Annotated in this window: 53 protein-coding genes, 2 tRNA genes and 1 riboswitch (2 of these 56 running past the window's edge); of the genes, 32 read left to right on the top strand and 23 right to left on the bottom strand. The window is 44.4% G+C overall.

From position 1 onward, the window contains the following. Positions 1-492, bottom strand: the 5' portion of a protein-coding gene (locus GYK50_RS12480) for a cysteine hydrolase family protein (RefSeq protein WP_093069664.1). It extends 126 nt beyond the left edge of the window; only the first 492 of its 618 coding nucleotides appear in the window; its start codon is at positions 490-492; its stop codon lies beyond the left edge, outside the window. Between the two features lie 488 nt (positions 493-980). Here GYK50_RS12480 and GYK50_RS12475 point away from each other — a divergent pair, with 488 nt between their 5' ends. Together GYK50_RS12475 and lptG are read left to right on the top strand one after the other, a co-directional pair. Next, complete coding sequence (locus GYK50_RS12475; protein ID WP_093069847.1) at positions 981-2,270, top strand: LPS export ABC transporter permease LptF; 1,290 nt, start codon at positions 981-983, stop codon at positions 2,268-2,270. Further along, positions 2,270-3,478, top strand: coding sequence for an LPS export ABC transporter permease LptG (gene lptG, locus GYK50_RS12470; RefSeq protein WP_093069667.1), 1,209 nt, complete (start codon positions 2,270-2,272; stop codon positions 3,476-3,478). Before GYK50_RS12475 ends, lptG begins: the two co-directional genes overlap by 1 nt. Before the next feature lie 90 nt (positions 3,479-3,568). On the opposite strand, the gene GYK50_RS12465 is transcribed toward lptG, so the two are convergent. Beyond that, positions 3,569-4,189 (bottom strand): class I SAM-dependent methyltransferase, encoded by a 621-nt coding sequence (locus tag GYK50_RS12465; protein ID WP_093069669.1) that lies wholly within the window; start codon positions 4,187-4,189, stop codon positions 3,569-3,571. Positions 4,190-4,419: 230 nt separating this feature from the next. On the opposite strand from GYK50_RS12465, the gene GYK50_RS12460 reads away from it, so the two are divergent. Then, complete coding sequence (locus GYK50_RS12460; protein ID WP_093069671.1) at positions 4,420-4,866, top strand: PH domain-containing protein; 447 nt, start codon at positions 4,420-4,422, stop codon at positions 4,864-4,866. Position 4,867: 1 nt separating this feature from the next. On the opposite strand, the gene GYK50_RS12455 is transcribed toward GYK50_RS12460, so the two are convergent. From GYK50_RS12455 to recN, 7 genes are all read right to left on the bottom strand, one after another. Further along, positions 4,868-5,206, bottom strand: coding sequence for a DUF3817 domain-containing protein (locus GYK50_RS12455; RefSeq protein WP_093069674.1), 339 nt, complete (start codon positions 5,204-5,206; stop codon positions 4,868-4,870). A gap of 47 nt (positions 5,207-5,253) precedes the next feature. Beyond that, positions 5,254-6,192, bottom strand: a complete 939-nt coding sequence (gene xerD / locus GYK50_RS12450) for a site-specific tyrosine recombinase XerD (RefSeq protein ID WP_093069677.1) — start codon at positions 6,190-6,192, stop codon at positions 5,254-5,256. Between the two features lie 29 nt (positions 6,193-6,221). Continuing rightward, positions 6,222-6,548, bottom strand: a complete 327-nt coding sequence (gene tusA, locus GYK50_RS12445; RefSeq protein WP_093069679.1) for a sulfurtransferase TusA — start codon at positions 6,546-6,548, stop codon at positions 6,222-6,224. A gap of 57 nt (positions 6,549-6,605) precedes the next feature. After that, a complete protein-coding gene (locus GYK50_RS12440) occupies positions 6,606-7,109 on the bottom strand; it encodes a hypothetical protein (protein ID WP_093069682.1) in 504 nt (167 codons plus the stop codon). A gap of 86 nt (positions 7,110-7,195) precedes the next feature. Next, complete coding sequence (gene ruvX / locus GYK50_RS12435) at positions 7,196-7,777, bottom strand: Holliday junction resolvase RuvX (RefSeq protein WP_379542904.1); 582 nt, start codon at positions 7,775-7,777, stop codon at positions 7,196-7,198. A 45-nt stretch (positions 7,778-7,822) separates the two neighbouring features. Continuing rightward, positions 7,823-8,386, bottom strand: a complete 564-nt coding sequence (locus GYK50_RS12430) for a YqgE/AlgH family protein (protein ID WP_093069684.1) — start codon at positions 8,384-8,386, stop codon at positions 7,823-7,825. Positions 8,387-8,543: 157 nt separating this feature from the next. Beyond that, on the bottom strand, positions 8,544-10,223 hold the full coding sequence (recN, locus tag GYK50_RS12425) for a DNA repair protein RecN (RefSeq protein WP_212564040.1): 1,680 nt from the start codon (positions 10,221-10,223) through the stop codon (positions 8,544-8,546). Positions 10,224-10,942: 719 nt separating this feature from the next. Here recN and ppnP point away from each other — a divergent pair. Both ppnP and rlmB read left to right on the top strand, forming a co-directional pair. Next, positions 10,943-11,278: a pyrimidine/purine nucleoside phosphorylase gene (ppnP, locus tag GYK50_RS12420; protein WP_058023616.1), complete on the top strand. Its 336-nt coding sequence runs from the start codon at positions 10,943-10,945 to the stop codon at positions 11,276-11,278. Positions 11,279-11,524: 246 nt separating this feature from the next. Continuing rightward, complete coding sequence (gene rlmB / locus GYK50_RS12415) at positions 11,525-12,295, top strand: 23S rRNA (guanosine(2251)-2'-O)-methyltransferase RlmB (RefSeq protein ID WP_093069689.1); 771 nt, start codon at positions 11,525-11,527, stop codon at positions 12,293-12,295. Here rlmB and coaE read toward each other — a convergent pair. The 4 genes from coaE to pilB all read right to left on the bottom strand — a co-directional run bounded on the left by coaE (position 12,258) and on the right by pilB (position 17,397). Further along, a complete protein-coding gene (gene coaE / locus GYK50_RS12410) occupies positions 12,258-12,944 on the bottom strand; it encodes a dephospho-CoA kinase (protein ID WP_212564039.1) in 687 nt (228 codons plus the stop codon). The two genes, rlmB and coaE, sit on opposite strands and share 38 nt — an antisense overlap. Positions 12,945-13,047: 103 nt before the next feature. Continuing rightward, entirely contained in the window at positions 13,048-13,950 is a 903-nt protein-coding gene (locus GYK50_RS12405; RefSeq protein ID WP_093069694.1) for a prepilin peptidase, read from the bottom strand. A gap of 7 nt (positions 13,951-13,957) precedes the next feature. After that, positions 13,958-15,181, bottom strand: coding sequence for a type II secretion system F family protein (locus GYK50_RS12400; RefSeq protein WP_093069696.1), 1,224 nt, complete (start codon positions 15,179-15,181; stop codon positions 13,958-13,960). A gap of 500 nt (positions 15,182-15,681) precedes the next feature. Beyond that, positions 15,682-17,397 carry a type IV-A pilus assembly ATPase PilB gene (gene pilB / locus GYK50_RS12395; protein ID WP_093069698.1) on the bottom strand — a complete coding sequence of 572 codons (1,716 nt, stop codon included), beginning with the start codon at positions 17,395-17,397 and terminating at the stop codon, positions 15,682-15,684. Between the two features lie 667 nt (positions 17,398-18,064). On the opposite strand from pilB, the gene tpiA reads away from it, so the two are divergent. From tpiA to pnp, 14 genes are all read left to right on the top strand, one after another. Continuing rightward, positions 18,065-18,877, top strand: coding sequence for a triose-phosphate isomerase (gene tpiA / locus GYK50_RS12390; RefSeq protein WP_093069701.1), 813 nt, complete (start codon positions 18,065-18,067; stop codon positions 18,875-18,877). Between the two features lie 215 nt (positions 18,878-19,092). Continuing rightward, complete coding sequence (gene secG, locus GYK50_RS12385) at positions 19,093-19,401, top strand: preprotein translocase subunit SecG (protein ID WP_021814138.1); 309 nt, start codon at positions 19,093-19,095, stop codon at positions 19,399-19,401. Positions 19,402-19,543: 142 nt separating this feature from the next. Further along, a tRNA-Leu gene (locus tag GYK50_RS12380) sits at positions 19,544-19,628 on the top strand. Between the two features lie 123 nt (positions 19,629-19,751). Next, positions 19,752-19,828: transfer RNA gene (locus GYK50_RS12375), tRNA-Met, on the top strand. 443 nt (positions 19,829-20,271) lie between these two features. Beyond that, on the top strand, positions 20,272-20,772 hold the full coding sequence (gene rimP, locus GYK50_RS12370) for a ribosome maturation factor RimP (protein WP_212564038.1): 501 nt from the start codon (positions 20,272-20,274) through the stop codon (positions 20,770-20,772). A gap of 137 nt (positions 20,773-20,909) precedes the next feature. After that, positions 20,910-22,394, top strand: a complete 1,485-nt coding sequence (gene nusA, locus GYK50_RS12365) for a transcription termination factor NusA (protein WP_186475309.1) — start codon at positions 20,910-20,912, stop codon at positions 22,392-22,394. Between the two features lie 151 nt (positions 22,395-22,545). Continuing rightward, positions 22,546-25,281 (top strand): translation initiation factor IF-2, encoded by a 2,736-nt coding sequence (infB, locus tag GYK50_RS12360; protein WP_212564037.1) that lies wholly within the window; start codon positions 22,546-22,548, stop codon positions 25,279-25,281. Positions 25,282-25,483: 202 nt separating this feature from the next. Then, a complete protein-coding gene (locus GYK50_RS12355; protein ID WP_093069711.1) occupies positions 25,484-25,873 on the top strand; it encodes a ribosome-binding factor A in 390 nt (129 codons plus the stop codon). Between the two features lie 9 nt (positions 25,874-25,882). Continuing rightward, complete coding sequence (gene truB, locus GYK50_RS12350; RefSeq protein ID WP_071002601.1) at positions 25,883-26,971, top strand: tRNA pseudouridine(55) synthase TruB; 1,089 nt, start codon at positions 25,883-25,885, stop codon at positions 26,969-26,971. A 335-nt stretch (positions 26,972-27,306) separates the two neighbouring features. Beyond that, the gene (locus tag GYK50_RS12345; RefSeq protein WP_071002600.1) at positions 27,307-27,831 is read left to right on the top strand and encodes a type 1 glutamine amidotransferase domain-containing protein; all 525 of its coding nucleotides are present in this window, start codon (positions 27,307-27,309) and stop codon (positions 27,829-27,831) included. 92 nt (positions 27,832-27,923) lie between these two features. Then, positions 27,924-28,085: a hypothetical protein gene (locus GYK50_RS12340; RefSeq protein ID WP_156770984.1), complete on the top strand. Its 162-nt coding sequence runs from the start codon at positions 27,924-27,926 to the stop codon at positions 28,083-28,085. A gap of 126 nt (positions 28,086-28,211) precedes the next feature. After that, positions 28,212-28,388: a hypothetical protein gene (locus GYK50_RS12335; RefSeq protein WP_167669387.1), complete on the top strand. Its 177-nt coding sequence runs from the start codon at positions 28,212-28,214 to the stop codon at positions 28,386-28,388. A gap of 374 nt (positions 28,389-28,762) precedes the next feature. Next, entirely contained in the window at positions 28,763-29,029 is a 267-nt protein-coding gene (rpsO, locus tag GYK50_RS12330; protein ID WP_058023603.1) for a 30S ribosomal protein S15, read from the top strand. 723 nt (positions 29,030-29,752) lie between these two features. Beyond that, the gene (pnp, locus tag GYK50_RS12325) at positions 29,753-31,855 is read left to right on the top strand and encodes a polyribonucleotide nucleotidyltransferase (RefSeq protein WP_071002599.1); all 2,103 of its coding nucleotides are present in this window, start codon (positions 29,753-29,755) and stop codon (positions 31,853-31,855) included. Between the two features lie 113 nt (positions 31,856-31,968). On the opposite strand, the gene GYK50_RS12320 is transcribed toward pnp, so the two are convergent. The 4 genes from GYK50_RS12320 to GYK50_RS12305 form a co-directional block, all read right to left on the bottom strand. After that, positions 31,969-32,532, bottom strand: a complete 564-nt coding sequence (locus tag GYK50_RS12320) for a hypothetical protein (RefSeq protein WP_071002598.1) — start codon at positions 32,530-32,532, stop codon at positions 31,969-31,971. 28 nt (positions 32,533-32,560) lie between these two features. After that, entirely contained in the window at positions 32,561-33,109 is a 549-nt protein-coding gene (locus GYK50_RS12315) for a hypothetical protein (protein ID WP_071002597.1), read from the bottom strand. A 142-nt stretch (positions 33,110-33,251) separates the two neighbouring features. Further along, complete coding sequence (locus GYK50_RS12310; RefSeq protein WP_058023599.1) at positions 33,252-33,509, bottom strand: YheV family putative zinc ribbon protein; 258 nt, start codon at positions 33,507-33,509, stop codon at positions 33,252-33,254. Further along, on the bottom strand, positions 33,510-35,711 hold the full coding sequence (locus GYK50_RS12305) for a M3 family metallopeptidase (RefSeq protein WP_186475307.1): 2,202 nt from the start codon (positions 35,709-35,711) through the stop codon (positions 33,510-33,512). 553 nt (positions 35,712-36,264) lie between these two features. On the opposite strand from GYK50_RS12305, the gene GYK50_RS12300 reads away from it, so the two are divergent. From GYK50_RS12300 to GYK50_RS12930, 5 genes are all read left to right on the top strand, one after another. Further along, entirely contained in the window at positions 36,265-37,377 is a 1,113-nt protein-coding gene (locus GYK50_RS12300; RefSeq protein ID WP_058023597.1) for an AOC03_06830 family ribosome hibernation factor, read from the top strand. Between the two features lie 204 nt (positions 37,378-37,581). Beyond that, positions 37,582-38,337, top strand: coding sequence for an endonuclease/exonuclease/phosphatase family protein (locus tag GYK50_RS12295; RefSeq protein WP_186475306.1), 756 nt, complete (start codon positions 37,582-37,584; stop codon positions 38,335-38,337). A 178-nt stretch (positions 38,338-38,515) separates the two neighbouring features. Continuing rightward, positions 38,516-39,541, top strand: a complete 1,026-nt coding sequence (locus GYK50_RS12290) for an NADP-dependent oxidoreductase (protein ID WP_186475305.1) — start codon at positions 38,516-38,518, stop codon at positions 39,539-39,541. Between the two features lie 226 nt (positions 39,542-39,767). Then, positions 39,768-40,352: an EcsC family protein gene (locus tag GYK50_RS12285; RefSeq protein WP_186475304.1), complete on the top strand. Its 585-nt coding sequence runs from the start codon at positions 39,768-39,770 to the stop codon at positions 40,350-40,352. Continuing rightward, entirely contained in the window at positions 40,340-40,444 is a 105-nt protein-coding gene (locus GYK50_RS12930; protein ID WP_222436685.1) for an EcsC family protein, read from the top strand. Before GYK50_RS12285 ends, GYK50_RS12930 begins: the two co-directional genes overlap by 13 nt. Before the next feature lie 32 nt (positions 40,445-40,476). Here the strand turns inward: GYK50_RS12930 and GYK50_RS12280 are convergent, their stop codons facing one another. From GYK50_RS12280 to GYK50_RS12270, 3 genes are read right to left on the bottom strand one after another with little or no spacing between them, the layout of a single operon-like run. Continuing rightward, the gene (locus GYK50_RS12280; protein WP_186475303.1) at positions 40,477-41,094 is read right to left on the bottom strand and encodes an alpha-ketoglutarate-dependent dioxygenase AlkB family protein; all 618 of its coding nucleotides are present in this window, start codon (positions 41,092-41,094) and stop codon (positions 40,477-40,479) included. 20 nt (positions 41,095-41,114) lie between these two features. Then, on the bottom strand, positions 41,115-42,005 hold the full coding sequence (locus GYK50_RS12275; RefSeq protein ID WP_212564036.1) for an alpha/beta fold hydrolase: 891 nt from the start codon (positions 42,003-42,005) through the stop codon (positions 41,115-41,117). Between the two features lie 37 nt (positions 42,006-42,042). Beyond that, positions 42,043-43,956 carry an ABC transporter ATP-binding protein gene (locus GYK50_RS12270; protein WP_212564035.1) on the bottom strand — a complete coding sequence of 638 codons (1,914 nt, stop codon included), beginning with the start codon at positions 43,954-43,956 and terminating at the stop codon, positions 42,043-42,045. Positions 43,957-44,317: 361 nt separating this feature from the next. Here GYK50_RS12270 and GYK50_RS12265 point away from each other — a divergent pair, with 361 nt between their 5' ends. Together GYK50_RS12265 and GYK50_RS12260 are read left to right on the top strand one after the other, a co-directional pair. Beyond that, entirely contained in the window at positions 44,318-45,166 is an 849-nt protein-coding gene (locus GYK50_RS12265; protein ID WP_212564034.1) for an EamA/RhaT family transporter, read from the top strand. 177 nt (positions 45,167-45,343) lie between these two features. Next, complete coding sequence (locus tag GYK50_RS12260) at positions 45,344-46,234, top strand: fructose bisphosphate aldolase (protein ID WP_212564033.1); 891 nt, start codon at positions 45,344-45,346, stop codon at positions 46,232-46,234. 74 nt (positions 46,235-46,308) lie between these two features. On the opposite strand, the gene thiC is transcribed toward GYK50_RS12260, so the two are convergent. Continuing rightward, entirely contained in the window at positions 46,309-48,420 is a 2,112-nt protein-coding gene (gene thiC, locus GYK50_RS12255; RefSeq protein ID WP_284718907.1) for a phosphomethylpyrimidine synthase ThiC, read from the bottom strand. 246 nt (positions 48,421-48,666) lie between these two features. Further along, a riboswitch (TPP riboswitch) is annotated at positions 48,667-48,822 on the bottom strand. Between the two features lie 292 nt (positions 48,823-49,114). On the opposite strand from thiC, the gene pstS reads away from it, so the two are divergent. The 5 genes from pstS to phoU all read left to right on the top strand — a co-directional run bounded on the left by pstS (position 49,115) and on the right by phoU (position 54,305). Beyond that, positions 49,115-50,287 carry a phosphate ABC transporter substrate-binding protein PstS gene (pstS, locus tag GYK50_RS12250; protein WP_212564032.1) on the top strand — a complete coding sequence of 391 codons (1,173 nt, stop codon included), beginning with the start codon at positions 49,115-49,117 and terminating at the stop codon, positions 50,285-50,287. Between the two features lie 217 nt (positions 50,288-50,504). Further along, positions 50,505-51,458, top strand: coding sequence for a phosphate ABC transporter permease subunit PstC (gene pstC / locus GYK50_RS12245; RefSeq protein WP_093069746.1), 954 nt, complete (start codon positions 50,505-50,507; stop codon positions 51,456-51,458). A gap of 153 nt (positions 51,459-51,611) precedes the next feature. Then, entirely contained in the window at positions 51,612-52,424 is an 813-nt protein-coding gene (gene pstA / locus GYK50_RS12240; protein ID WP_379542906.1) for a phosphate ABC transporter permease PstA, read from the top strand. Between the two features lie 77 nt (positions 52,425-52,501). Beyond that, positions 52,502-53,422, top strand: a complete 921-nt coding sequence (gene pstB, locus GYK50_RS12235; RefSeq protein WP_201587587.1) for a phosphate ABC transporter ATP-binding protein PstB — start codon at positions 52,502-52,504, stop codon at positions 53,420-53,422. Between the two features lie 100 nt (positions 53,423-53,522). After that, on the top strand, positions 53,523-54,305 hold the full coding sequence (gene phoU, locus GYK50_RS12230; RefSeq protein ID WP_212564031.1) for a phosphate signaling complex protein PhoU: 783 nt from the start codon (positions 53,523-53,525) through the stop codon (positions 54,303-54,305). An 83-nt stretch (positions 54,306-54,388) separates the two neighbouring features. Here phoU and GYK50_RS12225 read toward each other — a convergent pair whose 3' ends face one another. Continuing rightward, complete coding sequence (locus tag GYK50_RS12225) at positions 54,389-54,679, bottom strand: oxidative damage protection protein (protein WP_058023955.1); 291 nt, start codon at positions 54,677-54,679, stop codon at positions 54,389-54,391. A 572-nt stretch (positions 54,680-55,251) separates the two neighbouring features. Beyond that, a complete protein-coding gene (gene argH / locus GYK50_RS12220) occupies positions 55,252-56,625 on the bottom strand; it encodes an argininosuccinate lyase (protein ID WP_212564568.1) in 1,374 nt (457 codons plus the stop codon). A 239-nt stretch (positions 56,626-56,864) separates the two neighbouring features. Here argH and GYK50_RS12215 point away from each other — a divergent pair, with 239 nt between their 5' ends. Next, positions 56,865-57,671, top strand: the 5' portion of a protein-coding gene (locus tag GYK50_RS12215) for a histidine kinase (RefSeq protein WP_420070463.1). Its footprint extends 219 nt past the window's final position; 807 of the gene's 1,026 nt are visible here — the first part of the coding sequence; the start codon lies at positions 56,865-56,867; its stop codon lies off the right edge, out of view.

Below are 57,671 nucleotides of genomic sequence, written 5' to 3'. Positions count from 1 at the left end.
GGCACAGGCGTCGTGACAGACAAAATTGTCAAAACCCAGATCAAAGGCAGCTCTCACACTGGAACTTACGCACATGTGGCTCATGAAACCTGCAAAAATAATTTGTTGTTTGTTTGCAGACGAGAGTAGTGATTGTAGCTGCGTATCATAAAACGCATTGGGATGGTTTTTGGCAATCACGGTTTCGCCATCTTGCGGCTGTAGCTCTTCGACGATCTCGACGTTAGATGATAAAGGATCAAAGACATTACCATTTTCTGCACCATGATGGGTGATGTGAAAGATAGGGACATCTTGCTTGCGGGCTTTATCCAGCAATAGTCGTGCGTTGTCGATGGCCTTAGCGCCTGCTTGACCTAATGGCATGGCACCATCGACGTATTCGTTTTGATAATCGATAAGTACGAGGGCGCAATTTGACCAATCAAGTGTATCGAACTGACCACCAGCGAGTTCAAGTAGGGTTGCGGGCGTAGATGTGGTATTAGTCATTGGTATTCTCCATTACATTAGATGACATAAAAATATTTTTATCCGTCAGTCAGTTTAGCAATTAATAACAGAGATAGAGATTCGATGATACGAATGACAAACAAACCTTTCCAAACTAAATAAATAAAAAACGTATTGGAGAAAACCCTGTTAAACCAATTCCATATAAGATTTCATTAACGATTTATCCAATATTTGATATGTTTATCGTCTACCGATAGTAATGTGCTATCAGTAAAGTGTACGTAATGTTTGCAAACACATTTCACAGCCATTTTTAGGCAAAACATGCTAGGATTAGCGGTTATATTTGTCGCTTGTGTTTGTTGAGTAGGACTAATCAGTCACTCAGTAATTGTCAGTATTATTTGAACGTATACGATGCCTATGATGCATTGTTATTGTGCTCAAATATGACGATAGATCCCCCAATCCATCATGCGCATACCAACTGTTTAAGAGTACCCATTGTGATATTACGCCGCTATATGACTCGACAAGTTGCCTCGACCACTGCTTTGGTGCTGGGGTTTTTGGTAGTAATGATGCTTGGCGGTCGTTTGATACGTTATTTTGGCATTGCTGCTGAAGGCCGTTTGGATATTGGCCTGCTGTTTACGATCATCGGGTACAACCTGCCGTATTTTCTAGAATTGATATTACCGCTGGCCTTTTTTATCGCGTTGATGCTGGTGTTTGGTCGTTTATATGTCGATCAAGAAATGGCTGTCATCAATGCCAGTGGGGTGTCTCGCGGTAGGCTGGCTCGCCTGATGACACCATTGATATTAGCGTTGTTTGTTGGTGAGGCGGCGCTATCTATCGTAGGCAAACCATGGGGCGTACGCTCATCTGAGGCGGTATGGCAGCAGCAAGCATTGACCAGTGCGTTCGATCTGATTAGCCCAAATGAGTTTATAAGCAGCGATAACTACCATCTATACGTGGGTAGTCTCAGCGATGATAAGAAAAAACTACAAGATGTGATATTGATCCAATCTGAACCGACGCCAAAGGGTAATGCTGGCAAAAGCGCTGATATGAATAATACGATTGATCAAGAAACCGCTGATCAAATGGGCATCTCTGATATGCCAAAAGATATTATAAATAGAGATGCAAAAAACATCAGTAAAGATACCATCACGCTCGCCAAGCGTGCTGAACAGGTCAATACTGGCAATAGTGGTGTGACCCAGTTGGATCTATTTCAAGGTCGTCGCTATGAGGTGGGTGCAGGCAGCTTGAAATACAATCAAGTCGCCTTTGACCGTTATCGCATCACGCTTACTGAATCCTCGCAAGAGGTCATTACTGAAGACAATATTGAAACCCAAGCAATTGGACCTCTATGGCAAGCGGCAACGGGTGATGCACAAACCAGTACAAATAACGCGCTGCGTGCTGCTCAAGGTGAGCTTGGCTACCGTCTGGCACTGCCGTGGCTGATGATTATCGCACCGATGCTGGCTGTACCGCTTGCGCAAGTGCGTCCACGTCAAGGGCGTTGGCTGCGTCTATTTCCTTCTATCTTATTATTTGTCAGCTGTGCGCTAGGCATCATCTCGCTTAAGAACGCAGTGAGCAAAGGCAGTATTAGCGTATGGGCATATGCATGGCTGGTATTAGGCTTTATGGCACTAGCGCTTTATTTGAATTGGGGCAGCCGTGTGCAACATCGATTGCGCTTTCGTAAACAAGAAAATAGATTAGCCGTCGCCGCGCCTATCAGCAGTCTGGACAATCAACACAATAGCTCACAAGGAGGGCAGTCTTAATGCGCTCTTTATTTGCTAAGTCTGCAGGGGCTGGTCAGCTGGCCAAAAAACCTGCCAATTTAAAAGTCCTCAGCCGTTATGTCAAACTCAACGCCTTACTTGCTATTATCGCGGCCGTCGTTGGTTTATGGGCGTTACAGCTGGTATTCTCTTATCTATCAGAGCTCGATTCGTTAGATGACCGTTATACGATGGGGCAGGCACTTAAATATATCTTTTATCGATCACCCTATTTCTTAGAGCAATTCATCCCAACGGGTGCGCTACTCGGTGCCGTCATAGGATTGGGCTTACTTGCTAATAAAAGTGAGCTGGTCGTCATGCGTGCGGCTGGGGTCAGCATCTATCGTATCGTCGGCTGGGTGTTACAACCTGCCTTCATTTTTGTGCTACTGGCATTGGCGATTAATCAGTTCGTGCTACCGCATTCCAATCAATTGGCAAAGCAAATAAACGATGAGGACAACACATCGCTAGTCACTTCGGTGCGCGGCTATTGGACGGTGCAGCCACGCTTTGAAAATGCACAAGATGGCAGCGCCACACCTGATGGCAGTGATATTTTATATATCGATTATGCCGATGTTCAGGGTAATATCGGCGAGGTAAAACGTTGGCATTTAGATAACAACGGTAATCTGCAAACCGCTGTACATGCTAATGGCGGAAAATATACGGGGCGTGAGCCTATCGATGTGACCAGTGACAAGCCAAGCGAGCAGTATCGCTACGAATGGCAGCTGAACGATATGGTCGAGCTTAGCATTAATCAGGGCTTTGAGAGTAGCCAAGCCGTTTCACCATCAGATACGCTCAGCTTACCATTCGCTCCAGAGTCTGTGTATCTACTGACGCGCAAGGCAGAGGATTTGTCTCTGACGCAACTATACGAGCATCGTCAGTTTATGCGAGGGCAGGGCAAGCGCTCCTTGGATCATGAAGTGGCGTTTTGGCAAAAGCTATTATCACCTTTATCAATATTGTCACTGGTCATTGTTGCTTGCTCATTCGTCTTTGGCTCGCTACGGACGCACAGTTTGGGCTTGCGCATCGTGGTGGCTTTGCTGTTTGGCTTGCTCTTTAGCTATATTCAGGATTTGGTCGGATTTATATCGCTTGCTACAGGATTTTCGCCCATGCTGATGGTGTTGTTACCGATAATAGGCAGTGCGCTATTGGGTGGTTATTTGATAAAACGCCAGATGTAGAAAGACAGTTGGTCATACAAGACAAAAAGCACGCTAGATCTATTTTAGCGTGCTTTTTTATGACGATCTTTTATGGTTGGATGCTGAAGACTAAACTTTGGTCGCCATAGTAATCGTATAGGTTTTGCCTTGTTTGATCTTTTCGCTATTGCCGAACACTTCGGTAAACGAGCGCTTCATAAACTGGCGCAAGCCATTGATGGTCACGACATAAAAACGGCCACCTTGACGCATGCGTGCATAGGCATCAAGGAAGTACAGATAGTGTTGCTCTTTGCCAACTTTGGCGGGCAAGTTCGACATCACAAGGCTAAAGTCTTTGTCCGCTGCCACATGATTAAAGCCATTTGATAAATGCACATCGACGTTTTTTAGACCATTTTTTTCGCAGTTACGGCGAGCATATTCTACTGCCATAAAGTCTTTATCAATCAAGGTATGCTGACCATTTGGACATTCACGCGCGGCTGTCATACCAAGTACGCCATAGCCACAGCCCAAATCGATTGAATCATCATCGTTTTGGAAATCCACATAATCAAGCAGCATCAGGCTACCGTCATCGAGCTTTTGCGGTGAAAAAATACCCCACGTGGTTGCAAAATCAAACGGCTTACCCAGCACGTCTTGGCGAAAGTTAATGTCTTCGCGCCAATGTTGGGCATTTTTTAGCAGGTCAGCAGGTGGCTTATGATTTAGTGGGTGGCTCATAGGATTCTCGGATAATAGATAGGTAAAAGGGGGTGCGTTGTCTAATTAGACAGTGCGCATCGTATGACGAGTATTGTAGCGAGAAAAGGGCAGGTTTGCAGCATCGTATTACGGGAATCATTATGGTTGCCAAATTTAGCATGTAGAAAATACATAGAAAAAAAGATATTGGCAAGATTAGGTGAGAGGCTTACACTCAACTTTAACCTGATAGCTCTGAAGTAGTATGTATGGCAGACATTATATTTGTATCTAAAGTCGACTTCTGGATCGCGTTGATTTTATGGGTCGGTAGTTTATCACTTATCCTCATTCCATTATGGGAATGGCGCTGGGGCAAAAGTAATTCACGTATGCGAAACATACTGCTAATGATTATCCTACTGCCTTTTGCAGCACTGATGCTTATGCCTTTTTTTGGTACTAAATACACCCTAACCGATAGCCAGCTATATGTGGATAGTGGTCTGTCTACTCAAACCATTGAACTGGCAGATATCACATATATTACGCCAACTCGAAGCATGACGTCTGCACCAGCACTATCATTGGATAGACTTAAAATAGAATATCGAAACAAAGAAATATTGATATCGCCAAAAGACAAGCCGCGCTTTTATCAAGAGATACAAGCACGTAATCCCAAAATAGTGATAGAGAAAAAATATAATTTCTAGACTACTTACTCAACCGTTTCTTTAACACATGATCAAACACAAATGGACCAAAGGGCAAAAATGAACCAAGCACACCAGCAGGGAGCGCCCACAGCGGCATTTTGATTTTATGTGCCGTGATAAAGAGCACCACAATATAGGCGATGAACAACACTCCATGCACAGGCCCGACGTAGCCCACCATTTCAGGCATATTCAGCATATATTTGAGTGGCATGGCGATACCTAGCAGCAGCAAAAAAGACGTGCCTTCCAAATAACCCATAATGGTCAATTTTTTTAACGCAAATGCTTGCGCTTTGGTGAGAGTGGGCTTGGATGATGGCTGAGCTTGCGGCACAGTATGGTCCTTTGCTGATGAGTCAATATATAAATTAAGCGCTCGCGCTAACCACGTGGATGGTGCGCGGTATGTAGCTGCTGCAATCTTGCTGTCGCCACATGGGTATAGATTTGCGTCGTGGACAAGTCACTGTGTCCAAGCAATAGCTGTACGCTGCGCAAGTCGGCGCCATGATTGAGCAAATGAGTGGCAAAGGCATGGCGCAGCGTATGCGGTGAGAGTTCTTTGTCGATACTGGCTACTTTGGCGTAACGCTTGATAAGATACCAAAAGTTTTGCCGCGTCATATAGCCGCCTTGCGCGGTCAGAAATACCGCTTGGCAGTTACCAGATTTTAGATGGGCAATCAGATCGCTGCGCCCATGAGACAGATAATCTTCCAGTGCGTCCGCTGCGTATTCACCGAGTGGCACCAGTCGGGTTTTATTGCCTTTACCTGTGATTTGTAGCCAGCCTGCGTTTAGGTTCACTTGCTCAAGTGACAGATTAATCAGCTCACTGACGCGCAAACCGCAGGCATAGAGCACTTCTAGCATCGCTTTGTCACGCAGTCCAAGCGCCGTACTGGTATCAGGTGCGGCAAGGAGATTATCGACATCAGCCTCGGCCAAATCCTTTGGCAACGGACGTCCAAGCTTTGGGCTTTTGATACGCTCGCAGGGATTGTCTTCGCGCAGATTGCTCGCTATCATCCATAAATAGAACTGACGCAGACTTGAGAGCATACGCGCTTGGGTGCGTGGGGTTTTACCATCTTGGGCAAGCAGTGAAAGGCAGTGCAGCACATCATCAGGCTGCCAGCGGGTCAGGGCGAGTGGGTTGGTCAACTCACAAGAACGCAAGTCGCGCACATAAGCATTACGGGTACGCGTCGCCAAACCACGTGCTAGCATGGCTTGACGAAACTCCGTCATATAAGACGGCTCATCATCGACTGCCAGCGCTTTGGGTTGCCTTTGCTGTACGGCGCGGTCACGACTCATAGGATGCTCGGATATAGGTCAGATATAAGTTAACCACTTTTTTTCTTCACCACATAGCGATAGAGCGTGGCGCTTGCTGGCGTGGTGTCATCGCCATCAACAGTGATTTCATCAGGGTCAGTATCTAGGCTGATATTTTCTGCCAATGTTTCTTGAGTCATCAGCTCATGACCCAGATGACGACAGAAATTTGGAATGTCGCGGGTGGTAGCAGGGTCAGTGGCCAGTATCTCAATCACCTCACCGCTATCTGCTTTTCGGATGACTCGGTGCAGCATCATCACAGGCTCAGGACAGATCAGCCCCTGCGTGTCTAGGTGATGGTCGATGGTCGTATCTGGTATAGAAGTAGTCATAGTCATTATCGTAAAACTAAGTAGGTAGGTTAAAGAATGGATCGTTTGTTTAATCGCTTACTGAGGTGTACTGTCTAGATCGTCTACGGCTGCTGCCTCTTTGTCAGTGTTTGCCACGTCTAAGAAGTTAAAAAAGCGCTTAAAACTGACTTTGAATAAAAATGCCACACCCACCCAGCAGGATAATCCCAGCCATGCTGTATCAGCAAATAATAAGCCGCCAAGCAAAATGATGGACGATACGCCAATACTCATGGCAATCATCGAGGGTTGGTTTAAGCGATAACGATAAACCACAAAAGCATCATAAAGCGTAATGGGGATGGTCAACGCAACCAATGCGTAGGGCAGATTGTAAAACAGTTGATAAAGCAGCTGACTGTCATGAAAGGCCTTGATACTAGCGATGGTACCAAAGACCACAAAAGCAAAAATGGCCGCATAAATCAGATAAATCGCCAGCTGGTTGGCTCGCTGTGCGCCCTTGATACGAGCGATAGCAAGCGGGGCAAAACCATGTTGCGACTTAGTATGCAAGTCTTGGTCTAGGGCAGTGGTCATAGTAATCAGTCATTTATCTGTGAATAGGTACGATGTAGCAAAATGGTGCGACAGAAATAACAGTGTCTTCTACCTATCTTGCCTAATTAGTCTGCTTTGACCGCGTCGATAGCCAAGCTGCTATTTGGATCGGCAAAATACGTCGACATCAAAATACACGCAGAGATATCATCAATCGGGTCGCGCTCGTTTTGGATCCAGCCGTTGTCCCATGCGATTTCTCTTGCTTCGATAGAGGTTAAACGCTCATCACATAATGATACGGTCACTGGCAGATGCTGCTCCATAATTCTATGAGCCAGACGCCGCGCAAATTTATGTGCGCGTTTTGAGAGCATGGAGCTGCTACCATCCATATTAAGTGGCAGGCCGACCACCACCTGTGCCACGCCCCAGACTTTGATAATACCGATGAGGTTGTCCCAGTCGGGCTGACCATTATTCATCGCCAAGATGTCAAAAGCGCGTGCGGTTTGGGTCAAGCTATTACCGAGTGCCATGCCCATTTTCTTGACACCATAATCTAGCGCCAAAATAAGATGCGGTTTGATCTTTGGTTCAATGGCATCAATCTCAATGTCACTCATATTGCCACTAACCTTGCCATTAGTGTCAATGTCATCATCAATGGTATCTTCATCATTTGCTATAAAAGGGCTATCTACCATATTAAAGGCTATCCTTTTTTATCTGTATTCATAGAGCATGTGCTATTAAGCATGTCCGATGTCACTGCTAAGATAGTCAAAGTTGACGCCGATTTTGTCAGCGGCGATTTGCCAGCGCTCTTCGAACGGCGTATCAAACAATAAAGTCAGATCGGCAGGGCAGACGAGCCAATCACCATTACCCAGTTCTTGGTCTAACTGTTTTTTGCCCCAGCTGGCATGACCCAAGCACAGTTGATAGTGACCGACGCCTTGACCTGCCGCGATACGCTTTAGAATATCTTGGCTGGTGGTGATGCAGACATTCTCTGAAATCGCAAAAGAGGACGCCCATTCAGGCTGACCTGTATGCAGCACAAAGCCGACCTCAGGATACATAGGGCCACCTTCTAAAGCCACATCTTCCATCACTTGCGGATTGGTCACTTCAATATCTAAATCTTCTAGAAGCTTGCCCACTCGTGCTTGCTCTAATGGGCGATTGACCATCAGACCTAGCGCACCATGCTTATCATGGCGGCAGATATAGATGAGCGCCTGCTCAAACCTTGGGTCTGACAGCTCTGGCGCCGCAATTAAGAAGTGGTGAGTCAAATTGGTTTTAGACATAGAAACAAACGCAACCGAATAATAAGGGTGAAAGACCACTATATGGTGATAACCAATAGAAAAGCAAGATTCGCGCCAATTGCTATTGATAGCCACAAAGATTTAACAAGTACTTTTTTGATGAATCGTGCTGGATGATTTAACGACAATTAATGTGTCATTTGACATCAGACAGCAAGCTACGAGCATGATCACGAGTCACATCGGTGATCGTAACGCCACCAGACATACGCGCCAGCTCATCTACCTGCGCGCTGCCTGTCAGTATTATCAGCTCACTTTCGGTCTGTTCTTGATGGTGCTTTTGTACCAAGATATGTTGGTGCGCTTGCGCCGCGACTTGTGCTTGGTGAGTGATCGCGAGCAATTGCTGCGTTTGCCCAAGCGCGCGTAGTAGCTCGCCGACCACCTGCGCCGTACCGCCGCTGATACCGACATCGACTTCATCGAATACGAGCATGGGTTTGGCAGCTTTGTTATCAGCGTTGGTTGCTTGCAAGACTTGCATGACCAGCGCCATTCGTGACAGCTCACCACCTGAGGCGATTTTATGCAGTGGCTGCATGGGCATACCGACATTGGCACTGAACAATAAATCAATATCGTAGCAGCCATGTGCATTGTACTGGCTAGGCTCTGTCTTTTTGGTAAAAACGAACTCGCAGCGCGCATTGGGTAAGGCAAGCGGTTGTAGTTGTTCTATAAGCTGTTTACTAATGGTTGGTGCCGCTTTTGTACGCTCTTGATTTAGCTGTGTGGCCAGTGCTAGATAATCCTGCCAAGCTTGCTCAATTTGCGCGGCCATCGCATCACTGCTCGGCTCGTTTTCTAACTGCTCTAATTGCTTTTGCCAAGCTTTTGCTTCATCAATCAAATCGCTCGCTGGCAAGTTGTACTTACGTGATAAGCGATGACTTAAACTGATGAGATTGTCTAATGCTTGTAAGCGTTCAGGGTCAGGTAGTTGCTGCTCGGCATAATCTGACAGTAGCGCCGTCACCTCGGTGATTTGTTGCTGCGCCAAATGCAGCTGCTCAGAGGCTTGCTCAAAGGTTTGGCTGACACCAACTTGATGATCGCAAAGTTTGATTACTTGCCCGAGCAAGGTCATTACATCTGGCTCATCGGTATCGTTGTCGAGCAGATGCAAGCCATGGCTGGCCTCTTGCATTAAGGCCTCAATATTAGAGAGCTCCTCGTGCTCAGATTCAACTTCTGCATAGTCCACAGCCAATAGAGGGGTGATGTCTGCCAGTTGGCTTTGTAAAAGTTGAATACGGTCTTGACGCTGAGCCTCGCGACTTGCAATATCATCAGCGCGACGCTTTAGCTGCTGATACTGCTGATAGCTACTGGCTGTCTGACGCGTGAGTGGCGTTATTTGTGCCATCTCATCGAGCCAATTCACCACAAACTGCGGCTTGAGTAAGGCTTGCTGAGCATGTTGGCTATGAATATTGACCAGTAATGCGCCCAAGCTTTTTAGCTCAGCCAAACTGGCAGGCGAACCATTCAACCATGCTTTTGAGCGACCAGTATTGCTCAGCTGCCGCCGAATAAGTACTTCAGGCTCGTCTAGCGCCCGATCATTCTTGGCAAACCATTCGGCAATGACGCTGTTGTTGTGTACATCAAACTGAGCATAAATGTCTGCGTTGTCTGCGCCATGTCTGACCATCGCGATGTCTGCGCGTGCACCTACACACAAGGATAGTGCATCCAGCAATAACGACTTGCCAGCCCCTGTTTCACCAGTGATGACATTGAAGCCTTCAGCGACACTCAGCTCATGCTGAGCGATCAACGCAAACTGATGTAAAGTTAATGATACTAGCATCAACGCCTCTCATGACAGACAATGAACTTCATATAAATCTTAAGAAGCCATCTATAAAATAAGATAAATAAAGCAATGAATTTATCTATTTAACGACACTAAATAGATAAATATTGTAGGCAAACAGTATGGTGCTAAATGTGCTCAAATACAAACATTAAGGGAGTGTATAATCGAATTTGTGATTGGAAGATTACCACAAAATTATCAAAAACTGGCAATGAGTAATCGCTGTAATATCAATCATTAAGAGGGTTGATTATAGCAAAATTATGTCTATATACTAAGCGCGATTTCGGACAAAATTCATAAAAATAGACTCAGTATAATGATGTGTTAATGGCATAAAAGCAGATAAATAAGCCCATTTGAGCCCAGCATCAAATAGTATTTTCCTAGTCGCTTTAACAAACTTTATAGAGATAATGTGGTAGCATAATCTCACATAATGATAAACTCTTCTTGTTATATTGATGACATACGGTGCATGATAACGAGTCATGATTTTGTAAAATTACAGGCGTATAGTGAGAAGAGTATGCCAATCAGTCATTATTCCAAAGCGTTTTCATAGAACCTGTGGCTACTCTTAGCACGCAGATATCTAGTAGAGAAGGATACCGCACTCAGTGCAGAGAGGTGTGTTGATGACGCGGCTCTAGCGGTAACCAGTTACTTATTTTTTAGTTTTACCATAATTATTTGATAAGGAAGCCACTATGACAGCGGCGCAATTTACTAACGTAACAGTTAATGCCCAAGCGACAGTATCTTATGATGGTCGCTGTTCCAGCCATACCATTATGTTTGAAGACGGTCGTCACAAAACCTTGGGTGTGATCTTACCTTGTGATAACTTGGTTGAGCATTATCACTTTAGCACCAATACATCCGAGCGTATCGAAATCACCGGCGGCGAGTGTGAAGTGAAAATTAATGGTGATGACGAGTTTAGCTACTACCGTGCTGGTCAATCGTTTGTTGTCGAAGGCAATAGCGGTTTCAATCTACGTACCGAAGAAATCGTCCAGTATGTCTGCCATTTAGAAGGTTGATATTATCAACAATGCGATTAAGTTAATATTGGCTGCAATTAAGCTAGTATCATCAGTGAACAGCTAACGCCATCAAATATTAATGACCAAACAATAAACAATATCAGATTGGTATTGTTTATTTCTGTTTTTAGTGCTGACTTAATCGCTCCCTCATTGCCAACGAGTTGCAGTGCTCAATGCCAATGACATTCTTCTTATTCCATCGCTTAGCGCGATATCCACCTAATACTTAATAGGCCTGTTATGGCAAAACCCATTTACTTTTACGGCATTCATGCCATTGATGCGTTACTTAAACACCGCCCTTTGGATGGTCTTAGCTTGTTTGTGCAACAGGGACGCGAGAGTGACAGCCATGTACAAGCCATTATGGCTGAGGCGGAAGCTAATGGTATCAGTATCCAGCCGACCCAAAAAGATAAGCTGACACAGCTATGTGGTAGCCCGCAGCATCAAGGCGTGGTACTCAATGCTCGTCCGCTAGGTTTTGCTGATGAAGGTCTGCTTGATACCATTATTGGTCGCGAACAGTGCTTATTGTTAGTGCTAGATCAAATCACAGACGCACATAACTTTGGCGCTTGCTTGCGCACAGCCGTAGCAATGGGTGTGGACGCCGTGGTTTGTCCGAAGCACCATGCAGCAAGCCTGACGCCCACAGTCGCTAAAGTATCGGTTGGGGCCGCAGAGATGATGCCGATTATTAGTGTCACCAATTTGGCACGTACACTTTCGCACATCAAAAACGCAGGAGTATTTGTGTTTGGTACGGCGCTCAATGCCGATGCGAAGCCTATCCATGCCGCTGATCTGACTGGCAAAACAGCCATCATTATGGGGTCAGAAGGAGAGGGGATGCGCCGCCTGACAATGGAGAGCTGCGATGAGCTGGTTTATATTCCGATGTCAGGAAACGAGCATGGCAACCTACAAAGCTTAAACGTAAGCGTCGCTACTGGTATGGCACTGTATGAGGTTAATCGCCAGCGAACTTTAGCTGCTGGGCAAGCGTAAGGTACTCTTGGTGTAGGGGTTCTAGCTGTAAGTATAGAGAGGCAAGGTCGCTCTCGTTAAGTATGATATCGTCTGCATGACGATTGCGCTCTTCACGACTGAGCTGGTTGGTCATAATGGCTTTGATTTTTTGAATACTTTGATCATCACGCTGACTGGCACGCGCAAGCTGCGTGTCTTCGGTGGCATCCATTACAAGGATACGTTGGCATAAATTGGCAAGACCTGCTTCTGCTCCCTCAATGAGTAGGGGTGCGGACAATACCACATAAGCTGAGGTACTAGACTCTAATTGTGCTTTGGCTGTCTCACGTATCGCTGGATGCGTGATCGCCTCAAGCTCAATAAGCGCTTCAGGGTTTGCAAATACGTGCGTGCGTACAGCGGCCCTATCCATTGATCCGTCATCATTTAATACCCAATCACCGAATCTTTTTTGGATTTTGCGCAGAGTATCGCTGCCTTTAGTAACGATCTCATGAGCGATCACATCGGCATCGATAATATCGATCCCTTGCTCAGAAAACCAAGCACTAGCAGCGGATTTGCCACTACCGATCCCGCCTGTTAAACCAACGACGAGCGTCTTGTTTTTTGTCTGTAGATTCTGTGGTTGACGCGAATAAGATTGTGCGGCTTTATTTGACATAATGATGGCTTATTTGACAGAGGTAGTAAAAGCAGTGACTAATGAAGAAATTGCTTATCAATAATCGTGACTGTAGATTAGGGGAAAATTTTACTATCAAGACTCAGTAAGTATACATACCAAGATACCAGCTGACGATATCTGAGCCGTATAATAAAGCAACAATGCCTGCGACAGCAATGTAAGGACCAAAGGCAAAAGGCCTGCTCTCACCTTGTTTTTTCATCAAGATTATTCCGACGATCGACCCAAGCAAGGATGATAATAAAATAATTAATGGCAACATCATGGGCCCGAGCCAAGCACCTAATACTGCTAGTAATTTAAAATCACCTTGTCCCATCCCATGTTTCTTAGTGATTAAGTAGAATACTTTAACGACGATCCAGAGTGATAAAAATCCGAAGAGTAAACCCCATATCGACTGCGTTGGTGAGACAAACCAGCCTTGTGAGTTGACGGCCAATCCTAGACCTGCTAGTGGAAAAGTCAGGCGATCGGGTAGTAGCTGCGTATCAAAATCAATACCGGTTAGAGCCACTAGTGTCCACACTAAAACGAGCGCTGACAATCCAGTTGCATTGACACCGAATTTGTAGATCACGAGCACCGATAGTAAAGCGGTTACTAACTCAACTACAGGATACCGCAAACCAATCGCAGCTTTGCAGTTTGAGCAGCGCCCTTTTAGTGCCAGCCAGCTGATTAAGGGTATGTTTTCATACCATCTGATCTTATGAGCGCAATGGGGGCAGCGTGAGGCAGGTCGACTCAAAGTAATGGGTTGGTCAGTAGCCACGACATTCGCTATAGGTAACGTATGCTCGCGTGGCATATCTGCCTGTTCGATCATAAATTGGCTACATTCTTGTCGCCAACCGTAAATCATCATAAGTGGGATACGATGAATCACAACATTTAAAAAACTACCAACACAAAGACCTAACAAACCAAATACGACCAAGGCTAGAGCTATATTTTCTTGTAGTAACTGTATGAATTGCATTAAACCATTATCCTACGACTGAGCCCATTTGGAAGATTGGTAAGTACATCGCAATGACCAGACCACCAACTAATACACCCAGTACAGCCATGATCATAGGTTCCATTAAGCTGGTCAAACCATCAACGGCATTGTCGACTTCGTTTTCGTAGTAGACAGCGACTTTATCGAGCATTTCTTCCAAGCTACCAGACTCTTCGCCGATACCCACCATTTGAATAACGAGACTTGGGAATAAATTGGTTGAACGTATGGAGAACTGTAGTTGCTGACCAGTAGAAACGTCATTTTTGACCTGTTGAGTGGCATTATAAAACACGACATTGTTGGTCGCACCAGCAGTAGAATCTAGCGCATCAATGAGAGGTACACCAGCGGCAAAAGTGGTAGATAGGGTACGAGCAAAGCGCGCAATAATTGCTTGATAAGCAATATTGCCAAAAATTGGTGCTTTTAATACCGCACGGTCTAAAAAGTCACGGAATTTTTTAGAGCGTTTTTTTGCTTCTGAAAATCCGATAATAGCCCCACCGATAAAAATAATTAAAATAAACCACCATGCTTTCATCCACTCAGACATACCCACTACCATTTGAGTAAAAGCAGGTAGCTCTGCGCCAAATGACTCAAATAGGTCTGAAAATACAGGCACGACTTTTATTAATAGAATCATAGTAACGATAATGGCAACTACGATGACAGCAATCGGATATTTTATTGCTTTCTTAATCTTTGCTTTTAGTAATTCGCTTTTTTCTTTGTAAGTCGCTACACGCTCAAGCATGGTCTCTAGCGCACCCGATTGTTCACCAGATTCGACGAGTGAGCAGAATAGATCATCAAAGTAACGAGGGTGTTTACGTAGGGCGGAAGCAAAGGTGCCACCTGCTTCGATATCAGCTTTGATTTGTAGCACCAAGTCTTTCATACTCGGATTATCAAGCGAATCTGCTACAATTTCAAAAGATTGAGTCAGCGGGACACCTGCTTTCATCATCGTTGCCAATTGTCGCGCAAAAATCGCAATATCAATGGCTTTAATTGGTTTTTTGAAGGTGTAGAGCGGTTTTGGTTTCTTCTTGATACCTTTAACCGTGATCCCTTGCTTGCGTAAAGTAGCTTTGGCTAACTCTAAGCTACGACTAGTGGTTTCGCCTTTCACCTTTTGCCCGCGCCGGTTTACGCCATCATAGACAAAGTCCAACAGCATGTCAGTCTTAGCTTTTGCCATATTACTACCCTCGAGATTGTCTAATATAGATATTGCAAACATAAAGCAGAATACCAGACAAAATTGTTGGCTGGTATACTTTATTTTAGCGCAAAAAACCAGTGCCTATCTGTTTTATTTTTAAGTATATCTATTAGATAGTATTTCTACGTTAGGAGCCTTTAGAAAGAAAAATACTAGAAGATTAGGGCGTTTTGAACATTCGACCATGGCACTGACAGCGACAATTTTTTAGGCGATTCGATGTTAAAAATAATAAGTTTAGTCATTCTAAGCGCTTATTTTTAACGATGAAGCGGCAAAAAAGAGTCCTGTCCCCTGCTTTTTATCGTTGGGGCTGATGCTAAAATTGCCCCATACTGCGTTACAAATCTCGCTAAGGCATCTGCATTATCGTCGCTTTGTGCCTTCTCTGGAACAATTTTAGCGATCAGCAGTGCCTATTTGCGAATGTTCAACACGCCCTAATAGTTGCATATACGACTTAATGCTTATGCTACTTATTCAGAAGTAACGCGCATCATTTCTTGAATACTAGTGACACCTTGCAGAACTTTTAAAACCCCAGAACGGCGTAGATCTCGAAAACCATTTTTGAGCGCCGCATCTTTGATATCTATGGCATTGCCGTCTTCCATAATGATACGTGAGATGTCGGGGCTGACCTTCATCACCTCATAAATACCTACACGGCCTTTATAACCTTCACGGCACTCATTGCAGCCCACTGGCTCATAAATCACGTTGTCTGGATTATCCAAATCTGCATCAGTAAAACCAATCTCTAGCAAACTTTGACGAGGGATATTGATCGGTTTTTTACAGTTCTTACACAGTCGCCGCGCCAAACGTTGCGCAATGACTAAGTTGACTGACGTTGCAATGTTAAAAGACGCCACTCCCATATTACGCAAACGCGTTAATGTCTCAGGTGCTGAATTGGTATGTAGGGTGGAGAGTACCATATGCCCTGTTTGTGCCGCTTTAATAGCGATCTCGGCAGTTTCCAAGTCACGAATCTCACCAACCATGACAATATCAGGATCTTGACGCAAAAAAGACTTGAGCGCATTAGCAAAGGTTAGGCCGACCTTAGCGTTGACATTGACCTGATTGATACCTTCAAGGTTAATCTCCACAGGGTCTTCGGCGGTTGAAATATTGGTGGCACCAGTGTTTAAGATATTGATACCTGTGTAAAGAGAGACTGTCTTACCAGAACCAGTAGGGCCAGTAATCAGTAGCATACCTTGTGGTTTGTGCAGCGCTTCTAAAAACATCTCCTGCTGATCAGGTTCATACCCTAGCGCATCAATACCAAGCATGGCTGATGAAGGATCTAGGATACGCAAAACGATTTTTTCACCGAATAAGGTTGGTAATGAGTTTACCCGGAAATCGATGGCTTTGGTCTTAGAGATTTTGAGCTTGATACGACCATCTTGTGGTATTCTGCGCTCTGAGATATCCATCTGTGACATGACTTTTAGACGAGCCGCAATTTTACCAGCGAGCTGGACTGGCGGACTGGCTATTTTTTGCATCACGCCATCAACACGAAAACGTACTCGGAAAGATTTTTCGTAAGGCTCAAAGTGCAAATCAGAGGCACCCATGCGAATAGCATCGACCAACATTTTATTGACGAATTTTACAACAGGTGCTTCATCGACCCCATCATTAAGTTTGGTTGTCCCTTCGTCCTGATCGTCATCACCATCTTCAAAACCAACATTTAAGTCACTGTCAGAGAAGCTGTCAAAGCTCTGCATCGTATCAGCGTAAACGCTTTCGATACGCTTTTTTAGCTTGTTTTCTTCAACAACAATCGTTTCGATAGACAAGCGAGAATTAAAGGCAATAGCATCAATAGCATCAACACGAGTTGGATCACTAAGCGCTACAAATAAGCGTTGGCCGCGCTTGAATAATGGCAATGCATTAAACTTACGGACGATTTTTTCATCGACTAAGTCCTTTGGAATGACATCAGTGCTGAGCGCATCGAGATCGAACAAGGGATCGCCAAAGGCTTGTGATAACATTTGAGCAAGGTGATAAGAATCAGCCAGTTTATTGTCTACAAGGTACGGCACCAATCCGATTTTCTGCTCCTGCGACTCAATCTGTGCCGTTTTCATATTTGCTTCGCTAACGACACCATCACTGATGAGCTGCTGCGCTAGACCACCATATTTACTGGTTGTAATAGACATTATGACCTCTCCTTGATAAAGGGTTTGCACACCGCTTTAGAATACAGACTACTATATATGCTTTAATATATTTGCGGTAATGGATGCGTATTTTGATTCAGCAAGTTATTTCTACTTCTTTCGTAATAACTTAGAGAGCATTTAGGGCGTGTTGAACATTCGACCATGGCACTGACAGCGACTATTTTTTAGGCGATTCGATGTTAAAAATAATAAGTTTAGTCATTCTAAGCGCTTATTTTTAACGATGAAGCGGCAAAAAAGAGTCCTGTCCCCTGCTTTTATCGTTGGGGCTGATGCTAAAATTGCCCCATACTGCGTTACAAATCTCGCTAAGGCATCTGCATTATCGTCGCTTTGTGCCTTGTCTGGAACAATTTTAGCGATCAGCAGTGCCTATTTGCGAATGTTCAACACGCCCTAATAATTTTTAATTTCTGTTAGACACAATATACGACTTTACTTTATTTTAGTTTAAAGGCTTTCTACAAATGATTAAACAATCAATACGTCAAAATCTCTGTTTTTAGTTGTCATTTTTGAACATAGGTATTGAAAAGCACCGCTGCTTCTGGCAGCACACTACTATAGCACTTACGAATTATTTGTTATACTGGCGCGCATATGAGCCGAATTGGCGCGAATACATGAGACAAGGTAAATAAGTATGCAAGCTTGGGTGATCGGTAATTGGAAGCAGAATCCGGCAACTAGCCATGATGTTGATGCGCTGTTAAGTGACCTGCTGACTAAGGTTGATGCTAAAAATCAAGCTAAAATGCCAACCTCTAATAGTCAATGCAAATTGATGGTAGCACCAAGCAGTATTCATTTGGCCGCAGTCAGTGCACGCTTAGCAAATACTCCAATAATCAGCGCCGCTCAAGACGTGAGCGCTCATAGTGCAAGCACAGGCGCTTACACCGGAGACTGCTCAGCACAGCAAGTCGCAGATACAGGAGCTACTTGGACGATACTTGGTCACTCTGAGCGTCGCCAGTATCATAAAGAATCTCATGACTGTCTAATAAATAAAATGTATCATGCGTTTTCTCAAAATCTTGGTGTGGTGTTCTGTATCGGCGAAACGCAAGAACAGTATGATAATGGTCAAACACTTGACGTTATCAATGAACAACTCTCAGTGATCAAAGATTTACTGGCGCAGCAGCCAGATATTACAGCTTCTTTGTCCGAGAGATTGATTATTGCGTACGAGCCTGTCTGGGCGATTGGTACAGGTAAAGTACCGACTGTGACAGAGGTCAGTAAGACTCATCAACATATCAAGCAAACCGTTGCAGGCTTTGCTGACATAGCAGGTGCGATTACCGTACTGTATGGCGGTAGCGTTAATGCTGATAATGCTGATAGCTTTGCTTCTAACTCTATGATTGATGGCGCATTGGTTGGCGGTGCCTCATTGAAAGCAGATAGCTTCTTAGCGATCGCTGATGCTTTTAGTCAAGCGAATGCTTAATCAAATAAATAACGCTCAGATATCAGTATCATAGCTGATAGACAGTATGGTTTTACCAGTTGGTAAAAGTAGGTTTAACAGTACCCTTGCATTCGTGTACAATGCGCCTTATTTATATAATCGATTTGGTATCATGAGATGCTAGTCATTATTTTTATTAACCTTACGTTTTATTTTCCGTTATCAGTCGTCATTACGCGGCAAAAGAGGCCACCATGTTTACGTTTATATTAGCCCTGCATATTATCGTGGCCATTGCCATGATCGGCTTGATTTTGATACAGCATGGTAAAGGGGCAGATGCTGGGGCTTCTTTTGGTGCCGGCTCATCAGGTACTGTATTTGGTGCAGCGGGAACTGCCAACTTTTTGACGCGTGCGACTGCAGTACTAACGGTCATATTCTTTATTACCAGTATGACGCTGGCGGTGCATGCGCGTAAGCAGGCCGAAGACCAGTTTCGTCTAGACGCGCCAGTGTCAGCACCGCAAACGCCGCGTCCATTGACACAAAATCCTGAATAAGTGGCTTTTGAGTAGTCAGTGCTTGCTATTTTGGTAGGTTACATTTACAATGCTTTTCTATTTTCGCAAGTCCTTATCTATTAATGCCTACCTTACGCATTATATATAGTAGATAGGAAGTTAGAAAACAGAGTAGTAAAATGCGATTGTGGTGGAATTGGTAGACACGCCATCTTGAGGGGGTGGTGGCGCAAGCCGTGGGGGTTCAAGTCCCCCCAATCGCACCAAGTTTTATAGACGTAGCATAGCGTCAGGTTGGATTTTTAGTAGTAATCACTTGATTTATAATTATTTTAAATAAAGTGTTGACACTTCTACATTATCTCACTATAATATGCGTTCTAGATTGATGCGGGGTGGAGCAGTCTGGTAGCTCGTCGGGCTCATAACCCGAAGGTCGTTGGTTCAAATCCAGCCCCCGCTACCACTTTTTATACTGATGTTTTGTACACTAAATTTGTCAGTACCGATTAACCCACCATAATGTTTGTGGGTTTTTTTGTATCTGAAGGTCAGTGTTATCGCGGTATCTATCCTACTTATGTTAAGCTCTAGGTCTATAGAGTACGATATTACTCGTCACTGGTCATCATCGGCCGCCACTGGCACGATGCTCCTTAAGCAACACTATCTTTTATTCCTCACGCTTTTATCGATAGTAGTGCTTTATAACTAATAAAAGCATTGTTTGGCTGAGCTTGATGTTTTTTAGGCTCGCCCCTATATAAACGCACAATACCTGTTATATGTTTGTGGTTTACCATTATATAATGACCGTAACTCTTACTATATATAAGTACGAAAAGAGCAAAGCTTTGATACGGTTTACTGAGTACGATAGATAAGCGAATAGGAAAATACAAAGAGATTATGAAGCTTTCGACTAAAGTTGCAGAACTGACTAATATTATTGCCCCTGCTGTGGCCGCTTGCGATGTGTCGCTATGGGGTATAGAATTTGCGCCACAAGGCCGTCGCTCTTTATTGCGTATTTATATTGAGGCATTGCCAGAAGACCAAGCCCAAGATAAGCACGTTACTATCGAAGACTGTGCCGCAGTGAACCATCAAGTAAGCGGTATCCTCGAAGTTCATGATCCTATCGCTGGTAAATATATTTTAGAAGTGTCTTCACCTGGTTTTGACCGTGCATTTTTCTCAGATGAGCAAATGCATGCCTATGTGGGTCAAACAGTAAGCTTACGTTTGATTCAAGCTATCGGCACAGGTGATCAAAAACGTCGTAAAGCAACAGGTACATTAGATAGTATCGATGATAAAGTTTTAAAACTGACGTCAAGCGATGGTGAGCAGTTTGAGATTGCATTAAGTAATATTGATAAAGCCAACTTAGTTTACGAAGATGCCTAACGACATATTATTAGGCAGCTGCTCATAGATCAGCAGTGTCATCTTCAAATAGCTTATGTGGCTTATAGTAACTATATAATAGCAACACCCAAATTATAAAATTTAAGTCAATTAAAAAATGATAGGACAGGTATAGCATGAGTCGTGAAATCTTAACGGTAGTAGAAACTGTCAGTAATGAAAAGGGCTTAAATCCTGAAGACATCTTTGAAGCCATAGAAGACGCTTTGGTGGTATCGACCAAGAAAAAAGTATATACCGAGCAGCCAGAAGTGGCTGTGCGAGTAGCTATTGACCGTGCAACTGGCGATTATGACACTTATCGTTATTGGACCGTGGTTGCAGATGAAGACCATGAAATGCCTGCTTGTCAGCTTGCTATCACAGATCTTGATCAAAAAGAATGGTCAATTGGTGATATCAAAGAAGAGCAAATCGAATCGATTGAATTTGGTCGTATTGCAGCCACTCAAGCAAAGCAGGTCATCATCCAAAAAATCCGTGAAGCTGAGCGTGCACTTGTGGCAGACGCTTTTGAGCCGCGTGTTGGTGAAATGATGTATGGCGAAGTCAAGAAACAGACACGTGATGGCTATATCATCGACTTAGGCGACAATGCTGAAGGCTACTTGTCACGCGATCAAATGTTGCCACGTGAGCAGCTACGTCCAAAATCACGTATCAACGCCATCTTATATCATGTAAACCGTGAAAACCGCGGTGCACAGCTATTGTTATCTCGCACGCATCCTGAAATGCTATCAGCATTGATGCAAAAAGAAGTACCTGAGATTGCAGAACAAATTATCGAAATCCGTAACGTCGCTCGCCTGCCTGGTACTCGTGCTAAAATAGCCGTGAAGACCAACGATCATCGTATCGATCCTGTTGGGGCTTGTATTGGTATGCGTGGCACACGTATCCAAGCAGTACAGCAAGAGCTAGATGGTGAGCGTATCGATGTCGTAGTATGGTCAGATGATCCAGCTCAGTTCATCATCAGCTCTTTAGAACCAGCTGATGTCAGCAGCATCATCTTAGATGAAGACACTCAAACAGCAGATATTATCTTTAGCACCAACGATCAACTGGCACGCGCGATTGGCTCACAAGGCCAAAACGTACGCTTGGCCTCTGAGTTGACTGGCTATAAGCTGAATATGATGCTCGAAGAAGAGTACAAACAGCGTCAAGAAAACGAATCAAAAGCATTTATTGAATTATTTTATGATCGCCTAGAAGTTGATCAAGATCTAGCGCAGGCGCTGGTTGATATTGGTTTTACCAGTATCGAAGAAGTGGCCTATGTGCCAGTCGATACCTTCTATGACATTGAAGGGTTAGACGATGAAGCAATCGACATGATTCAAGAACGTGCTAAAGACGTCGTCATTGCTGATGAGCTGGTCAAACAACAGAACATGAAAGAGCCAAGTCAAGAGCTTCAAGAGCTTGAAGGTATGACAGTCAGCTGGGCCTATAAAATGGCACAAAAAGATATTATTACCGTGGATGATTTAGCAGAACAAGCCGTCTTCGATCTAGAAGATATCGAAGGATTAGACTCCGAAACTGCAGGAAAACTCATCATGAAAGCTCGGGAATCTTGGTTCGATGAATAAGCGGTAACTGCATATCGCTGTCTTTTGGTGATATGCTATTGAGAATAAAGTGCTGGTGTCTACATACTGTAAATACTGGCCTTAACCCAATCATTTGTAGCCAACAACTGAATTGAACATATAGCAAATAATAGACAGTAGGTGATAATAAATGGCAGATAAGACCGTCAAAGAACTGGCAGAAATGGTAGGCAAAACTACAAGTGCTGTAAAGCAGCAATTAGTAGATGCTGGCCTGCCTGCTCGCGCAGAGGATGACCTAGTCACCGAGTTTGAGCAAGAGAAGTTGGTGACGTATTTAAAACAAAGTCATGGTCAAAACGAAAAGCGTCGTATTAGTCTCAAATCTAAGACAACGAGTACCGCTCGTGTGACTGGCTCTTCGGGTAAATCTAAGAGCGTTAATGTTGAAGTACGCAAAAAGAAAGTATTTGAGAAGCCGGATCCAAAGAAAATAGCTGAAGAATTAGCCGCGCGAGAGCAGGCTCTCATTGAATCTCAAGAGCGTGCTGCTAAAGAAGCAGAAGAACGTGCTGCGACCAAGAAAAAAGCAGAAGAGCGCCAAGCAGCAACTTTAGCTGCAATGCGTGCAAGCTTAGGCTCTAGCAAAAAATCAGACGACAAAAACGATGATATTTCCACCTCAGTTGTCGTTAAAAAAGGCGGTAAAGCGAGCAAAGCCACCGTTGAAGTCAAGCCTAAAGAGCAGCCGAAGAAAAAGGTTACTGCTACTAAACCTAAAGTTGAGACAGCTGCTGAGCGTAAAGCTCGCGAAACTCGTGAGAAAGAAGAAGCGCGTCTACGTGAAATCGAATTAGAAACTCGCCGTACTCAAGCAGAAGAAGCGCAAAAGCGTACGCTTGAGCAAATGCGTAAAATGGCTGGTAAATATACCGATCGTGAGCCTGTTGCCGAAGTGCGTAAAGATGAACCATTGGCTGAAGGCCTGGTCGGTGATGCATTAGAAGAGTCATTTGAAAAAGAACGTCGCGAAATCAAACGCGGTGCAAACAGCACGGGTGCTCGTGGTCGTCGTCGTAAGAATCAAGATGAGCGTGAAATCAAAAACCGTAAAAACGGTTTGCGTTCAACACAAGCATCACAACATAAGTTTGAAAAACCTGTCGAAAAAATCGTCTATGATGTTGAGATTAGTGAGCACATCACTGTTGCAGATCTTGCACAGCGTATGGCAGTCAAGGCTCGTGAAGTCATTAAATTATTGATGAAAATGGGTGAAATCGCTCGCGAATCAGATACCATCGATCAAGCGACAGCAAGTCTGATCGTTGAAGAGATGGGTCACAACCCTGTCCTTGTCAGTGATACCAAGGTCGAAGACGATCTACAAGATGCCGTTGATGAGCGCAGCAGTAACGTGCAAACCCGTCCACCTGTCGTCACTATCATGGGTCACGTTGACCATGGTAAGACCTCATTGCTTGATAAGATTCGCGAGACCAAAGTAGCGACTGGCGAAGCAGGTGGTATTACTCAGCATATCGGTGCTTATCACGTAGAAACCGATCGTGGTGTTATCACTTTCCTTGATACTCCAGGTCACGCGGCGTTTAGCGCAATGCGCTCACGCGGTGCTCAGGCAACTGATATTGTTGTACTTGTCGTCGCAGCTGATGATGGCATGATGCCACAAACGGCAGAAGCGATTGATCATGCACGTGCTGCTGGTACGCCAATCATTGTTGCTATTAATAAAATGGATAAGCCAAGTGCTGATCCTGACCGTGTTCTCAATGAATTGACTACCAAAGAAGTCGTCACAGAAGAATGGGGTGGCGACACACCAATGGCACGTATTTCAGCCAAGACAGGCGAAGGTATCGACGACTTACTAGAGTTTATTAGCTTGCAAGCTGAGTTAATGGAGTTAGAGGCGCCACTAGACGGTGCTGCACAAGGTGTGGTTATTGAATCAAGACTCGAAAAAGGTCGTGGCCCTGTGGTTAGTGTTCTAGTTAAGAAAGGCACGTTGAAACAAGGCGACTTGGTTCTAGCTGGTGAGCACTATGGTAAAGTACGTGCACTAACTGACGAGAATGGTCAACGTGTTAAATCAGCTGGCCCTTCTATTCCTGTAGAGATTTTAGGTCTGCCTGAAACACCTGCGGCTGGTAGTGAATTCTTAGTAGTAACGGACGAGAAAAAAGCGCGCGAAGTTGCGGCCTTTAGAACTAACCGTGAGCGTGAGCGCCAACTTGAGCGTCAAAATGCCATGCGTTTAGAAAGCATGTTCGATCAGATGGGTCAAGGCGATGTGTCATTCTTGAACATTGTATTGAAGACAGACGTACGTGGTTCACTTGAAGCACTACTAGCTGCCCTAAATGAATTGTCTACTGATGAAGTAAAAGTCAGAGTTATCAGTTCAGGTGTTGGTCCTATCTCTGAGTCTGACGTAACACTTGCAGAATCTAGCGAAGCGGTATTGTTAGGCTTTAACGTCCGTGCAGATGCCACCGCACGCCGTAAAGCAGATACAGCTAACATGGATATTCGTTACTATAGTGTCATCTATGGTTTGATTGATGATGTGAAATCTGCAATGAGTGGTATGCTTGCTCCTGAACATCGTGAGAAAATCTTGGGTGTTGCAGAAGTTCGTGAAGTATTCCGCTCTAGTAAGTTTGGTGCGGCTGCTGGTTGTATGGTGGTTGAAGGTACAATCTATCGCAACAAACCTATCCGCGTATTGCGTGATGACCAAGTCATCTTTACTAGTCAATTGCAATCATTACGTCGTTATAAAGAAGACGTCAATGAAGTACGTACTGGTATGGAATGTGGTCTGGCCGTTCGTGGCTATGATGTCGAAGCTGGCGATAAGATCGAAGTCTTTGAAATTCAAGAGTTCGCCCGTACTATCTAAAGCCGCTGTTCGATAACAGAGTATGTAGCAATGCAATATGCCAAATGTGCTGAGCATGCTAGATACTCTGTCGATATTCAGCTGTACTTAGGCCTATCAGGTACACCCTGCTAGGCCTTTTTTAGCAAATATCATTACTACATTTTTTAGCAAACAGTTCTATATATTAATAACAATAGACCCATTAAAGTAAGGTAACAACATGAACCAACGTTTACAACGCTTATCCGATCAGATCCAGCGTGAGCTTGCTGTTCTTATTCGTGATGAAGTCAATGATCCTCGTCTGACAGGTTTTGTCACAATCTCCAGTGTCAAAGTGAGCCCAGATTTAGGCTATGCAGATATCTATGTCACTATCATGGAGCCTGAGCTCAATGATGCCATGACTAAGACCAATCACGTAGAAAGCGTCAAAGTACTGAATAAAGCAGCAGGGTTTTTGCGTACTGAGCTGAGCCATAGCCTAAAAACACGTACTACGCCGCGCCTACGCTTTCACTATGATGAAGTGACTGCTCGTGGTAACTACATGATGGACTTGATTAATAAAGCCGTCAACAAAACTGAGCAAAACGAGAATGACGAGTAAGTTATTATTATGTCTATAACGTCTAAGCAACCTGATAAAAAAGCCAGCAAAGCACCTGAAAAAATAAAAGTTTCAGGGGTTATCTTGGTGGACAAACCCAAAGGTATGACTTCACAGCAAGTTGTGTCGAAAGTGAAGTATTTGTTTAAGTCACCGATACACGATAGCAAAAAGGCTGGTCATACTGGTACGCTTGATCCGATGGCAACTGGTTTATTGCCGATTTGCCTAGGCGAAGCGACCAAGTTTAGTCATTATCAACTGGATGCTGACAAGTCTTATCAAGCAACGATTTTGCTTGGTAGTCAAACCGATACGGGTGATGCAGACGGTCAAGTGGTGGCACAATCATCTATTCCAACATTTGATGATGTTTCATTGGCTACTATCGCACAGCAATTTCTGGGCCCTCAGCAGCAGATACCACCGATGTATTCAGCATTAAAAAAAGATGGCAAAAAACTGTATGAGTATGCCCGCGCTGGTATTGAAATTGATAGGCCACCGAGAGATATCATTATTAAGGCGATTGAGCTGCATGCGATTGATGATATACAGATTTGTTTGACAGTCACTTGTACCAAAGGGACTTACGTACGCGTATTAGCAGAGGATATTGCAAAAAAGCTAGGAACGCTTGGACATTTAACGGCATTGCGTCGCACGCAAGTCGGTAATTTTAGTATTGATGATTCTATTGCACTATCGGCTTTAGAAGACAAAGACTTAGATAGCCGACACTCTCAGTTATTGCCTGTCGATGCGTGTATTGATATCGATGCTGAGTTGGTACTGACCGAAGAACAGTGCGCGCGCGTACATATGGGACAGCGCTTAAACGTATCCGATAGCTTGATAGGTAAGCTTAGAGATTATGTTGCAAGCAATGCTGCTCATCAAATATCCCATGCCAGTGAAGCAGAAACCAATATTGCTGGTTCTGATATCGGTACTGAAGACAGCATGGACATCTCGCAGCCTTTACAGCACGAGTTAGCTGTTGATATACGCTTGCTAAATGAGCAAGGAGCATTTCTTGGATTGGGCGCCATTAGCCTCAATGGACGCTTACAGCCCAAAAAGCTTATCCAACGTTGAGGCTGTATTAATAAATGCTGATCAGTAGGCAACGGTTTTTGTCTGCTTTACTAATGGTTTACACTAATCACATACCGTCACATTTTATTGCAGGTTTCGCCTATGGTGAAACCTGTTTTTTTTATACAGTGTATATACCAGTTAAGGACAGCTGCATAAAATGAAAATGGACGACAATAATAACCAAAAAATAGAATTATAACCAAGGACATTTTCTAATAAGTATAAAACCAGTCAAGGGAAGACTATTAACGATGTATAACATTAATGAATGATAAAAATATTAAAACAAATGAATTAATACAAACTCAATGCTAAATACAAAAGGAAATATTATGAAAACGATCGCTTTTTTACTACACAATAACTTCGAGCAAGCAGAATATGAAGATGTGAATAACCAGCTAAAAAACAAAGGTTATAAGACGCTACTGATCACTACGAACGATGCTAAAGAAGTCCAAGCCATGCAGCAGGATGTAAATAAAGGTGATACCTTTACTGCTGATATCTTCGTAAAAGATGCAAATGTTTCCGATTATGATGCATTGGTATTGCCAGGTGGTACAGTGAACGCTGATACTATTCGTGGTAACAAAGACGCTCATAAGGTTATCAATGCCATTAACGACGCAGGTAAACCATTAGCTGTGATTTGTCATGCACCTTGGGCACTTATCAACACGGGCATTGCTAAAGGCAAAACACTAACCGCCTATCATACGCTGCAAACCGATCTAGAAAATGCTGGTGCGACGTACGTCGATAAGACTGTACAAGTCGATGGCAATTTAATTACTTCACGTAATCCAGATGATATCAGTAATTTTGTCGATGCTATCGACAAAGCATTGTCTTAAATTTTGCTTTATTTATTGAAAGATGAAAAATTAAAAATTCTCAACTATTTATAATTACAATTAAAGATATAATTACAATTAAGGAAAATATTATGTCTAACTCTAACCCAAATGATACTGAACTTGAGCAACAACGTGCTGAATCGGCAACGGCCGCTCTTAAGAGTCAAACTGAAGACAACCATACTGAAAACAGCGAAGCAGCAGCAGACCGCATTGCTAGTAATGTAAAAGATGCTAAAGAAGACAAATAGTATCTTTGTGTGTCATTCAGCCTAGAATGGTACAGCTGCATTTGGCTTTAGCTTAGTAGCAATAATTATTTTAGTATTGGTAACTGTAAAATAGATATTTTGAAAAATAATAATGTAGGAGCTAACATGAGTAACTCAACAGATAATATGGATGCGCAAGAAAAAAAAATTCAGCAATTATCAGAAGACATTGATCCTGGTGAGGATGCTACTCCTGATAGTTTGGCAGAAGCCACCACAGCGTCACCACTTGACGATGACGAGCTAGGTGGCAATGCAACACAAGATGATATTAACAAATAAGCAAACATTGTCATCTGTTGATAAACTGTCCTCCCATTAAGGCCAGATCTAAATTTACAAGTTTTATGAAAAACTGCTGATAGTTCAGCAGTTTTTTGTTATAATTGCCCTCACATTTAAATCAGGTTTTGAATAATGTATGTTAGTTAGATCCACACCTTAACTAGGTGTTGACGTTGATAAATATAATGCATACGTTCAAACGTGTTAAATGGTCGTTATCTTTAACTGAATTTGTCGTACACTAGGTCAACTCTAGTAATGCAGGGTTGTCCTGAATGGCGCGCAAGTTATTTTATTTACTATTCTACTGCTTTTAATCTGACTCAAATTGTAGTCCGTTTTTAAAGTTTTTAGCATTGCCGGAGATATTTATGCTAACTAATACCGATCGTGAACAAATCATCGCTCAATACCAACGTGGCGAAAACGACACTGGCTCCCCAGAAGTTCAAGTAGCTTTGTTGAGCGCTCGTATCAACGATTTGCAGAATCATTTCAAAGAACATAAAGCTGACCATCATAGCCGTCGCGGTCTTATCCGTATGGTTAACACGCGTCGCAAATTGCTTGATTACCTAAAAGGTAAAGATCTTGGTCGCTACACCACTCTTATCAGTCAGTTAGGTCTACGTCGCTAATCTAACGACAATAATACGAGTGGGTGGTAAAACAAAGGACGCCATTATATGGCAGAATCTTAAAATTTTTGCTAACCGCTTGGAACTTGTTTGTTGTTATCGATAAAATAGATTTTTCTAAAAACGGTGTGGAATAGTTTCACGCCGTTTTTTTATGCTTATTCATTTTGAAAGCTATGTTTAGATAGCACCATTTGTCTAAAACACATCAATGTCGACAAACATCAGCTACCAAAAATAATGATAATGATGCTGATTGGGCGTTAAAATCAGTATTTCCTATCGATAACGGCTCTGTTCTGCAATTAATTGGTCAATGGCTATAAATCACTGTAAAATAATGCCTTGTGAGTTCGATAGTATATCTACTGAATATATAGCGACTACTGATAAAGTACTTGTCTCTTAGCTTACTGCGTAAATAGCTGATTCTTGAGAGCGTAGACATAGCCTGGACGGTCTTTAGCGCCGAAGTCTTTTGACTTAATGTCTGTTTGATAGTATTTATAGTAAAGCCAAAATTGAACGACCAAATATACATAATAGTACGATGTCTAGCACGAAAAGATATATGAAATAATTAGGTAAAGTTATTGGCATTGATTGAGATGATTTCTAATAGAGAGATTGTCAGTTAATGACCATATACACAGAATTTTAATGACAGATATCAGGTTTTTCAAAGCTGATATCACTTTTGTCAGTCAACATTAGGAAGATTATATGACAATGTTTAATACCATTAAGCGTGAATTTCAGTACGGCGATCAGCAGGTCGTTATCGAGACAGGCCGAATTGCCCGTCAAGCAAACTCTGTATTAGTACATATGGGTGGCGTGACCGTACTTGTCGCAGCAGTCGTAAAATCAGAAGCCAAAGAAGGTCAAAACTTCTTTCCATTGACCGTAAACTATCAAGAAAAAATGTACGCTGCGGGTAAAATCCCAGGTGCTTACGGCAAACGTGAAGGCCGTGCGAGCGAGTTTGAAACGCTGACCTCTCGCTTAATCGACCGTCCGATTCGTCCGTTATTTCCTGAAGGTTATGTAAACGAGATTCAAATTACTGCCACCGTCGTGTCATCAGACAAGACGCAGCACGCAGACATCGCCGCGATGATTGGTGCATCAGCGGCATTGGCAATCTCAGATGCGCCGTTTAACGGTCCTATCGCTGGCGCACGCGTTGGCTTTATCGATGGCGAATACGTGCTAAACCCAACGCTTGAGCAGCTAGAAACCAGTGACCTTGACCTTGTGGTTGCGGGCACCAAATCAGCAGTATTGATGGTTGAATCAGAAGCAGCAGAGCTGTCAGAAGACCAAATGTTAGGCGCAGTCTTGTACGGTCACGAGCAGCAACAAATCGTCATCGACAACATCGTTGCCCTTGCTGAAGAAGTGGGCACACAAAAGCAAGAATTCACCGCGCCTGCTGCCAATGCTGAGCTAGAGTCTGCGGTAAAAGAACAGTTCGGCGACAAAATCGCTGAAGCCTACACCATCACTGAAAAGCAAGAGCGTTACGCGGCCCTTGATGAGATTAAGCAAGCCATCATTGAGAGCCTAGCAGGTGATGCTGAAGCGGACGACTACAGTGACAAAGTGTCTGAGCTCAAAGACATCTATGAAGAACAAAAATACCGCACCGTGCGTGACAATATCTTGTCAGGTAAGCCGCGTATTGATGGTCGTGATCTTGAGACGGTTCGTGCACTTGACGTACAAGTGGGTGTTCTACCATATACACATGGTTCAGCACTGTTTACCCGCGGTGAGACGCAAGCATTGGTGACAACCACGCTTGGTAACACCCGTGATGTCAATATGATTGACTCACTAGGTGGCACGATTCGCGACCATTTCATGCTGCATTACAACTTCCCACACTTTTCAGTAGGTGAGACGGGTCGTGAAGGCGCGCCAAAGCGTCGTGAAATCGGCCATGGTCGCCTTGCACGCCGCGGTGTACAAGCGATGCTTCCAGATAGCGAACGCTTCCCATACGTCATCCGTGTGGTATCAGAAATCACTGAATCAAACGGTTCATCTTCTATGGCGTCTGTTTGCGGTGCAAGCTTGGCGTTGATGGATGCAGGCGTACCATTAAAAGCACCAGTTGCTGGTATCGCGATGGGTCTGGTTAAAGAAGGCGAGCGTTTTGCTGTCTTGTCAGATATCTTAGGTGACGAAGATCATCTAGGTGATATGGACTTTAAAGTAGCCGGTTCTAAAAACGGTATCACTGCACTACAGATGGATATCAAGATTGAAGGTATTACCCCTGACATCATGGAGCAAGCGCTTAAGCAAGCCCACGCTGGTCGTATCCATATCTTGGACGCAATGAACCAAGTATTGCCTGAGAGCCGTACTGAAATCAACGCTCATGCACCAAACTATGCCGTTATCGAAATCAACCCAGACAAAATTCGTGACGTTATCGGTAAAGGCGGCGCAACTATCCGTCAGCTAACCGAAGAGACTGGTGCGGTTATCGATATCGATGACGCTGGTACGATTCGTATCTTTGGTGAAAACAAAGCAGCGACTAAAGCCGCTATCGGTAAAATCGAAGCAATAACTGCTGAAGTTGAAGTTGGCAAAACTTATGAAGGTACGGTTGCTCGTATCGTCGACTTTGGTGCGTTTGTTAACCTATTACCAAACACTGATGGCCTAGTGCACATCTCACAAATCGCAGAAGAGCGCGTAGAAAATGTATCTGATTATCTGAAAGAAGGTCAGGTCGTTAAAGTGCTTGTGCAAGACGTTGATAACCGCGGCCGTATCAAACTGACGATGAAAGGTGTTGAGCAGAACTAAGGCTCAGTATTTGATGTAGTTTGATTCATAAAAACCGCCTTGGGATGCTCTTATGAGTGCCCAAGGCGGTTTTTTTATGGGCGCAAAAAAATGATGACTGGCTAGAGAGCCATTTATAAATCAATGCTTTTGGGCATATGTATATCGATACGCAGTTTTGGTAGGTCTTGTAAATACGTGGTCAATAATGGCAACGTATCAGTCTGCCAATCTAGAGGTAGCGAATTTATACTCCCATTTTTATTAGATATAGGATCGCGAGGATTATCGGAGATAAGCGGACGAGCGAGTAGCGCAACCCTACGGATACCCTGATAGCGTATGAGCGGAATTAATTTCTGCTGTAGGTCAATCAAAGCCGCGATGAGCCAACGCGACCGCGCAGGATGGTATGGGTGGTTTGATACAGCAAGGTTGGCGATATAACTTGGTTGATTGCCGTTACTACTGATGCCAAGACCAGATTGCTCACGTGTGCGCTTATACAGTAAGCAGCTGCCAACACTCAGACTGCCATCACGGCACACGCTATGATAATGATGATAGTTATCAGGAAACAATGTTTTGGCTCGCGTGAGCACAGGGTCTAGAATGACACCAGCGTTATTGACAGGTAAAACAAGCAGCTGTGCATTGCTATTTAAAATAGAGGCATGCGTAAGTTGCAGAATCGCCATTATAGACCTCTTTGTGAAAATCCTACGTTTATTGTGTCTCTGTACTAGTAGAGCTATCCGCTTCTAATTGTGCTATTTGCTGTTCAAGTAGAGCGATTTGTTCTGCTTTCATATCGGTTAGCTGTTTATTCATTGCCAATTGCTCAGCAGCCAACTTTTCTTGTTCAGCTAAGCGTTTACGTTCATCTTCTAAACGATCAATTTCTTCTTTGGCTAAGCTGTCCGTCTTTGGCAGCGGTGCATTTAAGATAGCTTTAGGGTTTCGCGTTTCAACACCCTTATTGTCGTCTGCACTGGCGCTTTCATCAGTGAAACTGCTGTCAGTGAGTACAGTGTCAGGCTCATCAGTTATGATGTGTGGAGTCGAAGCCGCTTGAGCAGCCTCGGTTTGCTTATTCATCGTAGTTGATTGAATGATAGGTGAAACCACTTCTGGCTCGGGTTTTACCCAAAGTAAGTAACCAACAGCAATGAGTATCACCGCAAAAATAAGGATAATCCAAACTCGTCGGCCAGCTGTCGCAGATGTTGCCCTAGAAGGCTTGGTCGATAAAGGGCGCATTTTTTTACGGTTCATATTATGATCGATTTGTGTCAAGAATATAAGTAGACCTACTATAGCAAACTCAAAATAAAAAGCCTATCTATTGATAGATAGGCTTAAGTCAGTATGAAATAGTGAGTTGCTTAGGTGGTAGTCTAGAAACAACACTGGATAACTAGGGTTTGAACTTGACTGTACCACTGGTGCCTGTTGTCATGGCATCGCGAGCAAGCTGATCCTCAAGATGGTTTTTGGCGCTGATGGCATCAGGGTCAGGGCGATGTTCCGAATGTCCGCATTTTGTGCATTCGATGTATTCATCTGGCGCTGGCGTAACAATATTTATCTGTACCACAGCATCCATCTCCTGGCATTTTGGACAGCGCACTCCTGCTAAAAATCGACGTTTAGGGCTTGATGACTGATAGCGCATTTAGATAGCCTCGCGTGTTGTTTGAGCATTTGCAGCATCAGTGTTTTTTGCATCAGTGAAACCGTTATGGCGTAGCAAGGCATCTATGTTCGCACTACGGCCACGGAAGTTTTCGAAATTGGTTTTGGCTGGAAAACTGCCTCCAACAGACAGGATCGACTCACGAAAAGCTTTACCCGTTGCTGGGTTAAAAATACCGTCTTCTTCAAACTTACTAAACGCGTCAGCTGATAGCAGCTCAGCCCATTTATACGAGTAATAACCTGCAGCATAGCCACCTGCGAATATATGGCTGAAGCCATTGGCAAAGCGGTTATAGTCAGGTGTTTGCATGATAGCGATATCGCTACGCACGGCATTTAAAGTCGCTAAGATACCCTCATAATTAAGTGCTGGTGTATGGGCATGAATCAGCAAATCAAACAGCGCAAACTCAATCTGGCGCAGCGTTTGTAGGCCGCTTTGGAAGTTTTTGACAGCCAATAGTGCATCAAGTTTGTCTTTAGGCAATGGCTCGCCAGTGTCGACATGACTGCTAATAAGGGCAATGCCTTCAGCATCCCAAGCCCAGTTTTCCATAAACTGACTAGGAAGCTCGACGGCATCCCATTCGACGCCATTGACACCCGCGACATCACCGACCGTCACTTGAGTTAACAAATGATGTAAGCCGTGACCAAATTCGTGGAATAAGGTCAGCACCTCTTCATGGGTCAATAAGCTTGGCTTGCCATCAAGTGCGGGCGTAAAATTGCCAACCATGAAGCAAACAGGTAGCTGCTGATGGTTTTGTTCCTCGTAACTGTAACGAGATTGAAAACCACTCATCCAAGCACCGCCGCGCTTGCCGCTACGAGCAAACAAATCAAAATAAAATCCGCCAATCAATTGATCATCAGCATCAAACAGTTGGTAAAAACGTACGTCATCGTGCCAGCGTGATACAGAATGATCATCTGCACCCTCATAGCTTTGCTCTTGTACTGTAATACCATATAGACGTTCGACAATGGCAAACAAACCGCTCGTCACTTTTGGCAGTGGGAAATAAGGACGAATCTCTTCTTGTGACAAGCTAAATTCACTTTGTTTTACTTTCTCAGCGATGTAGGCGCTATCCCAAGGTTGCAATTTATCAATGCCATAATCCTGCGCATACCTCTGTAACTGTGCTAAATCTTTCTGTGCGGCTGGGGTCGCTTGAGTGGCCAAGTCACGCAGGAACGTTTCTACCTCTGAGACACTGTCTGCCATCTTAGTCGATAGGGATACTTCAGCATAATTATCAAAGCCTAATAACTTGGCCTTTTGTTCACGTAAGGTGAGAATTTTGCTCATGATGTCAGCATTGTTTAATGACTCACCTTTAGCATTGGTATGCGTATCAAATTCAGAGGCGCGCGTGACATAAGCGCGATACAGCGTTTCCCGTAAGCTGCGATCATCAGCGTGGGTCATAACCGCTAGATATACAGGAATGTTCAAGCTTGCGACATAATAAGGCGTCGGAAGCGCGTCTATATCTGTTTGACTCAGGGTGCCATTAGCAAGCTCACGCGTTTTGTACTGTGCACCTGCATCTGCCAATAGCGCCAAACCGCTCTCTGTTAAGCCTTTTAGCTGACTTTCTTCTAAAGGCAATGCAAAGGCTTGGGTTGCATCCAAGATATGATCTGAGAATGTTGCAGATAAGGTTGATAGCTCGCTTTGGATCGCGGCAAACTGCTCTTGCTCAGCTTGAGGCAAGGCGACCCCTGATAACTCAAAGCTACGTAGTGCCAGCTCGATCGCCCGCGCACGTGCCGGCTCAAGTGCCGCAAAAAACTCGTTATCATCGGCGATCGTTTGATAGCGGGTAAAAAGTGGCTGATGTTGACCAACCCGCGTCCCGTAAGCCGATAACTTGGGCAGTAGCTCGTGATGGACATGACGAATCTCATCGTTACTCATCACGCCATTGAGATGAGACAAGATTCCCCAGCTACGATCCAGCGCTAGATTGATATGATCAAACTGCATCACATCTGCCAGTGCTTGCTCAGCGCTTAATTTTGCAATGCCAGTACTATTGTCAGCCCCCGCCGTCAAGTTATCTAAGAAACTATTGGCATCGTCGATAGCATTGATGACTTGGGTTTGTAATGTACTTGGCGCAGCATTGGTAAAATCAACAAGGCGCAAATCTGAAGAAGGAAGAGACATAAAGGTATCCGATATTAATGATTATTATGAAAGAAACATTGGGCAAACGTAGCTTTTAAATCGCGCTTGATACGATCTAACTTTGCGATGTACTACGACTCGCGCCATTTAAAATTTATATTTAGTTATATAAAAGATGGGTTCATTTAGTCAAAATACAACCTGAGTACTTATAAACTAAGAGTGAATGCTTAAACTAAAAGTGAATGCTCAAAGGAAACGACAAATAATATAGTAAGTTGAGATGTTAGAAATCTTTAACAATACAGAGTGCTCTACTTACAAAGTGCTATCATTTGCTTGCAAATTAACCCTATAGCGAGCTTAGGGTAGCTGATAGCATCAAGATAAAGGAATTTAAAAATTGTACGCCGATCAGGCGTACAGATAGACAATGGACAAAAAATATTGATGAATTGACAGAATAATTCGTTGTTTACCGACAATGATTAGAGCTGCTATTAATAATAAATAAGGCAAGATGCCCTGACATTGTACTCATAAAAGAATGTATAAAATCGACAGTAAATGATAATAAAACAAGGAGCAATATATGAAAGCGACTCTTAAAAGCTTACGTGAAACCAAAGCCAATCCAGCGGTAAGTATCTTTGTTAAGACCCACCGCGCGCATCCAGCTAACGAGCAAGATCCTATCGCTCTAAAAAATCAGTTGAAAGTTGTCGAAGACCGCCTAAATAAAGAATATGATAAGAGCACAGCGACGACTATTTTAGATAATATTCATGCAAAGACCAAAGAATTAAATCATAACTATAATCTTGATACTTTAGCGATATTTGCTAGTACAGATGATGTGCAAATCGTCCGTATGCCAATCGATACGACCGAGCGCGTTGTCATATCAGACAGCTTTGCCACTCGTGATTTGGTGCGTGATATGGCCAGTGCGGTACATTACTACACGGTTGTCCTAACCCGCGATAATTCTCGTCTGATTGAAGCATCAAATGATCGCGTCATTAGAGAGTTTGATAAAGATGACGACATACAAAACAACATGGAAAATATCCAGTTTCCTGTTGAAAATAACGGGCTGTATACCACAGGTGACGGTGGGTCAGATCGTTCATCAAATAATGAAAGCAGCCACTTAAAAGAATACTTTAATCAAGTCGATAAAAGCGTACAAGAGCTATGGGGTGAGCACAAAATGCCACTCGTGATCGTTGGTGACGCCAAAAACATCGGTTACTATAAAGAAGTCTGCGACCGTCCAGACAACATCATTGCTACCGTGTCAAATGTTACTAATTTAGAAGATGGCAGCGCTCAGCATATCGTTGATAGTGTACAAGAAGCGGTAGAAGAATACCGTACATCATTACATCATGCTGCTTTGGGCGAAATCGATAAAGCCCGCGGTGCGAATATGCTGCAGACTGATCTGCAGGAAGTATACCGTAGCGCTTTCCAAGGCGCTGGCGAGACCCTTTATGTACGTCGTGGCTATATCCAATCTGCCAAAATTGATGAAAAAGCGCAAACTCTAAGCCTTGTAAGCGACGCTAGCGCAGAAGGCGTGACTGATGATGCGATCGGTGAAATCATCGAGCATGTCATCCATAATGGTGGTAAAGCTGTATTTATGCCACAAGATATCATGGGTGAAGATCAACCAATCGCGTTGGTTACTCGTTACTAATTTAACGATGATCTAACAATAACACCTACGTGCGATATTCATTTATGAATTGGCCATCAATAATGCATAGGTGTAATATGAGAGCATTGGTTCGATATGAGCCAGTGCTCTTTTTATTTCTTTCATTACTATCACTCTGGGTGTTATCGTAGCTGAGCTATTGATTTTTACTCCATAAATATTGAGCGTACAATTAACCAAATTATGACTACCACCTCTTTTGTTTTGACCAGCTACAACATTCATAAAGGCATGTCACCACTAAACCGTCAGGTGAAAATGCAAGGTATTGCTCAAGCGTTAGAAGCGGTGGGCTCCGACATCTTATGTTTGCAAGAGGTGCAAGGGCAAAACCTTAAACGCAATATGCAATATAACGAATATCCCAATCAGTCTCAGCATGAATGGTTTGGCGAATTTTTGGATTTAGAAAATAGCTATGGCAAAAACTCAGAATACGAGAATGGTCATCACGGCAATGCCGTATTAAGCCGGTTCCCATTAGACCCAAAGCACAATGTCAATATTACGGTCAATCGGCTAGAGCAGCGCGGCGTCCTGCATTGTGAAGTGCAGCCTATCGGTTGGGACAGACCAGTTGTTGTACTGTGCGCGCATCTAAATCTGTTTGAGCGTGACCGTATCAAGCAATATCAGGCCATCAGCGATTATGTAAGAAATGAGATTGCACCTGATCAACCGCTCATCTTGGCAGGCGATTTTAACGATTGGAAAAAGATGTCTTGCGACAAACTGGCTACCGAGCTTGGTATGATAGAAGCATTTAGACATTGTCATGGCAAATTGCTACCGACATTCCCAGCAAAACTGCCAGTGCTCAGTTTAGATCGTATCTATCTGCGTAATTTGGTTGTCAAAGACGCATGGGTACATGGTGGGAAGCCGTGGTCATCATTGTCGGATCATTTGCCGATTAGTGCAGAACTGATGCTGCCTTAATACTTTCTTAATACTTGGTGGTGATGTGCTCGGATGCACTGCCTTGATAATCTATCGAGACTAAAACATCTTTTTAGCAAAAATACTATCGACTAAAATTGCCCCTTATGAAATAGTCATCTAACTTGCAATAAATAGTAAGCACTAACTAATAAACAAAATATAAGGATATATCACTATGGCAACGCCATCTACTAACGACAATAACCAACAACCTCAACTCCCCAATACCCAGCACGCTGCCCTGATATGTGAATTCGGTGAACCAGAAGTAATGATATATCAGGATGGTGTCGACATCCCTGAATTACAGGACGATCAGGTATTGGTCAAAGTCGCCTATGCCGGTATCAACCCTGTCGATTATAAAACCCGCCAAGGCAAAGGGTGGGGCGCAGAAAATATCCAAAAACAAAAATTCGACAATAACCAGCCTGCTATTTTAGGGTTTGACGTATCAGGTACAGTGGTTGATAGCAACAGCGATGAGTTCGTTATTGGAGATCGCGTTGCCGCCTTGACCTTTACTGGTGGTTGCTATGCGCAGTACGTGGCGGTAGACACCAAAATGCTTGCCAAAGTGCCAGAGAGTGTGACATTAGAGCAGGCAGGGGCATTGCCGTGCATTGGGCAAACAGCGCTACAGTTTGTGGAATTTGCAGATATCAAAGAGGGTGAGCATGTCGTAATCAATGCACCAGCAGGCGGCGTCGGTCACTTATTAATACAGCTATTAATGGACAAAGTAAGCCGTGATGATATTAAGGTCACAGTTATTTGCTCACCAGAAAAATATGCCAAGCTCGGTGAGCTTATCGATACTGACAAGCTGGCAGGCTGGATTGATTATACCAAAGACGAAGCGTTCCCTGACTTGCAAGCCGACGTACTACTTGACTTAGTTGGCGATGATGCTGGCGTGCGCGCCCTGAGTGTGCTCAAATCGGGCGCGCGCGTGAATGTGTTGCCAACCATTTGGGTGGATAAACTCAAAGAAGCAGGCGAGCAAAAAAGCTTAGCAGTATCAGGGTATAAAGCGCAGCGTAGTGGTAATGATATGGCGCGTGTTTTACAGCTCGTTGCTGATGGTCAATTAACCTTAAAAATCCAAAAAATCTATCCTTTATCAGAAGTGGTAGCCGCGCACCATGAGCTACAAAAGGGTGATGCCTTTGGCAAGATTGTCCTTGCTGCTTCTGAATAAGAGGCGCTAACCAGTTTTTTAAAAATCATAGGGTCCTTTACGTACTTCATAAAACTCTACAAGAATGGTGTCTCTGACAACACAACAGGCCTACTCTCTAATGTTGTCTGCTGTGGGATAGTGAGAGACACGCTGATAAATGAAGTAATAACAAAGGATGTTCTATGACTATGAATAAAGACATTGAAAATAAAGATACAGAGAATAAAAAACAGACGAAAAAGTCATGGATCATGTCGCCTATGAAGCGCAAGTGCGTGAAGAAATAGAAGCATGGAAAAACCCTGATAAAGGTGTTTTGGACAAAGCTTTTGCGGTCCTTAATACGCCTATTGTCGCGGCAGGTGATGCATTAATGGATGTGCCGCAATTCGGCGATGCCTTAAAAAAAGCAACTGAGCAAACCATTAGTACTTTGAGTAATGCCGCCAATTGGACATTGAACACTCAAGGCGTTATCGAGAGCTATCAAGAGGAGCCTGATATTAAAGGCTCATCAATCAAGACGCTTTCTGATATCAAACATCTACCAATTGCGGTTGTCGATAAACAAGTCAAGCTGCTCAAAAGTAAATATGTCGCGCTAACCAGTGCGCAAGGCGTGACGACAGGGGTGGTTGGCTGGGTAGGTATTCCTGCCGACGTCGTTGGTCTTATCTCTACCAATCTACGCGCTATCGGAGAGTATGCGACTTACTATGGCTTTGACATGAATGATAAAGGCGAACAGTTGTTTGCCATGTCTTTGTTGGCGGTGGCTACTCCTGCCTCTGCTGAAGCGCGCAAAGCATTCATGCGGTGGGTGCAGTAGTGGCAGGCGGTGTTAATGCCAACTATACGGCCAATGTCTGTGAAGCGGCGTATCAATGCTACCGTGAACGTTTTTTAGATCGCATTGCATAGGTAATCGTTTACTCAACCTGACCATGGCAGTTTTAGTTTGCAAGCATTTGACGAAAGGTTAGGCTAATCCGTCCAGTATCGACTGTTTTTGTTTTCGTGATTGTATGCTTCCAAAAGCGCTGTGTCTCCCCATGCATGACAATTAATTGTCCAGACTCAAGATAAAGCGCGACTTTTTCTTGAGTTTTTTTGTGCTTAAAAACAAATTTGCGGGTGGCACCAAGGGAGAGAGATGCAATGATTGGTTGATGACCGAGCTCTTTTTCATCATCGGCATGATAGCCCATGCCATCAGTGCCAGTTGGATAATAGTTGAGCAAGCAGGTGTTGAAATGTGCTGCAATACCGATGTCTGCCAACGCTTTTTCTACATATTGTTTCACATGGAACACTATATCTGACCATGGTATTGTCTGTCGCGTGTGCCCTGAATACTGGTAATCTGCATCCGTGTCTCCCATCCAGACAATTTGGCGAGTCGTCACATGAGTTTTACCAAATAACGTCACTATATCCGATTGCCAAGGCAACCCATTTAGCAACGTATTATAGAGGACATTGGCATCGTTTATGACTATGCCTAGATCGTTTACATTACCATCATAGGGCAATATATTATCTGTGGGTGCGGACGCAAAAAGGTCAGTCATAGATTAATAGTTATCTCTCATTATTTGCTGCGTTGATAGTGCTCTTGAATGATCTGAGCACACAGTTTGGGCGCTTCCATTGGCAGCAGGTGACCATAGTCTAGCAATGAGATGATGCTGCTATCAGGCACAAATTTTTGCCATTGTTGTCGTACCTTATCATTGATGAATAAAGTAGGCTTACCGGTAATCAGCGTATAGGGGCAGCGTAGTTTTTTGAGCGCGGCATCGATATGAGGGGCGCCAAAATAGTTGGCCAGCTCTTGCTCTGGAGCAAACATCAAGCTGTAACTTCCATTTGGATTTTTGCTCAAGCTCTGTTCGGCAAATATCTGCAAGTGTTCATCACTGATGCGTCTATAAGCACGCTGCGCACGCAAGTTGTCATAATAAGCATCGACACTTGGCCACGTAGATTGCCGATTTACTGTGCTTTTGAAAGGCTCACGACTCAGCAGGATAGAGCGCGGTAACAGATTATACAAAATAGCTTGGTTTTTGGTGAATGTGACAGGCTCTATCAGATATAGCTGCGAAAATAGCTCTGGACGTTTGGCTGCTGCCATGGCTGTGGCGGTTGCGCCTTGTGAATGTCCGATACCGACGACAGGCTTATCTTGTGTTTTTTCTAAAAACTCAATAAGCAGGTCAGCATCTTGCTCACGCGTTAGACGACGGCTGTGCGGTTTGTCATACCAATAGCCACGCAGGGCAAGTGAGCTGATATCAAACTCAGTTGCCAGCTCATTTAGCAATGGCGTATAGGTACCAACGGTGAAACTATTACCACCATAAAAATGCGCGGGTGTGCGGCGATGGTTATCTGTTTGAACTGACTGATTGAGCTGGCTAAGATGATAGTAACGTGCTTTTTTACCATCAAGATTGATGCTGTTTGTAAATGCTTCCATAAAATAAACACTTCCTTGTGATTTATTTTGATGGGTCTTAGTTGTCTTCACCTAAGAAACCACCGCTTTGACGTTGCCATAATTTAGCATAGACGCCATCGCGTGCGAGCAGCGCCTCGTGACTGCCTTGTTCAATAATACGCCCTTTGTCCATCACTACTAGTCGATCCAGTGCCGCAATGGTTGATAAACGGTGGGCAATGGCAATCACGGTTTTGCCAGTCATCATGTCGTTTAAGCTTTCAGTAATAGCAAATTCGATTTCAGAGTCAAGGGCACTCGTGGCTTCATCAAGCAGCAAAATTGGTGCGTTTTTCAGCATTACGCGGGAGATGGCAATACGCTGGCGCTGACCACCTGAGAGTTTGACGCCGCGCTCACCGACCTGAGTATCAAGGCCGGTGTTGCCTTTGTCATCGCTTAAGTCTTTGATAAAGTCCCATGCTTGGGCTTGCTTAGTGGCTTCAATAATTTCAGCATCGGTGGCATCTGGACGACCATAAGCAATGTTTTCACGGATGGTACGATGCAATAACGAGGTGTCTTGGGTCACCATGCCAATTTGCTGGCGCAGTGACTCTTGAGTGACTTCATCAATTGCCTGTCCATCAATAAAGATTTTGCCACTATCGACATCAAAGAAGCGTAGTAGTAAATTCACCAAGGTTGATTTGCCTGCCCCAGAGCGTCCGACCAGACCGATTTTTTCACCTGGTTTGATGTCCAAATAAAAGTCATCTAGCAGCTTCACACGGTTGCTCGCCAGTGCGGTACCTGCAGTGTGCGCCTCATCGACGCGCGCGCCTTCATCATCGGCAGCGCTCATATCCTCTTCGTAACCAAAATCAATATGATCAAAGACAATACGACCATCAGTGACCGTTAGTGTTTGCGAATTAGGCTTATCGACGATTTTTTGCGGGGCTGATAGAGTACGCATACCATCTTGTACCGTACCAATACTCTCAAACAAACTGGTAGTCTGCCACATAATCCAGTGGGTCAAACCGTTTAAGCGCAGTGCCATAGCAGTCGCTGCGGCAATCGCACCAACACCCACATCACCTTGTTGCCACAAATATACACCGATAGCTGCAGTCGAGCCAATCAGAGTCACACTGATGGCATGGTTGACGACCTCAAGATAGCTGACCCAGCGCATCTGTGCGTGTACCGTACCCAAAAACTGATTCATCGCGTATTTGGCATAACCCAATTCGCGCTGCGAGTGGCTAAACAGCTTGACGGTCATGATATTGGCATAAGCATCGGTGATGCGTCCTGTCATCAACGCACGGGCATCCGCTTGGACAATGGCCGTACGTTTGAGGCGCGGAATAAAGTACCACATGGAAAGCCCAAACAGTACAAACCAAACCGCAAATGGAATGAGCAGCAAGCTGTCTAGATTAAACAAAATCACCCCAGTAGTGACAAAATACACCACCACATACATCATCATATCGGTGATGGTCATCACTGTATCACGCACGGCCAATGCCGTTTGCATCACCTTTGCTGAGACACGTCCTGAAAACTCATCTTGATAAAACTGCATCGACTGCCCAAGCATTCGGCGGTGAAAACGCCAGCGCATCTGCATCGGAAACACGCCTTGGATCACTTGAAAATGTACCAATGACGATAAGCCAATCCAAAATGGGCTGAGGATTAAGACAGCAAACATCAGCAGTAGCATGTCGCTTTTTTCTGCCCACAGTGTCTGCGGGGTATAAGCACCCAGCCAATCCACCAAGTTACCAATCCATGCAAACAACATGGCCTCATAGACCCCAACACCTGCGGAGAGGATCATAAATAAGAACAGCCAGCCACGCAAACCATGAGTACAGGCCCACAAAAACTTCAATAACCCCTTACGAGGCAATGGCATGGGCGTTTCTGGGAAGGCAGGAAGACGGGATTCAAAAAAACGAAAGAGAGCGTTCATAGGCGGCAATAATACGTCAAAACAGAACGGTTTTGAGTCGTTACTTATGTTAATAAAATAGCAGGGTATTTTATCAAAACTTGGCAATCAGGCGTGCAGTAAATTGTAATTTATCCATGCATAGTGCTTTTGGTTGATACGTTATTGCCAATAACGCGCATGGAAATACGGATAAATAGATTGCTGTCAAAAATATATTTTGCTACCTTCTAGACCGCAACTGGCTTAGTTGATCGAATGATGAGCGTTGTAATCATATTTTTTAATGAAATCAGTGGAATACAAAGCGGCTTACTTGATGCTGCGCCACCAGTGTATGGATAATAAATACCCAGTACTAGGGTTCAAAAGGTAGGCCTTAATGATGTATCTAACCATTGCGGTGCTGTGTAGCGTCGCTGTTTCAGTGCTTTTAAAAATACTACGCCAAAAGAAAATGGATATTCGTCAGACCATTGTCGCAGGTTATCCCGTCGCTTTTTTACTGACTTGGCTTTTATTGAAGCCTGATGTCGGCGCCATACATGCGCTAGACAGTGCTTGGGGCATCATCATCGCGCTTGGGATCTTGCTACCGGCCGTGTTTATCATTCTTGGACGTGCTATTGAGGCGGTGGGAATGGTGGCAACGGATGCCTCCCAGCGCCTATCATTGATTATTCCGATCATTGCCGCTTTTTTGCTATTTGGTGAGGTGCTGACAGATACGCGTGTGCTGGGATTGGTACTTGGCTTTTTGGCACTAGGAGCACTGGTTTATCGACCACAGCAGACAGATACCCCTAAGCAAACAAAATACACACCGCTGTGGTTATTCGGTGTATGGGCGGGTTACGGCATCATCGATATCTTGTTTAAGCAGGTTGCCAAGCAGGGTACTGCTTTTCCGTTGACACTGTTTGTGAGTTTTGGCGTCGCAGGGTTATTATTACTCGTCTATTTGCTCGTCACTCGGGTGCGCTGGCAGGCAGACGCCCTTGTCGCTGGATTGCTACTTGGCGCGCTCAACATGGGTAATATTTACGCTTATGTCAGAGCCCATCAAGTGCTCTCCGATTCACCTAGTATTGTGTTTACGGGGATGAACGTGGGTGTCATCGCAGTCGCCACATTGATCGGAGTGGGCGTGTTTAAAGAACGACTCAATCGCATCAATTTGGTGGGGCTGCTACTCGCAGTATACTGTGTGGGCGTCTTATTTTTGGCGTGAGATATGTTGTCCAAAGAAGAATTCAGTAGAGTTTTTAGTGATGTTGTCACGTTTTCTATATAGGCATACTTATCATCCTATGATAAGGTCATCTACAAATAGCAGACCTTATATAGGTGATAGAAAGCTTGATTTATAATGTTTAATTTCACTCAATAAAAATAGGATGTACTTTCAATGGAATACGACAATCAGTTACAGCGCATAAAAGACGGTTCAGGGTTTATCGCTGCGCTCGACCAAAGTGGCGGCAGCACACCAAAGGCTTTAGAGAATTACGGCATCAGCGGCGATGAGTATGAGAATGATGAGGCCATGTTTGATTTGGTGCATGAGATGCGTGCCCGTATCATGACGTGCGACTGTTTTGACAATGAGCGTGTGCTTGGTGCGATCTTATTTGAAGATACCATGGAGCGCGACGTCAATGGTAAGTCGACCGCCAACTATTTGTGGGAAGACAAGCAAATCGTTCCATTCTTGAAGGTAGATAAAGGTTTGGCGGAGCAGATGAGCGGCGTCCAAGTCATGAAGCCGATGCCTAATCTAGACCTGTTGCTAGATAAAGCCAAGAACTATCCAGTATTTGGTACCAAGATGCGCTCAGTCATTTATGAGCCAAATGTCGATGGTATTGAGCTCGTTGTACAGCAGCAGTTTGATGTGGCCAAGCAAATCATCTCAAAAGGCTTGATGCCAATCGTTGAACCAGAGGTTAATATTGATAGTGCCCAAAAACATGATTGCGAAGTGCTATTAAAAGCCAATATTTTGCGTAATCTGGAACGCTTAAATGACGAACAGCAAGTAATGCTCAAGCTGACATTGCCTGAGGAAGCAGGATTTTATCAGGAACTGGTTGACCATCCAAAAGTGCTCAAAGCCGTGGCGCTATCTGGTGGTTATAGCCGCACTGATGCGTGCGCGAAGCTCAAACAAAACCCCGGTATGATTGCCAGCTTCTCGCGCGCCTTTACCGAAGGGTTGAGTAAGCAGCAAAGCGATGAAGAGTTTGCCGATACCATTAATACGTCGATTGAGGAGATTTATCAGGCGTCGAAGGTTTGATATTACTAAATACATAAACTAAAAAAGCCCAAACCTGATAGTCAGGTTTGGGCTTTTTTATTATAGTAAAAAGCTTATACCTCTTTGTATAACTGGCGTCCTTCCTTGTTGTATTTTTCCATCATCTCAGCCATGCCTTGACGGACTTCTTCAGCACTGGCTTCGCCTACTTGTCCGACCAGTTCTGTATCGACTTTTTTGATCAAATGATCATCATCGCTTAAGTCGCCTGATTGCGGCGTTACCTTTTTATTGGCGGCATCTTTGTCCAGTCCTGCTGCATACTCACGCACGTTTTGCGTGATTTTCATGGAGCAAAACTTCGGACCACACATAGAGCAAAAGTGTGCCGACTTGTGCGCATCTTTTGGCAACGTTTCATCGTGATATTCGCGCGCGGTATCAGGGTCGAGCGCCAAATTGAACTGATCATCCCAGCGGAATTCAAAGCGCGCTTTGGATAGCGCATTATCACGCGCCTGTGCACCAGGGTGACCTTTGGCAAGGTCGGCGGCGTGTGCAGCGATTTTATAGGTAATAATGCCGTCTTTGACGTCTTTTTTGTTTGGTAGACCCAAGTGCTCTTTTGGTGTGACATAGCATAGCATCGCGGTACCAAACCAGCCAATCATCGCCGCACCAATCGCACTGGTGATATGGTCATAACCTGGGGCGATGTCAGTCGTTAATGGGCCCAAGGTATAGAAAGGCGCGTCCGCACACAGCTCAAGCTGCAAGTCCATGTTTTCTTTGATACGGTTCATCGCCACGTGTCCAGGGCCTTCAATCATCACCTGTACGTCGTGCTCCCATGCCACTTTGGTCAATTCTCCAAGGGTGCGTAGCTCACCGAACTGCGCTTCATCATTGGCATCTTGCAAGCAGCCGGGGCGTAGGCCATCACCTAGACTGAACGCCACATCGTATTGCTTCATAATCTCGCAGATATCTTCAAAATGCGTGTATAAAAAGCTCTCTTTGTGATGCGCCAGACACCACTGCGCCATGATAGAGCCACCGCGTGAGACGATACCTGTCAAACGCTTTGCGGTGAGCGGTACATAGCGGAGCAGGACGCCTGCGTGAATGGTAAAGTAATCCACACCTTGCTCGGCTTGCTCGATCAAGGTATCACGGAATATCTCCCACGTCAGATCTTCAGCGACGCCATCGACTTTTTCTAAGGCTTGATAAATCGGTACGGTACCAATCGGCACAGGCGAGTTACGGATTAGCCATTCGCGGGTTTCGTGAATGTGATTGCCCGTCGATAAATCCATGATGGTATCCGCGCCCCAACGCGTGGCCCACGTCATTTTGGAGACTTCTTCATCGATCGATGAGCCGAGCGCTGAGTTGCCGATATTGGCATTGATTTTTACCAAAAAGTTACGCCCGATAATCATTGGCTCAGATTCAGGGTGGTTGATGTTGTTGGGGATAATTGCGCGTCCAGCGGCTACTTCATCACGGACAAACTCAGGGGTGATAATTTTGGGCATATTGGCACCGAAGCTCTCACCCTCATGTTGACGCATGTCAGTCAGTTCATGCTGCTTTTGCGTCTCACGTATCGCAATATATTCCATCTCAGGGGTAATGATGCCGCGACGCGCGTAGTAAATCTGCGTGACGTTTTTCCCTGCTTTGGCACGGCGCGGTTTGTCAATATGAGCAAACCTGAGGTTGGCAGTACTGATGTCACGAGCACGCGCTTGCCCGTACGAGCTAGATAGACCGCTTAGTTGCTCGGTATCACCGCGCTCAGCGATCCAGTTTTCACGCAGTTTGGGTAGACCGCGGGTCAGATCAATCTCGACATTGGGGTCAGTGTACACACCTGAAGTATCGTACACATAAAAAGGCGGATTGTGCTCGCCATCCTTATCACCCGTACCGCCAACTGGCGTATCCGTTAAGCTGATTTCACGCATCGGTACTTGAATATCAGGCCGTGAGCCTTCGATATAGACTTTGCGCGAGGCGGGTAGGATACGGTGTAAGTCGCGCGCGTCTTCTTCAAAGCGTGCATCACTGGCGGCGCGGTGGGCAGGCGTTTTTAGTGCGTCGGCTTTTTTATCGGCTTTGGTGTCTGATACGAGAGGTATGTTATCGGCTGGGTTGTGCGTTTGGACTTGTGATGCCGCTGAGGCACTGTCAAAAGAGCTGCTGTTTGAAATAGTCATATGCTGTCCTAGCGTGTTGGTTTTTGAATAAAAGCAACACCGCCAGTAGCTGCGGGGCAAACACTCGTCATTCAGACAAATTTATATTATCAACACCTAACAGCGAGCAAAGAAGTTGTCGCGGTTAATGGTCATCAAATAGTGGACGCCCCTTTCTATCTTCTCTCGTTATCTACGTATGCGGCGTGCATCGTTAGACAATAGCGATGATAAAAAAGTATTTCTACGCGTCCGTTGTCATCAATAACAACGTGCTTAAGACTTCCCTGCGTCGGTACTAACCGCATCAGGTTCGGCGGGTGATCTCTCAGCGAATGTAGATAGGTGGCTACTTTTATCAATGTTTAACTATAAACGTTTAATAAAGTAGGCCAATGCTACACCGCACCCCGAGTCTGTCAGTGTTGTAAATCCCTTTCATACTAACAAAATTCTGCGTTAACGGCTAATGGAATTTGGATGAAAATATCAGGCGCTTATTTTGCTATTTAGCATGGATACAAAGAACAGGAGCTATTGATAGTAATTAAAATTCTTTGATATTACTGATACTTAGAGGCGATTGCTAAATATTGTGTAAAGCGAATGCAGGATTTGAGAGGTTGTCATTAAACTGTCATAAAGATTTGGCAAGATAACGCTCATATCACAAACAATGCCTTTTTATATCGTTGTTAAACTTCAGGAGTCCTACATGCGTTATTCGTTATTAGCAGTGGCCGTTAGTTGTACATTAATGCTTACGGCGTGTAATAAGTCAACAGAGACGGCAGAACCAGCTGCTGATACGACCAGTAGCGCCGCTACCACGGCTGAAACCACCACTCAGACTCAGGCAACGCCTTCTGCTGACACGGGTTTCAAATCTGCTGAAAACATCGCCATGAATATCACAGGTGCAGGCGCATCATTCCCGCAGCCGATCTATGCCAAATGGTCTTCTGACTATAACGCTGCCACAGGTGGCCAAGTCAACTATCAATCTATTGGCTCATCTGGTGGTATCAAACAAATCCAATCAAAAACCGTCGATTTTGGTGCTTCTGATGCGCCATTAACACCTGAAGAGCTTGAAGAGTCTGGTCTTATCCAGTTCCCAACCGTGATTGGTGGCGTTGTGCCAATCGTTAACATCGATGGCGTTGAGCCAGGTCAGTTAAAGCTAGATGGTGAAACCTTAGCCAATATCTATCTGGGTAAAATCAATAACTGGAATGATCCTGCGATCAAAGCCATGAACCCAGATTTGACTTTGCCAGATGCCGCCATCACCACAGTATTCCGCTCAGACGGTTCAGGTACGACGTTTAACTTTACCGATTATCTCGCCAAGGTATCACCAGATTGGAAAGACAGCGTTGGTGTTGATAAAACGGTCAAGTGGCCAACCTCTGCGACTGGTGCAGGTGGTAAAGGTAATGAGGGCGTCTCAAGCTACGTTAACCGCATGAAAAACTCTATCGGCTATGTGGAGTATGCCTACGCCAAGCAAAACAACATGTCACATGCCGCGCTTAAAAATGCCGCGGGCAATATCGTGCAGCCATCTGCTGAAACCTTTGCCGCCGCTGGCGACATCGATTGGTCACAACAAGAAGGCTTTTATAAAGTCATCACCAACTCTGAGACGGATCAAGCATGGCCAATCGCTGCTGCTACTTTCATCTTAGTACACAAGCAACCAGAGAATCCTCAGCAAGTCGCTGGCGTGTTGAACTTCTTTGATTGGGCGTATACCCAAGGTGATGATGATGCCATGGCGCTAGACTATGTCCCATTCTCTGATACAGCAGTGGCTCTATTCAAAGAGAAATGGAATGAGGTCAAAGGTAGCGATGGACAGCCAGTTTATAAGCCAGCGCAATAAACGATCTGTACAAGCTGCTTAATGACTTTTTGATTTCCTCTTAAGCCACTATTCTCCGGTAGTGGTTTGAGAGGTTTTATCACAGCAAATTTGACCAAAACACTAATCGCTATGTTTCACGATAACCATTAGTACGGATACAAGTTGCGTTTGCTGTCATAAAACGAAATGAACACCCTAGTTTTTTTGAATTCACCCATTCAATGCTGAGACACTTATGACAGACTTAAGGTCCCAACTGGCTAAACAAAAACGTTACGACGCTTTATTTGTCAACTCTACCAAAGCGTTTGCCATACTCGTCCTCCTATCGTTAGGAGGCATTTTGGTGTCTCTGATTGTTGGGGCGTGGCCGAGTATCCAAGAGTTTGGTTTGGGGTTTTATAGCAGTAATAATTGGGATACGGTTGCCAATGAGTACGGGGCACTCGCGCCTATTTATGGCACCTTGGTGACGTCATTTATTGCGATTGTTATCGCTGTACCAGTCAGTTTTGGTATTGCGATATTTTTGACCGAAATGTGTCCAAAGTTCCTCAAAAAACCGCTTGGTATTGCCATTGAGCTGTTGGCAGGTATTCCTTCTATCATTTATGGGATGTGGGGCTTGTTTGTCTTTGCGCCTTTCTTTGGTGAGCACATTCAGCCATGGTTTATTGAGCATGTGGGCCCGCTACCTATCATCGGCAAGCTATTTACAGGCGCACCCATGGGACTAGGGATGTTTACCGCGTCCTTGGTACTTGCCATCATGATTATCCCTTTTATCGCCGCCACCATGCGTGATGTTTTCTCTGTGGTGCCAGATCTACTCAAAGAGTCGGCCTACGGTATGGGTGCGACGACGTGGGAAGTGATGTTCAAGATTATCTTGCCTTATACCAAAGCGGGTGTCGTTGGCGGCGTGATTTTGGGACTGGGTCGTGCGCTCGGTGAGACCATGGCAGTGACTTTCTTGATCGGTAATGCGTTCAATATCAGCCCAAGTCTATTTACTTCTGGTGTGACCATCACCTCAGCATTGGCCAATGAGTTTGCCGAAGCGTCAAGTGAGCTGCATCTAGCGTCTTTACTGCATCTGGGCTTAATCTTGTTTATCATCACCTTCATCGTGCTGTCGCTGGCCAAACTGATGCTCATGCGCATGGATCACAAAGCAGGTAACCGATAAGCCTAAGCATGGTTATTGGATCTCGATTGATATTGATAAAAGATATGGGAAATAAATAGTATGGCTGCTAACAATGCGATGAATGCGCCCATGACCACCAAACCAAGCAGCGTGGGGCGTTACAACAAAAGTCTGTACAACAAACGTCGCTGGATGAATAAGCTGGGTTTGGGGTTTGCCATGACAGCCATGGTGTTTGGCTTATTTTGGTTATCATGGATCTTGGTGACGCTGTTTATTGAAGGCTTCCAAGGTATGGTGCAGCTGCCAATTTTTACCGCTGACACGCCGCCGCCGATGAGCCCAGGTGGTTTGCGCAATGCGATCGTGGGTTCTGCCATGCTGGCGTTTTCAGGATTGTTCATCGGTGCACCCATCGGGCTTATGACTGGCATTTATTTGTCTGAGTTTTCTAGAGGCAGTATGCTTGGCCAAGTGACGCGTTTCTTGAACGATATTTTATTATCGGCACCATCCATTGTCATTGGTCTGTTTATATATGCTTTAATGGTCAAGGGTCAAAATTTCTCTGGTTGGGCAGGCGCATTAGCATTGGCATTGATTGTCATTCCAGTCGTCGTACGTACCACAGAGAATATGCTGAATCTGGTGCCCAATAGCTTGCGCGAAGCGGCTTATGCACTTGGCACGCCCAAGTGGAAAATGGTGACGCAAGTGACTATCAAAGCTGCCAAAGCGGGACTGACGACAGGGGTACTTTTGGCTTTTGCTCGTATCACTGGTGAGACGGCGCCATTGCTATTTACCGCCCTCAATAATCAGTATTTCAGTACCGATATGGGTCAGCCAATTGCCAACTTACCCAATACCATCTATCAGTTTGCGATGAGTCCTTATGATAACTGGCACACACTGGCATGGGCAGCCGCGCTACTGATCACAGCGTCGGTCTTGGTATTGAATATTTTGGCAAGATTTATTGGCAATCGCGGTCAGGTCAAATAAAGACAGATATCGCTGCAAAAATACCAAGTATTTACTTATATTTATACGAAATACACTAAGCTAGGTTGGATAATATTATGAATGATGTCGTAAGCAAAGCCCGCACAGAAACAACGGCTGATCGCTTTAACAGTACAACAGACAGCTTGTTAAATAGGACCACGTCTCATAGTGCGCAATCGCAGCAACCCAATACTGCTGACTTCACCAAGCAAAGTATTCATGATATGCCCAAAAACATGCCCAAAGCAAAAATGGAAGTCCGCGATCTTAACTTCTACTACGATGATTTTCAGGCATTAAAAAACATCAATATCGATATCGCAGAAAAGAAAGTAACGGCGTTCATTGGTCCATCAGGTTGCGGCAAATCGACGCTGCTACGTACCTTTAACCGCATGTATGATCTGTATCCAGGAATGCGTGCAGAGGGCGCTATCAACCTTGATGGGCGCAATATTTTGGGCAAAGACATCGATGTCAACTTGCTACGCGCGCAGGTCGGTATGGTATTTCAAAAGCCAACCCCGTTTCCCATGTCGATCTATGACAATGTTGCCTTTGGTGTCAAACTCTATGAGAAGCTCAGCAAAGACGAGCTAGATCATCGCGTGGAGTGGGCACTAAAAAAATCGGCGCTATGGCCAGAAGTGAAAGACAAACTAAAAGCATCCGGCCTGTCGCTATCAGGTGGTCAGCAGCAGCGTCTGTGTATCGCCCGTAGTGTCGCAACCAAGCCTGAAGTATTGCTGCTCGATGAGCCAACGTCTGCGCTTGACCCTATCTCGACGAGCGCTATCGAAGATCTGATAGAAGATCTCAAAAATGACTATACCATCGCCATTGTTACCCACAACATGCAGCAAGCGGCGCGGGTATCAGACTATACCGTCTATATGTATCTAGGCGATATGATCGAGATGGGTGAGACTGATCAGATCTTTACCAAACCTACCCAAACTGCAACAGAAGATTATATTACTGGTCGCTATGGTTAGGGCCGATTAATTAGTACTGAAGAGCTAATACTGAAGTTGGGTCGTTTCACTCAACCAGCATATCGCGCTACTAAAATATAGATTTCAGGGAATACCTCTCATGCAAAGTGATAAGCATATCTCCAAAAGTTTTGACCAAGATCTTGATGAAGCCATCCGTCTGTTTTTGTACATGGGTGATAGTGCTGCCAACCAAGTAGCCAAAGCCATTCATGCACTTATCGATAAAGACGAGACACTGGCTCAAGAGGTCATCGAGATGGATTTTGATATCAACCGCATGGAGGTTGAGCTCGATGAACATATTTTATTGTTGGTTGCTAAGCGTCAACCTGCCGCAGGAGATTTGCGTTTAGTCATGTCGATCAGTAAAGGCGTGGTAGATTTGGAGCGTATTGGTGATGAGGCGGTAAAAATCGCGAAAATGGCAAACAGAATCGCGGCACAAGGCAAATCGTCTTACGGTTATGCTGAGGTACAGCATTTGAGCAATCAGGTAAGACTGATGCTTAACAACGCGCTAGAGGCTTTTAGTCAATCAAATGCTGAGCAGGCGTTTGAAGTCATGCGCAATGACAGTGTGGTCAATAACGAATATCAATCTGCCATTCGCGCGTTGATGACCTATATCATGGAAGACTCAAGACAAGTCTCAAAGGTCATCAATATCATGTGGATTTTGCGCTCGCTTGAACGCATCGGTGATCATGCACAAAACGTGGCCGAGCTGGTCATCAACTATATCAGTGGTCAAGATGTACGCCATTCAGACTACGCCATGGTCGAAAAAGCAGTGCAAGAAGCCAATGATCGTCTGGCTGCTCGTCAAGTGAGCACGATGTCAGTCGAAGACTACGAAGCTTTAGAAAGTAATGACGACTAATAACGCAGGCAAAATAGTCTTCTTACGTAAAAAACGCGCTTACTATAGCGCGTTTTTTATGGGTGTAATGCAGTGGTCTCAGCCTAGCTTTCTGGCGTCCAGCCTTGGGCACGCTCATAATCTTCGTTATCCAAAAACTTATCACGCTGCTCGGTCAAGAATTTTTTGGCTTCAGGATCCATCATGCTCAAATGGTTCTCATTGATGAGCATGGTTTGATGTTCTAGCCACTCTTTCCATGCCTTGTCAGAGACTGTTTCTTGTAGCTCTTGGCCTTTTTTGTTAGGGAAGGGCGGATGCGGCATTTTTGGTAGTTCTTGCTTGTATTTACGGCAAAATACAGTATTGTCTTGGGGATTAAAAGTCTCAGTCATCAGGTGTTCCTTATTTATCATATTAGGGCATGCCATCAATTAGCCCATTAAATCATTTAGCGGTCTTAAAATGGCTAAATCTTGTCAAACATCGTCAAAAACTTTGTGAATATACCGATATTCTCTGCAGTTTTTTCCTTGTTTGACTACCATTTATCTTATTTTAAGCTTCGCCATCTAAATGATAATACGCCCTAGCAGGCAAGTTAAATAATCATATGAGCCTATGATAACGCTCTTGGTCAATTTAGCAAAGGGTATCTCGTGTCTGTTATTAAACAGACACAAATCTATAAGGTGTTATCAGCACGTCTTGCCTTTATTCTGATTTATCGTTTCATATCAGATAGACAAAGAAGGCGCGAAAAAAGGGCGGGTAGCTGATAGTAAGTTATAGTTAATTCAGTTTAAAAGAGATATAAGACAACCGAGCGCAGATGTAACTGTGATACTTCAAGTGAGGCTACGCTATAGCTCTTTTACAGGGGATTGACTATAAATAAAAAACACCCGCATCAATAGCGGGTGTCAGATGTAGCGCGGTCAGTTCACTTATGCTTAAAACGATATGATCAAGCAAAGGCTTTTAAACGAGCGCGGCCATTGATTACGGCTTGCTTGACTTGGTTTGGCGCAGTACCGCCCAGATGGTCACGAGCTGCTAGTGAGCCCTCTAGCGTGAGATAGTCAAAGACATCCTCACCGATGGCATCGCTGAATTGCTGTAGTTGTGCCAAGGATAAGTCACTGAGATCAACGCCTTCTTTAATGCCTAGTGCAACCGCATTACCCACGACTTCATGCGCATCACGGAACGCAACGCCTTGACGGACCAGATAATCGGCTAAGTCAGTGGCAGTAGCATATCCTTTCATTGTCGCAGCACGCATACTTTCTTTGTTTGGGACAATGTTGGGCAGCATATCAGCAAAGGCAAGTAGTGAGCCTGTTAGCGTGTCAACACAATCAAACAAAGGCTCTTTGTCTTCTTGGTTGTCTTTATTGTAGGCGAGTGGCTGGCTTTTCATCAGGCTGAGTAATGTCATTAGCTGACCAAAGACACGTGCCGCTTTACCGCGTACCAATTCTGGCACGTCAGGGTTTTTCTTCTGCGGCATGATTGATGAGCCAGTACAGAAACGATCGGGTATCTGCACAAAGTTAAACTGCGCTGACATCCACAGAATAATCTCTTCACTCATACGTGACATGTGCATCATCAGAATCGAGGCGGCGGAGGTGAACTCAATCGCAAAATCACGATCTGAGACCGCATCGAGCGAATTTTGACAAATACCTTCAAAACCCAATAGCTCAGCGGTGATAGTACGATCAATCGGGAACGTCGTGCCAGCGAGTGCGGCGCTACCAAGGGGCATCTGGTTGATACGGCGACGGGCGTCAACCAAACGTTCGGTATCACGATACAACATCTCAAACCACGCCATTACATGGTGACCAAAGCTGACAGGCTGGGCGGTTTGTAAATGCGTAAAACCAGGCATAATGGTATCGGTATGTTGATCAGCCAGGTCAAGCAAGCCACTTTGTAAGCGTATGAGCAGCTCGATAATATTATCGGTTTCTTCACGTAACCACAAACGAATGTCGGTCGCGACCTGATCGTTACGGCTACGACCCGTGTGTAGTTTTTTGCCAACAGCGCCTATAATATCAGTGAGGCGTGATTCGACATTCATGTGCACGTCTTCGAGGGCGATTGACCAGCTAAACTCACCTGCTTCGATCTCGCGTAATACTTGATGAAGACCGTCGATAATGGTGGCCACTTCATCAGCAGTCAAGATATCGCATTCTTTGAGCATCGTTGCATGGGCAATCGATCCTTGAATATCGTGACGAGCAAAGCGTTGGTCGAAGCCGACAGAGGCGGTAAAGGCAGCCACGAAGCTGTCCGTCGCTTCACTGAAGCGTCCACCCCACATCTGCTGGCCCTGAGCGCTGCTAGGGCTGTTTTGTGCATCTTTGTTTGTTACTGAGACATTCGTGCTAGAATCAGAAGTAAATGAATTTTTACTTGATTCAGGATTACTAAGGTTTGAAGAATTGGCGTTCATATTGGTACAAGACAAGTCAAGAGAGTAAGAACTCAAGTATAGCAAATGATGAGGTTGCCTTACTAGCTACGCGCTTAGAGTTTTTTATTCCAAAACTCATGGAGATCATGAGGCCTTTGCAGTGGCTGACATATATTGCTTTTTGGTCACTGTTTCTCACAGTGATTGAGCGGCATGGTCTGTCCAGTTGGTCGGACTTTATCATCAAGCTTGTTGCGCGAACCATACAAAACGGTTTGACCGTTATACCTTCATTATATTTGGTAGATTATCTGCGCCCTGTCTTCAAAAATGCCAGTATTCCTAGTGTTAGTGTGTGTATCGTCATGCTCATGATGTTTGCCGCTACGGTATCTATGGCTTTAGTCGTTTTGGTTTTGATTAATATGGGTTTGATGGAATATGATCGTCAAGCTTTTATGACCAATCTGTTTTTCAATACCGTACTGACGGGCGGTTTTACCATTGTATTTTTATTATACTTTTTGCGTAGCTACCGTGAGCTTAATGCGCTCAAGCTATCGTTTGAATACAAATTGACCGCACAGAATGACTTAATAAAAACTCGCACTGCCCCGCACTTTTTCTTTAATACCATTAACACACTGGTCTCACTCATTGAGTCCAATCCGTCAAAAGCCTCTGCTTTGTTACAAAACGTTTCGGTCTTATATCGTGCCAGTTTTAGCGGCGAACGTGAGATTAGCTTTGAAGAAGAAGTTGCGCTGTGTGAGCATTATCTAGCGATCGAGTCTAGCCGTTTGGCAGACAAACTCGAGGTCCATTGGGATTTGCCTGATGAAGATATTATGTATGATATGGTGATTACGGCGTTAACCTTACAAAGCGTACTGGAGAAAATGCTACTCAACGTGGTTGAGATGACCACTGAAACCATCCATTTTAATATTAAA

The sequence above is a fragment of the Psychrobacter pacificensis genome (genome assembly GCF_018336615.1).
Lineage (GTDB): Bacteria > Pseudomonadota > Gammaproteobacteria > Pseudomonadales > Moraxellaceae > Psychrobacter > Psychrobacter pacificensis.
This window is presented reverse-complemented; position numbering and strand designations above follow the sequence as displayed.

Coding starts and splice junctions, on each gene's coding strand:
- GYK50_RS12475 (WP_093069847.1), top strand. CDS start 981: ATGACTCGACAAGTTGCCTCGACCACTGCTTTGGTGCTGGGGTTTTTG.
- lptG (WP_093069667.1), top strand. CDS start 2,270: ATGCGCTCTTTATTTGCTAAGTCTGCAGGGGCTGGTCAGCTGGCCAAA.
- GYK50_RS12465 (WP_093069669.1), bottom strand. CDS start 4,189: ATGAGCCACCCACTAAATCATAAGCCACCTGCTGACCTGCTAAAAAAT.
- GYK50_RS12460 (WP_093069671.1), top strand. CDS start 4,420: ATGGCAGACATTATATTTGTATCTAAAGTCGACTTCTGGATCGCGTTG.
- xerD (WP_093069677.1), bottom strand. CDS start 6,192: ATGAGTCGTGACCGCGCCGTACAGCAAAGGCAACCCAAAGCGCTGGCA.
- tusA (WP_093069679.1), bottom strand. CDS start 6,548: ATGACTACTTCTATACCAGATACGACCATCGACCATCACCTAGACACG.
- GYK50_RS12440 (WP_093069682.1), bottom strand. CDS start 7,109: ATGACCACTGCCCTAGACCAAGACTTGCATACTAAGTCGCAACATGGT.
- ruvX (WP_379542904.1), bottom strand. CDS start 7,777: ATGGTAGATAGCCCTTTTATAGCAAATGATGAAGATACCATTGATGAT.
- GYK50_RS12430 (WP_093069684.1), bottom strand. CDS start 8,386: ATGTCTAAAACCAATTTGACTCACCACTTCTTAATTGCGGCGCCAGAG.
- recN (WP_212564040.1), bottom strand. CDS start 10,223: ATGCTAGTATCATTAACTTTACATCAGTTTGCGTTGATCGCTCAGCAT.
- ppnP (WP_058023616.1), top strand. CDS start 10,943: ATGACAGCGGCGCAATTTACTAACGTAACAGTTAATGCCCAAGCGACA.
- rlmB (WP_093069689.1), top strand. CDS start 11,525: ATGGCAAAACCCATTTACTTTTACGGCATTCATGCCATTGATGCGTTA.
- coaE (WP_212564039.1), bottom strand. CDS start 12,944: ATGTCAAATAAAGCCGCACAATCTTATTCGCGTCAACCACAGAATCTA.
- GYK50_RS12405 (WP_093069694.1), bottom strand. CDS start 13,950: ATGCAATTCATACAGTTACTACAAGAAAATATAGCTCTAGCCTTGGTC.
- GYK50_RS12400 (WP_093069696.1), bottom strand. CDS start 15,181: ATGGCAAAAGCTAAGACTGACATGCTGTTGGACTTTGTCTATGATGGC.
- pilB (WP_093069698.1), bottom strand. CDS start 17,397: ATGTCTATTACAACCAGTAAATATGGTGGTCTAGCGCAGCAGCTCATC.
- tpiA (WP_093069701.1), top strand. CDS start 18,065: ATGCAAGCTTGGGTGATCGGTAATTGGAAGCAGAATCCGGCAACTAGC.
- secG (WP_021814138.1), top strand. CDS start 19,093: ATGTTTACGTTTATATTAGCCCTGCATATTATCGTGGCCATTGCCATG.
- rimP (WP_212564038.1), top strand. CDS start 20,272: ATGAAGCTTTCGACTAAAGTTGCAGAACTGACTAATATTATTGCCCCT.
- nusA (WP_186475309.1), top strand. CDS start 20,910: ATGAGTCGTGAAATCTTAACGGTAGTAGAAACTGTCAGTAATGAAAAG.
- infB (WP_212564037.1), top strand. CDS start 22,546: ATGGCAGATAAGACCGTCAAAGAACTGGCAGAAATGGTAGGCAAAACT.
- GYK50_RS12355 (WP_093069711.1), top strand. CDS start 25,484: ATGAACCAACGTTTACAACGCTTATCCGATCAGATCCAGCGTGAGCTT.
- truB (WP_071002601.1), top strand. CDS start 25,883: ATGTCTATAACGTCTAAGCAACCTGATAAAAAAGCCAGCAAAGCACCT.
- GYK50_RS12345 (WP_071002600.1), top strand. CDS start 27,307: ATGAAAACGATCGCTTTTTTACTACACAATAACTTCGAGCAAGCAGAA.
- GYK50_RS12340 (WP_156770984.1), top strand. CDS start 27,924: ATGTCTAACTCTAACCCAAATGATACTGAACTTGAGCAACAACGTGCT.
- GYK50_RS12335 (WP_167669387.1), top strand. CDS start 28,212: ATGAGTAACTCAACAGATAATATGGATGCGCAAGAAAAAAAAATTCAG.
- rpsO (WP_058023603.1), top strand. CDS start 28,763: ATGCTAACTAATACCGATCGTGAACAAATCATCGCTCAATACCAACGT.
- pnp (WP_071002599.1), top strand. CDS start 29,753: ATGACAATGTTTAATACCATTAAGCGTGAATTTCAGTACGGCGATCAG.
- GYK50_RS12320 (WP_071002598.1), bottom strand. CDS start 32,532: ATGGCGATTCTGCAACTTACGCATGCCTCTATTTTAAATAGCAATGCA.
- GYK50_RS12315 (WP_071002597.1), bottom strand. CDS start 33,109: ATGAACCGTAAAAAAATGCGCCCTTTATCGACCAAGCCTTCTAGGGCA.
- GYK50_RS12310 (WP_058023599.1), bottom strand. CDS start 33,509: ATGCGCTATCAGTCATCAAGCCCTAAACGTCGATTTTTAGCAGGAGTG.
- GYK50_RS12305 (WP_186475307.1), bottom strand. CDS start 35,711: ATGTCTCTTCCTTCTTCAGATTTGCGCCTTGTTGATTTTACCAATGCT.
- GYK50_RS12300 (WP_058023597.1), top strand. CDS start 36,265: ATGAAAGCGACTCTTAAAAGCTTACGTGAAACCAAAGCCAATCCAGCG.
- GYK50_RS12295 (WP_186475306.1), top strand. CDS start 37,582: ATGACTACCACCTCTTTTGTTTTGACCAGCTACAACATTCATAAAGGC.
- GYK50_RS12290 (WP_186475305.1), top strand. CDS start 38,516: ATGGCAACGCCATCTACTAACGACAATAACCAACAACCTCAACTCCCC.
- GYK50_RS12285 (WP_186475304.1), top strand. CDS start 39,768: ATGGATCATGTCGCCTATGAAGCGCAAGTGCGTGAAGAAATAGAAGCA.
- GYK50_RS12280 (WP_186475303.1), bottom strand. CDS start 41,094: ATGACTGACCTTTTTGCGTCCGCACCCACAGATAATATATTGCCCTAT.
- GYK50_RS12275 (WP_212564036.1), bottom strand. CDS start 42,005: ATGGAAGCATTTACAAACAGCATCAATCTTGATGGTAAAAAAGCACGT.
- GYK50_RS12270 (WP_212564035.1), bottom strand. CDS start 43,956: ATGAACGCTCTCTTTCGTTTTTTTGAATCCCGTCTTCCTGCCTTCCCA.
- GYK50_RS12265 (WP_212564034.1), top strand. CDS start 44,318: ATGATGTATCTAACCATTGCGGTGCTGTGTAGCGTCGCTGTTTCAGTG.
- GYK50_RS12260 (WP_212564033.1), top strand. CDS start 45,344: ATGGAATACGACAATCAGTTACAGCGCATAAAAGACGGTTCAGGGTTT.
- thiC (WP_284718907.1), bottom strand. CDS start 48,420: ATGACTATTTCAAACAGCAGCTCTTTTGACAGTGCCTCAGCGGCATCA.
- pstS (WP_212564032.1), top strand. CDS start 49,115: ATGCGTTATTCGTTATTAGCAGTGGCCGTTAGTTGTACATTAATGCTT.
- pstC (WP_093069746.1), top strand. CDS start 50,505: ATGACAGACTTAAGGTCCCAACTGGCTAAACAAAAACGTTACGACGCT.
- pstA (WP_379542906.1), top strand. CDS start 51,612: ATGAATAAGCTGGGTTTGGGGTTTGCCATGACAGCCATGGTGTTTGGC.
- pstB (WP_201587587.1), top strand. CDS start 52,502: ATGAATGATGTCGTAAGCAAAGCCCGCACAGAAACAACGGCTGATCGC.
- phoU (WP_212564031.1), top strand. CDS start 53,523: ATGCAAAGTGATAAGCATATCTCCAAAAGTTTTGACCAAGATCTTGAT.
- GYK50_RS12225 (WP_058023955.1), bottom strand. CDS start 54,679: ATGACTGAGACTTTTAATCCCCAAGACAATACTGTATTTTGCCGTAAA.
- argH (WP_212564568.1), bottom strand. CDS start 56,625: ATGTGGGGTGGACGCTTCAGTGAAGCGACGGACAGCTTCGTGGCTGCC.